A 48,573-nucleotide genomic window follows, 5' to 3' on the forward strand; every position below is an offset into this window, starting at 1 on the left:
GCCGCCGCGGCAGCCGCGCCGCTCAAGCCGCTTGCCCCCGGCGGCGATGTTTGATACCATAGCGCGGCATTCGGCAGCGGAGCGGAAGCGGGGGATCCCCCGCTTCCGCTCCCAGGGTTTTTCAGGGAGGCCCCCTTTCCATGGTCACACGCAAAAGCAGCGCCGAGATCACCCGCAGACGGGGCAAAAAAGCCGCAGGCGGCGCTTTCAGCAAACTGTTGCGCGGGTTTTTCTGGACGGCCCTGGTGATCCTGATCCTGGGGGCGGCCGCCGCCGCCGGCCTGTATGCCTATTTTTCCAAGGATCTGCCCCAAATCACCTCCCTCAAAGATTACCGGCCCCCCATCATCACCACCGTCTTCTCCGACGACAACCGTAAAATCGGTGAGTTTTTCAAGGAGCGCCGCAAGGTGCTGCCCCTCCAGGAGATGCCCGAGATGCTGCTGCACGCGTTCGTGGCGGCCGAGGACAGCCGCTTTTACAAGCACCGGGGCATCGACCTGATCGGCATCCTGCGGGCCTTTTTCAAAAATCTGGAGGCCGGCGCCATCGTCCAGGGCGGCAGCACCATCACCCAGCAGGTCACCAAATCCTTTTTTCTGAGCCCCGAGCGAAGCTATCAGCGCAAGGTCAAGGAGGCGATCCTGGCCTATCGGATCGACAGCTCCTTCACCAAGGATGAGGTCCTCTACCTCTACCTCAACCAGATTTACCTGGGGCACGGGGCCTACGGGGTCGAGGCGGCCGCCGAGAATTATTTTGGCAAGCCCGCACGGGAGTTGAATCTGGCCGAATGCGCCATTTTGGCGGGTCTGCCCCAGGCGCCGAGCCGCTATTCGCCGTTTCGCAACCGGGAAAAGGCCAAGGAGCGCCAGATCTACGTTCTCAACCGCATGGTGGCCGAGGGCTATATCACCGAGCTTCAGGCCAGTGAGGCCATCAACTTCCCGCTTGACGTCAAGCCGCGGCGCAACTGGTACATCGAGAAGGTGCCGGTTTATACCGAACACGTCCGCCGCTACGTGGAGAAAAAATATGGCGAAGAGGCCCTGCTCACCGGCGGCCTGAAAATATTCACGGCGGTCAATATCGGTATGCAGAAAATCGCCCAGGCCGAAATCACCCGGGGGCTTTCGGAGCTGGACAAGCGCCAGGGCTACCGGGGTCCCATCGTGCACCTGGCACCCGAGGCGATGGCGGCATTTGGCGCCGGACTCCGCGACGAGCAGGCCGAGGCGCCCCTGGAAGAGGGCCAAACCGTCCGGGGGGTGGTGATCGACGTGGATGACCCCGGCAAGCGGGTCACGGTGCGCATGGGCGACGAGAAAGGCGTGATCCCCCTGGAAAATATGGCCTGGGCGCGCAAGCCCAACCCTGACGTGCCCTGGTATGCCGGCCGGATCAAGCGGCCGGGGCAGGCCCTGGCGGTGGGGGACGTCATCTGGGTCACGCTGCGGGCTCCCCGGGGCCGGGACGGCGTCTGGCCGCTTTCCCTGGAGCAGACCCCCGAGGCTCAGGCGGCGCTGTTGTGCATCGAGGCCGAGACCGGCCATGTCAAAGCCATGGTCGGCGGCCGGGATTTTGCCGAAAGCCAGTTCAACCGGGCGATTCAATCGCGCCGGCAACCCGGTTCGGCCTTCAAGCCGGTTATCTACGCCGCGGCCCTGGACAAGGGTTACACCCCGGCGACGGTGCTGATCGATTCCCCCATCGTTTACCAGGACGCCCAGCGGGATTTCACCTGGAAACCCAAAAATTACGGCGAAAAATTCCACGGCCCGACCCTGCTGCGGGAGGCCCTGGCCAAATCCCGCAACGTTGTGACCATCAAGATTCTCCAGGACATCGGGATCGACTACGCGATTGCCTACGCCCGCAAGCTGGGAATCCAATCGCCGCTCAGCCGGGATCTGTCGCTGGCTCTCGGCTCCTCGGGTGTGTCGCTGCTGGAGATCGTCAACGCCTACTCGGTTTTCGCCAATCTGGGCTATCTGCTGGAGCCGATCTTCATCACCAAAATCGTCGATCGTGACGGCAACGTCCTCGAAGAAAACCGGCCGCTGAAGGCCAAGGTCATCGATCAGGACACCGCATACATCATGACCAGCCTCCTGGAGAGCGTGGTCAAAGGCGGCACCGGTAAGCGGGTTGCGGCCCTGGGGCGGCCCGTGGCGGGCAAAACCGGCACCACCAACAACCTTTACGACGCCTGGTTCGTGGGCTACACCCCGCGCTACATCACCGGCACTTGGGTGGGCTTCGACCAGGGCGGCTCGCTGGGCAAACTGGAGACCGGCGCGCGCGCGGCCAGCCCCATCTGGCTGGGTTTCATGCAAAAAATACTGGCCGACAAACCGGTGCGCGTTTTTCCGGTGCCAGACGGGGTCGTGTTTGCCAAGATCGACGCCCAAACCGGGCTGCTGCCGATCGCGGAATCCGCCAGCACCCTTTTCGAGTGCTTCAAGGAGGGAACCGCGCCCACCGCCTATACCAAGCGCCCCGGCGAGGTGACCGAGCCTGAGGAGTTCTACAAGTCCGGTATGTAGCTCTCGGCCGTCTTCGGCCGTTGGCCCACCGGCACCCCCGCCGCCGCGCCAGACGCCGCGGCCTACCCATTGTAAAAACCCGCGTGCCGATGGCGATCGGCACCCGATACCTGCGCTTACGCCCTGGCCGTCGTTTGGGTCAGGGACCTTGCCGGGCGCGGCGCAACAACCGCCACGCCGACTGAAGGCCAGCAGCGTGATCCTGCAACCGGAGAGAGGTGCGAAATGGAACTGCCCAAAGTCGAGGTTAAAAAAATTCTCTACGCCACGGATCTTTCCGAAAGCGCCCGCCGCGCTTTTGCCTATGCCGTGAGCCTGGCCAACCTTTACAAGGCCAAGATCACCTTCCTGCACGTGATGAGCGAAGACCCCGGAATGGATTCCAAGCTGGCCGGCTACATCGATGCCGAGAAGTGGGAGGAAATCAAGCGCCGAAATGAAGAGGATGCGCGCAGCATCCTGATCGGCAAGCAGCGTAACAGCGGGCGCAGCGCCATCGGTGAGGCCTTGGGGCAGTTTGCCGAAGCGGCCCGGGCCGAACAGGACTTCGGGATGGACGAGATCATGGTCAAGCGCGGAAACCCGGTGGATGTCATCCTGGCCCAGGCCGAGGAAAGCAACTGCGACCTGATCGTCATGGGCACCCACGGCCACGGCCTGATTGCCGACGCCGTGATGGGCAGCACCGCCCGGCGCGTGCTGCGAAAATCCAGAAAGCCCGTACTGGTGGTGCGTCTGACGGAGGAGTGAACCCGCCGGCCGGCCTCCCGGAACGATCTGGCCCGGGTGCATGGAACCCCTGTAAGTGTAAGTGTCCAGTGCCGCGGCCGGCGCCCAGGTGCAAGGCCGCCAGAGGGCCGCTGTCTATCCGGAGGGTGCCTCCAGCCGCTCTGCGGTCACCGCACTCAGCCCCAGCCGGTCGTCGGGTAGCACCTGAATGCCGTCCAGGTCGAAACGGCGCCGCAGGATTTCCAGGTTGCGGTTTTTGTGGCCCCGTAGGCGCGCGGCCGACCGCGGGTGAACCCGCAGGCAGACCGTCCCGCCGGCTGCAGAGGCCCGGGAAAGGCAGGCGCTGGCGCGGTCCAGAAAAACCTCCGACAAAACCAGGTGGCCGAAGGCCGGGTGGTACGGTCCGGCCAGGACGGACCGGCCGTCCTGCAGATCCGCAGCGTCCTGAAGCCCCATGCGGATGATGGGGATGCCGCGCGCCTGGAAGAGACAATAGAGGTCTTTGACGGTCGCGACACAGCGCGTAAGGGACCACGGCGCGTAGCGCCCACGCCGGTAGGCGAGCGCCAGCCGGCTGCCGCGGAGCACCAGTGTCGGGTAGATGCGTACGAAATCCGGCCCCAGCCGGGCGGTTGCCTCGCCCGAAGCCAGGCTGCGGGCGTGGCTGTCGCCGGGCAGCCCCACCATCAGCTGGGCCCCGATCCGATACCCCGCCGCTTTCAGGCGAACCATGGCCGCGGCGGTGTCGGCGGCGCTGTGGCCGCGGTGGGCCAGGGTCAGCACCCGGTCGTTCATGGACTGCACCCCGAGTTCGATGGTGGCGACCGTGAAGGGGGCGATCCATTTCAGCCGGCGGGCGTCAACGCTGTCGGGGCGGGTTGAAAATCGGATGCCGGCCGCCTGGCCGGCGGCGACGTAGCCCTGGGCAAGGGTCAGCAGTTCTTCCACCAACGCCTGTTCAAGTCCCAGGAAATTACCGCCGTAGAAGGCGATCTGGGTTTCTCCGCGGCGCGCGTCGCGGTAGCCCAAAAACCGCTCGATCTGCCGTCGAAGGGCTGCGGACTCCGGGACGCCTCGGGGCTTGCCGCTGATGTGGCGCTGGTTGCAGAAGGCGCATTGGAAAGGGCAGCCGGCCTGGGGCAGAAACAGCGGGACGATAAACGGCCGTGGTGGGCCTTCGGCCATCCCCCCCGCGGTGGGCCGGGGGCTCTCAGGTCTGTTCACCGAGCTTTTCCAGTGCGCTGCGGGCGGTGGCCTGTTCGGCCGATTTTTTGCTTTTCCCGCTTCCGGTGGCCTGGAAGGTGCCGATGGTCACCCGCGCGATAAAGGTTTTGTCGTGATCCGGGCCCGTTTCTGCAATCACCTCGTAGACCGGTGTGAGCTTGTGATGGTGCTGGGCCATTTCCTGCAGCTGACTTTTATAGTCCCGGCTCAGGCGGGCCTCCGCGGGCGATTGCAGCAGGCCTGAAAAAAACCCGCGGACCAGCGTGCTGGCGGGCGTAAAGCCACCGTCCAGGTAAACGGCCGCGATGACGGCCTCCAGTGCGTCGGCCAGGATCGAGCTTTTTTCGCGGCCGTTGTTTTGCAGCTCGCCTTTGCCCAGTTGGAGATGCGGGCCGATCGCCAGCTGCCGGGCAATCGCGGCGAGCTGGGTCTCGTTGACCAGCTGGGCGCGCTTGCGCGAAAGTTCACCCTCCCGCCAGGCTGGAAAACGCGCCATCAGCAGGTCGCTCACCACGAGATTCAAAACGGCGTCACCCAGAAATTCCAAGCGCTGGTTGTCTTTCAGGGCCGGGCCGGCTTCGGGCTGCTCGTTGACCAGCGAGCTGTGGCGCAGGGCTTCCGCCAAAAGTGCCGGCTGGCGAAAGCGGTAGGCCAGTCTATTCTCCAATAACGACAGCGGCTCCGGGTTCATGGGCGGGAAAACGGGGTCATCGCGCAGATCGGCGGGCGGCGGGTTGCAGACGTCGGACCAGGGCTTCGTAGAGGGCAAACGGGACGTTGAGATCGCCCCGGCCGATGCCAAGCGCGATCTCCGGGTTGAGGTCGCCGTGAAAGTCGCTTCCACCGGTCATCAGCAGATCGTGCCGGCGGGCTATCCGCCGGCAGGCTTCGGTGAATGCCGGACTGTGTTCCGGGTAGAATACCTCAAGGCCCATCAGGCCCATCTCCATCAGCCCGATCACGGCATCCGCCAGCCCGCAGCGGGTTTCAAAGCTCAGCAGTCCGGGGTGGGCCAGCACCGGCACCCCTCCAGCGTCGCGAATGGATTGCAGCGCCTCGCGGCAGCTGATCCGGTGTTTGTCCACGTATGCAGGTTTGCCGGCTCCAAGCAAGCGTTTGAAGGCCTCGTCGATGGAGGCTGCCACCCCCTTTTGGACCAGCACGCGGGCGATGTGCGGGCGCCCCAGCTGGCATTCCCCCGCCGCCGTGCTGACCTCGGCCAGGGTGATGTCGATTCCCAGCCGATTGAGCTTGGCGATGATCGCCGGGTTGCGGTTTTCCCGGGATGTGCGCAGGACTTGCAGGGAATCGTTCAGGGTCGGGTCCTGAGGGTCGATGCCGTAGCCCAGGATGTGAAAGCTGCCGGCGAGGCGGATGAACGGCGGCGTTGCGGCGCTGATCTCCACCCCGGTGAGAAACTTCAGGGCCGGCGGGATCGGCTGCCGCAGCGCGCTTTTGACCCCCTCGAGGCTGTCGTGATCGGTGATGGCGATGGCCTGGAGTCCCAGAGCGGCGGCCCGGGCGATGATCTCATGGGGCTGAAGGGTTCCGTCGGATGCGGTGGAGTGAATATGAAGATCGATCATCTGGCCGGCATCATAAGCCCAGAGATTTCTCCAGCGCCTCTTCCTTGGTTTTGCATTCGATGCACTGGGTGGTCACGGGCCGTGCCTTCAGGCGTTCGATGGAGATCTCCTCGCCGCAGGTTTCGCAGATCCCGAAGCTGCCGTTTTCGATCCGTTCGAGGGCCTTTTTGATCTTTTTGATCAATTTGGCCTCGCGGTCGCGGATCCGCAGCATGAAATTGCGGTCGGACTCGAGGGAGGCGCGGTCGGTGGGATCCGGAAAGTTCTCTTTCTGGGCCGTCATGCCGGTGACCGTTTCATCTGCCTGGGACAAGAGCTCTTCCAGTCGCTGGGTCAGCTGCGCCTTAAAGACGTCCATCTCTTCTTTTTTCATGGTCAGACCTCAAAGAGCGGTTATCCAAATTTGACGGTTCCGCAAAAAGTCCAATCTCTGCGTTGCGCCGCATCTCGATGTCGCTGCGGCTTACATGAGTGCGCCTCACGCCGCTGAGATTTGCGCGCCTTGAGCTTGAGCTTTTTTCGAAACCGTCTGGTTTTCGACTATCTACCGCATAATCAAATTTAAAATTCGTTTTTATAAGCCCCTTTGGGAGTTTTGTAAAGAATAAAACCGCCGGCCGGTGCGGCCCCGTTTCCTGCGGGAATCGCACCGGCCGGCTTTCCGCAACCCGCGGGGCGCTTGCCAAAAGGCGTCCTCAGATGACGGCGCTCAGAAAGTCATCCAGGGCTTTCAGGGAGTTCACGTTGAAGAATCGCTGGGGGTAGTCCGCCGGCAGGATTTTCTTCAACAGCCCGGTGAGAACTTTTCCCGGTCCGACCTCCACGAAGGTCGTCACCTCAACTGCCATCAGCCGGCGGACGATATCGAACCATTTCACCGGGCTGCACAGCTGGCGCGCCATGATCTGGCGGATGCTTTGGGGCGCCTGGGCCGGGGCCGCGGTGACGTTGAAGAGTACCTCCGCCCGGGGCGGCTGGAAGGCGATGGTTTCCAGAAAGTCGGCGAAATCCTTTTCGGCCCCGCGGATCAGTTCGCTGTGCCAGGCCCCGCTGACTTTCAGGGCGACAGCCTTGGCGCCTCTGGCGGCGGCCAGCGCGGAAACCTTTTGAACCGCCTGGGGGGCGCCGGTGATGACGATCTGGCTTTCGGTGTTGTGATTGGCCACCGACACGGGACCGGCGGCAGCGCCCTGGGCAACCAGTTCCTGGACTTCGGCGATGGTCAGGCCGATGACGGCGTGCATCGCCCCCTGGTGGCGGGTGGCCTCGCGGTGCATCAGCTCGCCGCGCCGCTGCACCAGCTGCAGGGCGTCCCGGGGGGAGACAACCCCGGCGGCGCACAGCGCGCTGTACTCCCCGAGGCTGTGGCCGGCCACGATCTCCGCGGAAATACCGGCCTCCTCGATGGCGGCCAGAAAGGCGAGGTTGACGGCCGTCACCGCGGGCTGAAGGTTCACCGTCTGGGTGAGATCGGCCATGGGGCCTTCGAAACACAATCGGGCGATGTCTGTTGCGGCGATCTCGTTGGCCATGGCGAAAATATCGCGGGCAAACCCATGGGCGTGGTATATGTCCCGGCCCATGCCCACGGCCTGGGAGCCCTGGCCGGGAAAAAGAAAGGCGGTTTTGCTCATGCTGACCTCCACGGGTAATAAGTCTCCGCGCTGCCGTCCCGGGCCACAGGGCCGCCGGTCCCGCAGCCGGGAGGGGCTTTGTCAGGTGAAAGCGGCCATTTGGCCGGGGGCCTTTTGAGCCGCGAGGACTACGGCTGGCGGTCGCTCTCGGGGGAAAACCGGATCAGGCTGCGGGCGCTGAAGCCTTCCCCCAGCACGTCTTTCAGCAGGGCGTCGATTGCGGCAAAATCGCGCCTGCGGACAAGATCCAGCAGGTCGGCTTCGATCAGTTTTTCAAAAAGGGGTTTGTGGGCCTCGGGGGCATGCGTCTCGGCCAGCAGTTTGGCGCGGATGGCCCCCATCAGGTCCAGGAACTCGGCATACGGCTGGCCGAAGGCCGTTTCGAGGTCTCGACGCAATTTTTTGGCGAAGGCCGGACTGCGGCCCGAGGTCGAGACCGTGATGGTCAGGTCGCCGCGGGCGATCACCGCCGGCAGGATGAAATTGCATACCGCCGGTCGGTCCGCGATGTTGCAGAGAATCCCGCGTTCGGCCGCATCCCGGCTGATTTGTTGGTTTAGCGCCTCGTCGTCCGTGGCGCCGATGACCAGCAGCTTGCCGTCCAGATCGGTGGGGTGGTAAGGCCGCCGGTGCCATGCGATGACGCCGCGGCCGGCCATTTCAGACAGCGCCGGCAACGCCTCCGGGCTGACCAGCGTCACCCGTGCGCCGCATTTCAGCAAGCCGTTGATCTTGCGGTGGCCCACCGCACCGCCGCCCACCACCAGGCAGGGGCGGTTTTGAATGTCCAGGTTGATCGGGTAGTAGCGCATGGAGGTTCACCATCCGGGGTGCGCGTTCAGGGCCGCGCGCCGACGACGACGGTCAGCAGGTCGTGGGCCAGGATCAGCGGTCCGGAGTAGGTCCGACGACACTCGGCGGCCATGTCGGCCCGCTCGCATTCGGGGTAGAAGTGGGTCAGCATCAGGCGCCGGACCCCCGACCGGGCGGCTATCCGGCCGGCCTCGGAGGGGGTCAGATGACCGGGAACCTTGTGGGCATCGGGAAGGGCCGCCTCGCAGACCAGCAGGTCCGCATCGCGGGCGAGGGTCACCAGGGCGTCATTCAGGTCGGTGTCCCCGGAATAGACCACCGAGCCGCCCCCTGGACCGGTGACCCGGTAGGCGAGACTTTCCGGGTTGTGGGCCATGGGGGCGGTGGACAGGCCCACCGGACCGAACTGGCAGGCATCCCCCGCGGGGCTGTCCCATTCCATCAGGGGCCGCATGGCGCTGCCCAGGTCGATCCAGCTGCCGTAAGCGCTCTGCAGCGCGCTGAAAAACCGCCGCAACCCCTTGCCCCCGCCCAGCGTCAGGGGGGTTTGGCGCAGGCTGCTGTCAGGGTATTTGTTGGCAAACAGAAACGGCACCAGCTCTCCGCTGTGGTCGGGATGAAAGTGGCTGAGCAGCAGGTGGGTCACCTCATGGATCCGGGTCCCGTTTTCCAACAGCCTGCGCATGGTGCCCGGCCCCGCATCCAGCAGCAGGCGCAAGCCCCCGGTTGTCAGCAGCAAAGCGCACGCGCTGCGCTCCAGCGATGGAACACAGGTCCCGGAACCCAGGACGGTCACGGTTATGTCCGGTGTTGCGTCCGTCATCCTTCAAGCGGCCCGTTTCTCGATTTTTTTGATGATCCACAGGAACAGCTTGCGCTCGTCGTGGCGGTTGACCTCCCCTTGCAGGGCGTCCAGGGCCAGTTCGGCGCGCGCCATGTTCTTGTGCCCGCCGGCGGAGCCGAGGGCGCCAAAGCTCTTCTTGGCGACTTTGCCGGCGTTTTTGCGGATGCCGTCGTTTCGGAATACGATGATCAGCTTTTTGTCGCAGGTTCCCGAGACGATGCTCCAGCCGACCGAGGCCACGCGCATGAAAAAATCGGCCACCAGCACGCAGACGTCGGGGTTGCTGACCGCCCCGAGGTGAACGAAAACACGGCCCTTGCGGATGCGCATCTGATTGAAAGCGCGCTTGAAATACTTGAGGAACTCCAGTTTCAGATCGCTCTGCTCGATCTTGCGGGCCATGTGGATATTGGCGTGGCGAAACAGATACTGGAAGGCACGAACGTCCTCAATGACAGCCTGCCGCCTGAAATCATCGGTGTCGGTCTTGATGGCGTAGTAAAGAGCGGTCGCCAGCTTGGCGGACGGCTTGATCTTGGCGGCTTTCAGGTATTCGGTCATCATCGTGGCGGTGGCCCCGTAGCGCGGCCGAATGTCCACAAAAGGGGCCTTGATGCCCGTGTCGGGGTGGTGGTCGATGATCACCTGGAAGTTCAACTCGGCAAAGGCCGGGTGGTGGTTGGGCTGGGAGTCCACCAGGGCCAAACGGGTGAAGCGGGTGAAGTCGATTTCCCCGATAAACACCAACGAAACCCCCAGCAGGCGGATCATGTTCAAGTTGTCCGGCCGGGTGATGACGTTGGTGTGCGCAATGGTCACCCCGGCAACCTTGCGCCACAGCAGGCGCTTTAGAGCAATGGCGCTCGCAATCGCATCGGGGTCGGCATTGATCAGGATCAGGACCTGGTCCTCACCGGCGAATTGACTTTGCAAGCGGCGCAGTTTTTCGGATGCGGAGATGGGCATGGGGGATTTCGCTGTTCGCAATCTTTATCAGAGTATTACCATTTGATTCTTTTTTTTCAATTTATTTTTGAGGACTTTCTGCCTTTTGCCCGGTGACCGCGGCGGCAGCCTGCCGCAAGTGAAAATAAAACGAGCGGGGTGCTTGACAGGGGCCGATGCGATTTGCTAAAGGCACTCTGCACAGCGCATTCAGTTTTCAACCGCAAGATCATTCCAGGCCCCCTGCTGCGCGAAGGAGACCCGATCCTACGGTTCCAGGAAGCTCCAGCCGAACACGCGTTCTTCATTTCATCAAGGCGTCAACGGTTGTTTTCAGCGATTGAAACTGTCGCCGGGAAACCAACGCCCCCTTAGGTGAACAGGATGCCGGAATCCACAGCATGGGTTTCAACTACAAGAAAAACCAACCCTGGGTCGAAAACCTCACCATTGTATTGCAGCTCGGTCTTACCATGGCCGGCTGCATTTTTTTTTGTTTCTTCATCGGAAAAGCCCTTGATGCCTGGTTCGGCACCAAAGGGGTGTTCATCACCATCTTTACCCTGCTGGGGATTGCCGGCGGCGCCAACGTGGTTTACCGCCAGATCCTGGAAGTGACCAAACCCAAAGACGAGCCCGGCGATGAAGATCGAAACGACCGAAATTAGGGAGCTGCAAAAGAGGGTGGGGACCCGCGCCATGACCGTCGCCCTGGTGGCGGCCGGCATCTGCATCGTCGCCGGTGCGCGCCCCATCGGCAAAGGGCTGCTGCTGGGGACCCTTTTCAGCATCCTCAATTTCGTTCTCATGGGCGCCACGCTGCACCTGCGGCTGCAGCCCACCCGGCGGCGGGCTTTCTGGGGGGCTCTCGGCGGCATTGTGCCGCGCTACCTGCTGCTGGCGGTGCCGGTCATTTTGGCCCTCAAGCTGGAGCAGTTGAACCTCTGGGCCACGGTGGGCGGGATCTTCATGGTGCAGGCGGTCATTCTACTGGAACCTCTCTGGCGTTCGCTGCGCGCAGCGCGGCACTCTCGGGCATAGGAAACGTACTATGGGGGACTTGGGAAGAATAAATCAGCTGATCGTTACCATCGGCGGTCAAAACCTGACCTTCAATCTGCAAGTCATCCTGATGACCTGGATCGTCATCGGCGTGCTGCTCTTCTTCGGGGTCATGATGACCCGGCGCAGGGGAATGCTGCCGCATTCCATGCAGGTCCTGGGAGAGCTCTTCGTCGGGCAGTTCTACCAGCTCACCGAGGATGCCCTGGGCAAGGAGTACGTCGAGAAATACGCGCCCCTGATCTGCTCGGTGTTCATGTTCGTCGTTTTTTCCAACTGGCTGGGGGTCTTCCCGCACCTGGAAGAGCCCACCAAGGATCTCAACACCCCCCTCAGCTTGGGCATCATGGGGTTTTTCATCGCCCACTATGCCGGCATCCGCTCCAAAGGATTCAAGGCATACGCCAAGGAATATTTCCAGCCCGTCTTTTTCATGATGCCGCTTAATGTGATCGGCGAACTGGCCAAGATCATCTCCATTTCCTTCCGCCTTTTCGGCAACATCATGGGGGGCTCGATCATCATCCTGGTGGTGTCCTACCTGTGCTACAGTCTTGTGTTGCCGCCGTTTCTGATAGCCTTTTTCGGGATTTTCGTGGGTACGGTGCAGGCCTTCGTTTTTACAATGCTAACACTTGTTTACATTTCCATCCAGGTGAAATAGATGATGGAATTCGATGCGCAGGCGTGGGTTAAGGTCGCCGCATTCATCGGCGGGGGAATGGCCATTGGCTTCGGCGCCATCGGGGCGGCCATCGGCGAAGGCTATACCGCCTCCCTGGCCAATCTGGCCGTGTCCAGAAACCCCAAGATCTCCGGCGATATCTTCAAAACGATGCTGGTGGGCCAGGCCGTGGCCGAGTCCGCCTCCATTTTCGCCCTGGTGGTGGCCATTCTGCTGCTCTTCATGAACCCGAGCAATGCCAGTATGATTCAGGCCGCGGCGTTTTTGGGGGCCGGTCTCAGCATGGGCTTCGGGGCCATCGGTTCGGGGATCGGGTCCGGATTCCCCGGCGGGCAGGCGTGCTTCGGGCTTTCGCGCCAGCCGGCGGTCGCCAGCCGGCTGACCACCAACATGCTGATCGGCTCCGCCGTCTGTCAGACCCCGGCGATCTTCTCGCTGGTGGTGGCCTTTATTTTGCTCTTCATGAACTTTTCCGCGGCGCCCCTGAATCCCAACTGGGCAGCGCTGGTGGGTGCGGGGCTCAGCACCGGACTGGCCGCCATCGGCTCGGGCTACGGCGGCGGCATGGCCGCCGGTGCCAGTTGCGAGGGCGTCGCCCGTCAGCCGGAGGCGGTCGGCAACCTCACCACGATCATGCTGGTGGGCCAGGCGGTGGCCCAAACCCCCGCCATTTTCGGCCTTCTGGTAAGTTTTATTCTGATCTTCAAGGTGTGGCCCGAGACCGCTCAGATCCAAACGGCCATGGCGCTCCTGAGCGCCGGCCTGTGTGCTGGCTTCGGCGGCATCGGGCCGGGATTGGGCAACGGGATGGCCGCGGAAGGCGCGGTGCGCTGGGTGGCCCGCAACCTGTCCAGTGCCGCGGACCTGATGCGAATCATGCTGGTGGGCCAGGCCGTTTCGCAGTCCACTGCGATTTATGCCCTGGTGGTCAGCCTGGTGCTGATCTTTGTGGTTTAGTGGTCCTGTGTACGCCGGCCGTTTTGTGCTCGCGTACTTGGGAACAGTTGCAGTCGCATTCAAAATCGTCGTGACCGACGGATAAACGAGGAGGAAGACCATGGCAATTGAAGGTGCGGACCTTGTCAAAGCAGCGGCTTTTTTGGGAGCGGGGATTGCAATGGGGCTGGGCGCCATCGGCCCCGGTGTCGGCGAGGGGATGACGGCGGCCAAAGCGTGCGAGGCCATCGGCCAAAACCCCCGGGAAGCGGGCCTGCTGACCCGAACCATGCTGGTGGGCCAGGCCGTGGCCGAATCCACCGGTATCTACTCTCTGGTGATCGCCCTGCTGCTGCTCTTTGTGGTCTGATGATCGCTCCCGCCAATGGCAGAAAGCCCGTCAGTCTCAGCGGCGGGCTGCCGGCGGCGGACGCCGCTTTTATCCAATAACGGGTTTTTCCTACACCGGGTGGATGGGATATGGATTTCCAGATTGTCAGCAACATCGCCCTTATCAGCATCAACGCAACGCTGGTGGTGCAGCTGATCTCCTTCCTGATTTTCCTTTTTCTGATCAACGGGATCCTGATTCAGCCCCTGCGCCGGACCATGGCCGAGCGCGCCGGCTATCTCGACCAGATGAAGCTGGATATCGTGGAGGCGGAAAAGGAAATGAACCGCCTGCTGAAGGAACTGGCCGCGCGTGAAAAAATGGTGCGCAACGAGGCCCTGATGGCCACCAAAGAGATGGAAAACGAGGGGCTGCGCCGGGCTTCGGAAATCATCAAGGACGTCCGCAAAGAAATGGAAAGCCTCAGGAGCAAGACCCAACAGGCGGTGATCGACCAGTTGGCGGCGGCCCGCGAGAAACTTGAACGGGAATCCGAGAGCCTTGCGCTGAGCATCATGGAAAAACTGCTGGACCGGAGGTTAACCCGATGAAGCGCCGCGATAGACGCTATGGATGGGCCCGGATCGCGGCCTTGGCCTGCCTCTTTGTGCTGCTGGCGGCGGGGGCCGCACTGGCGGCCGAGGGCAGCGGGGGCTGGCGGCCGACCTATGATCTGGTGATGCGCTGGGTCAACTTTGCTCTGCTGGCCTTTGTCATCGTCAAATTTTCCCGCGAACCCCTCATGGACTTCCTGCAAGGCCGCAAACAGGCGCTTTCCATCGAAATCCAGCAGCTGGAAGCCCAGCATCAGGAAGCCGCGGAGCAGGCCAAGCAGGCCACCCGGCAACTGGAGGAAGGCGGCGCCCAACTGGCCGAACTGAAGGAGCGCATCATCAACCTGGGGGTCAACAGCAAGGAGCGCATCATCGAGGACGCCCGTCAGCAGGGGCGTAACATGCTGCTGGAATCCCAGCGCCGGGTGGAAGGCCAGATCCTCAGGGCGCGGCAGAAATTCCGCAACGAACTGGTGGATGCCGCGATCGACCGGGTGCTGGAAAAATTGCCGCAGACCATCAGCGATGACGATCGCGAGCGGATGGTCAAAAACTTCATGGCCAGCCTGGCGGTGAAATAAACGCGTCTGCCAGCCGCCGTTTTCCACGACCCAAGCCCATTGCCGGTGCCCCCCAACCGCTTGCAAGGGCGCCGGCGCTTGCCGCTGATTCTGCTGCGGGTCGGCCGATTAGCCGGCGGCCGCCTGCAAAGTGTCGGTGTCTGCAGCCCCTGACGTTTTGCCTGTGGCCCGCTGCGCGCCTGCTCTTCCTTCAACCGCCCGCCACCGCGGATTGCCCCGCAAGCAACACCCAGAATCGGCGCACCTCGCCCCGCTGCACCCCCACCCACGACCGGATCTCGCCCCGGGGATTTCGCTGGGGCCGTCAGCCGGTCTTGCCCCGGGCAACCCCCCCGTCAGCCCTTTGCCCCGACAGCGGCCGAGGGCCATTCATGCGCGATGCCGCTCGCCCGCAGGCTTTCGTACAAGACGATGCCGACGGCCGTGGACAGGTTCAGGCAGCGGATCTGGCGCGAGATGGGGATATGGTAGGTGCGGTGAGGGTAGCGGCTGCGAATGAAAGCCGGCAGGCCGCCGGTTTCCGAGCCGAAAATCAGGAACTGGCGGTTGGCCGGGGTGATCTCCCAGAAGGGCTGGGACCCGTTTTTACTCAGCAGGGCCATCTCCTCAGGCAGTGGTTGTTGGCTGGCGCTGAAGGCCTCCCAGTTCTCCCAGACCTTGAGGTCCACCCGCTGCCAGTAATCCAGCCCGGCCCGTTTGAGCGCCTTGCTGCTCAGGGAAAAGCCCAGGGGTTTGATCAGGTGCAGCCTGGCGCCGACCCCGAGGCAGGTGCGCCCGATGTTGCCGGTGTTCCAATGGACCTCGGGGGTGATGAGCACAACATGGCGTTCGCATTTCATCTGACCGCGCTCTCTTGTGGGCAGCTTGGCGCCAACCGGCGCCTGCCCCGGCGGGAAGCGGGCGTGATCCCCCCTTTTCCGCCGCCGCCCGCCGGCGGTGCGTTTCTTGTTTGACACAGGCGCATGATTTCTCTATATTTTCGGGTAAATTGAGACCCGGTTGGCGGGATCGCCAAGGCAGGAAAAACAACAAACATGCTCGATCAGATCCTCATTCTGGTTGTGTTGCTCTTTTTTTCCGGTTTTTTTTCATCCGCCGAAACCGCCCTTTTTTCCATCAGCCGGGTCAAAGCCCGGCACCTGGGTAAAATGGCGGGCAAAACCAACCTCTTGATCATGCGGATGAAGGAGGACCCCCACCGGCTGCTGGCCACGATCCTGATCGGCAACAATATGGTCAATATCGGCGCCTCATCCCTGGCCACGGCGCTCGCCCTGGACTATTTCCAGGACCAGGCGGTGGGGATCGCCACCGGCGGCATGACGTTTCTCATCCTGGTCTTCGGCGAAATATTCCCCAAATCCATTGCCACCCGCAACAACATCCTGATTTCCAAAATCGTCATCCTGCCCATTTTCTGGCTGTCGATCCTCTTTTTTCCCCTGATCAAGTTCCTCGATTTCATACCGAAACTGACCGGCAAAATCAAAAGGACTCCCACCGTCACCGAAGAGGAGCTGATGACCTTCGTGGAAGTGGTCGAGGAGGAGGGCGAGATCAAGGAGGAGGAAAAAGAACTGATTCACAACATTTTCGAGTTTGACGACACCAATGCCTATGAAATCATGACCCCGCGGGCGGACATGTACGTCATCGACGCCGACGATGAGCTGCGCGTGGATGAGATCGTCAAATCGGGCTTTTCCCGGATTCCCGTCATCCGCGGGGACATCGACCACGTGGTGGGGATCCTGAACATCAAGGACCTCTTCATGCGGCATCTCACCGCCAGCGCGCCCCTGGATGTCCGGGAACTGATGCAGCCGCCCTACTTCGTGCCGGAAAACAAAAAACTGGATTCCCTCCTGCGCCAATTCAAACGCCGCAAAAGCCATCTGGCGATTGTCGTCGATGAGCACGGGGGGGTGGCCGGCCTGATCACCCTGGAAGACGTGCTGGAGGAGATCGTCGGGGAGATCAGCGACGAAACCGACAAGGTGGAGGCCCGCATTGTCCGGTTGAAAAACAAGGAATGGATCGTTCTGGGCAAGACCGACGTCGAGGAGGTCAATGAAAAGATTCCCATGGAGATCCCGGAGTCCAAGGAGTATGACACCTTCTCGGGCTTCGTGCTCAACCAGATCGGCAAGATCCCCCAGGAAAAGGAGGAGATTCCCATCGGGTCCTTCATCGTGACGGTTCAGAAAAAGGACGGCAACCGGATCAGCGAGTACCACGTGCGCCAGGTCTGATCCTCAGCGCCGCTGGCCGCAGTGTGGGCAGTAACGGAAGTCGGCTGCCAGCGCCCGCCCGCAGCGGCTGCACGTTTCGCCCGGGGGGGCCGCGACGGCGGCTTCGGACGCGGCCTCGGGGTCCGAGAGGGTCCCGCAGCGGCTGCAAACCAGCAGCGGCGCCCCTTTTTTTACCCGCCACAGCGGGATGAAGAACAGGTTGAGGTAGTGGTCCACCCGCTGCAAGCGGGCCTGAAAAAGACCGCAGGCCGGACAGCGGCGGGCTGCCGGGTCCAAAACGACGGTTTTAGGTGAAATTCCGCCCACCAGAAAAAACACCGCTCACCTCTGATCTCGACGCCGCCCGGCAGCTGCTCGGCCAGCGCGTTGGATTTTACTTATGCCTGTCAAGGAGGCAACCACGATGATCATCGATTGCCACACCCACATCTTCCCGGCGGCGGTGCGCCAGAACCGGGAAAAATATTTCCGGGGGGAGCCGGCCTTCGAATTGCTCTACGCCTCTCCCAAAGCCAGACTGGTGGGGGCCGGGGAGCTGGTCGCCGCAATGGATGCCCAGGGGGTCGACCGGTCGGTGGTTTTCGGTTTCCCCTGGCGTGATGCCCGGATCGCGCGTTTGAACAACGACTATGTGATGGAGGCCGTGGGGCGCTACCCCGGGCGGCTGGTGGGGCTCTGCTGTCTGGATCCCTTCAGCCCCCAGGCCGAAGCCGAAACCCGGCGCTGCCTGGAAGGCGGGCTGGCAGGCATCGGAGAGCTGGCCTTCTATCAGTCCGGCATCGACGCCGCCGCCCTGGACAAACTGGCGCCCCTGATGGCGCTGTGTCTGACCAACGGGTTGGTGGCCATGATCCATACCAACGAGCCGGTGGGTCATCTCTATCCCGGCAAGACCCCCAACACCCTGCGGCAGATCTACGATTTGGTCAGGCGCTTCCCCGAAAACAAGATCGTGCTGGCCCACTGGGGGGGCGGGCTCTTTTTCTATCAGCTGCTCAAACGGGAGGTCAAGGCCGCGCTGCAAAACGTCTACTTCGACACCGCCGCTTCGCCGTATCTCTACGACCCGGATGTGTATCGGGTGGCCTGTGAACTTGTCGGCAGCGAAAAAATTCTCTTCGGCAGCGACTACCCGCTCCTCGGCCCCGCCCGATATTTCGCGGAAATGGCGGCCGCCAGGATCTCCGACGACGACCGCGAGCGGATCTGCGGCGGGAACGCCGCCCGTCTGCTGAACCTCTGAAAGTCAGGCCCAAAATGGCCGCCGGAGGCTCGGCTCAGGCCCCAAGCCGCCGGTTAAAATGCCCCCGGGAGGCGGCGGTGGGGATTGCCGGGGATCTCACAGGCGCCATTTGATGACCTGCCGTTCAAAGTCGATGCTGTAGTCCACGTTGCGCAGGAAATTCATTCCCAGCAGCCCCTTGAATCGCGTGGCCCCGCTGTGGCGGATGATCCCCGCGCGCAGGTTCTTGACGCGCACCGGGCCCACCTGCACATAGCTCAGGGTGGCCAGTTTGAAGGGGATGTTTTTGCCGCCCACCACCTGCGCCGTCGCCTGCTGGGTGCTGCGTATTTTCAAGCCCTGGGCGACCTCCTCGTGCAGTGCGATCAGTGATGCACCGGTGTCCAGGAGCAGCAGCGTTTCCACCTGATTGCCCTCGTAGTCCAGGGTGACCGGCACCAGTACCTGGTTGCCCCGGATGATCACCTTGGTTTCGTAAATTTCGCCGTCCTGCCTGCCGCCGGTGAAGTGCTCCGGGCGGTTGGCGGCCGCTTCGGCGGGGGTGCCGACGGCCCTTGGCGCCGCCCCGGCGGGGGCCTTTTGCAGGCGCTCGCGGTGTTTCAGGGCCGCCCGCTCCTCCGGTGCAAGGTCGTCATAGCGCTCCTTGTAGGTGGTCAGGTTTTCACGGTATTGCGGCGGGATTTTGGCCGCGTCGTCCACATAGCGGGTTTGGCCGTTCTCATCGACGTACTTGTAAAACGCCGGCTGCGAAAGGTTCGGCCAAAACCCCAGACCCGCCAGGATGACGCAGAGAACCAGGGGCTTTCGCAAGATCGGGTTCATTCGGCAACTCCGTTTGCCCGCAAAAAAGGTGACTTTTCCCTTTATCGGCCCCTGTCCCCGAAAGGTTTGCCTGAAAAAGCCGGCGGCCGGCGGGGGTCTCACGTCGGGCCGGGACGTTCAGCCGCGTGCAGCAGGCGCTGGAGTCGCGCCACCCAGGGGCGCAGCGGGTCCTGGTGCTCGGGGGGGACCATCAGGATTCTGACGGGGCGGTTTCGGATCAGGCCGTTTGACCCGCAGCCCAGGGCGCCCTGGCGGTAGGCCCGGCGAGCGTCAGCGGGGGCCAAAACCCGGAGCAGATCTGAAAAGTTGCCGCTGCAGCCCGTCTGGTCGAGGTGTTCGATGACCTGCAGGAAAACCGTGTTGACGGTCACCATCAGCGGGGTCTGCTCGGCGCAGCCGATTTGAGCGCAGCCGCGAAGGGAGGCGAAACTGCGGCAGCCGAACGGGCGCAGTGGATAGACCGGGCAGACGGCGTCGGTCAGCAACGGGCAGGGACCCCAGGCGGGGTCGGCGTCTTCCGCCGGGGGGTCTTCGCCCGCGAGACAGAGCTCCGCCAGCTGGTTGGTGGTGACCGTCGGGCGGAAGCGGTTTCTGCCGGCCTGGGCTGCTGCACGCGCCAGGAGGGGGCCGCGCACTTCCAGGGAAAGCCCCTCCAGCAGCCGGTAAGCCTCCAGAGTGGTCAGGGTCACGTTACGGGTGCAGCAGCTGTGGCAGCCCTTCCGGCAGGCCAGCGCCAGGGTGCCCGCATAGGCATCGTAGAGGGCCTCGATCCGGTTTAGCAGGGCGAGTTTTTGCTGGAGTTCCATGAGGCTGGGGGGCTCCCGGGTCGGTTTCAGGCCGCAAACCGCAGGACAAGGGCGCTCAGGGCGGCCCAGCCAAGGGTCAGGACGGTCAGGGCGGCACAGATGCCCGCCAGGGATTTATGCCAGAGGGTCTCCGGTCGGCGTTCGCGGTAGCCCAGCAGGTAGGCCAGCAGGGCACCGCTCACCAGACCGCCGCCATGCCCCCAGTTGTTGATTCCGGGCACCAGCAGCCCGAAGACGAACAGCCCCAAAACCCAGCCGCTGACCTGTTTGTAAACCGCCTGACCGTAAGTGCCGCCGCGGTTTTTGCCGTAGAAAAGGGCCGCACCGATCAGGCCGCAGACCGCCGCCGAGGCGCCGATGGTCAGCGCCACCCCCGCCAGGTAGGACACCAGGAAGCCGCCCACGCCGCTCAGGGTGTAGAGGCTGATCATGCGATAGGGGCCGTACTCGCGGATGACAAAGGGCGCCAGCTGCCGGAAGGCCATCATGTTGAAGACGATGTGGAGAATGCCGCCGTGGAGGTAATTTGCCGTCAGCAGGGACCACCAGCGGTGTAGGCGGTCGATGGGAATGGTCCCGGTGGCCCCCAGATGCAGGAGGCTGAGATCCGATGGGGCCAAAGCGGTCAGGGGGTTCAGCGACACCCGGGTGTCGCCCGGGTTGAGCAGCAAGGCGAGGATGAACATGCCGGCGTTGAGAAAAACCACCCAGTTGACCAGCGTCTCCTCGCGCCCGAGCCCGCGGGTCCAGGGGTTGTTGCGCCACAGGGCGGCGGGCCGGGAGGTGCCGCAGTGCGGGCAGCGGGGCTCGTCGGCACTGATCAGCTTGCGGCAGTTGGGGCAGAGCAGTGAAGAGCGCTTCGGTTCTGGCATCGCGGGACCTGTTTGATGGCTACTTAAAGCTTGACGGGCGGCGGTCTTTGATTCTATTTTGAAATCCAAGGAGTTTGCCGATCGCCCCGGATCATTTCCTGAAAATGGCATACGTATAGACAAGATATAGTGTAACCGCAACCCGACGAAGTCAAATTTTTGCGACGGTTCAGAAAGGTGGTTATGCATGGCGCTGCATCCCCGGGCCGGAAGGCCCGCCCCGGCATCCATCCGGGCCAATATTCCCCAGCTGGTCAGCGCGTACTACACCCGCCACCCGGACCCCGCGGACCCCGCCCAGCGGGTGAGCTTCGGCACCTCGGGTCACCGCGGCTCGGCCCTTAAAAACAGCCTCAACGAGGACCATATCCTGGCCACCAGCCAGGCAATTTGCGACTATCGGCGGGCCAACAACATCAGCGGCCCCCTTTTTTTGGGGATGGACACCCACGCCCTGTCGCAGCCCTGCTTCATCACCGCCCTGGAGGTGCTGAGCGCCAATGAGGTGACGGTCATGATCGACCATCAGGGCGGCTTTACCCCCACCCCGGTGGTCTCCCACGCCATTCTGGCCTTCAACCGGAGGCAAGCGGCGCCGCGTGCCGACGGCATCGTGATCACCCCCTCGCACAACCCCCCCGAAGACGGGGGCTTCAAGTACAACCCTCCCCACGGCGGGCCGGCGGACACCGAGGTCACCCGCTGGGTGGAGAAACGCGCCAACCAACTGCTGGCGGAAAACAACCGGGGGGTTAGACGGCTGCGCTATGAGGCGGCGCTCAAGGCCCCCGGGGTCCGGCCCCATGATTTTTTCACCCCGTACATCCAGGACTTGGAGCAGATCATCGATGTCGCGGCGATCCGCTCGGCCGGAATCCGGATGGGGGTCGACCCCATGGGCGGGGCCACCGTCGGTCTCTGGGAGCCCCTGGCCGCGGCCCTGAACCTGCAGATCACGGTGGTCAACCCCGAAATCGATCCGACCTTCGGCTTCATGACCCTCGACAAGGACGGCAAGATCCGCATGGACTGCTCCTCGCCGTATGCCATGGCGGGCCTGATCGGGCTCAAGGCCGATTTTGAGATTGCCTTCGGCAACGACCCGGACGGCGACCGGCACGGCATCGTGACCCCTGACGGGGGGTTGATGAACCCCAACCATTACCTCTCAGTGGCGGTCTGGTACCTCTTCCAGAACCGCCCCCGTTGGCGGCCGCAGGCCCGGGTCGGCAAAACCCTGGTGAGCAGCAGCATGATCGACCGGGTGGCCGCCCATCTGGGCAAAACCCTGTGGGAGGTGCCGGTGGGCTTCAAGTGGTTTGTCCCCGGTCTGATTGACGGCAGCTGCGCCTTTGGCGGCGAGGAAAGCGCCGGGGCGAGCTTTCTGCGGCATGATGGCAGCGTCTGGACCACCGACAAGGACGGCATCGCCATGGATCTTCTGGCCGCCGAGATCACCGCCATCACCGGGCGGAGCCCGGCGGCGCTCTACCGGCGACTGGCGGCTGAATTCGGCGACCCGCTCTATGAGCGCCTGGATGCGCCGGCCACGGCGGCCCAAAAAGCGGTCCTGAGCACTCTCGCGCCCGAGGACGTCCAGGCCGCGGAGCTCGCCGGTGAGCCGATTTGCGCCAAACTGACCCGCGCCCCTGGAAACGATGCCCCCATTGGCGGCCTCAAGGTGGTCACCGCCAACGGCTGGTTTGCCGCCCGCCCCTCGGGCACCGAGGATGTCTACAAAATCTACGCGGAGAGCTTCAACGGCCGCTCGCACCTCCAGAGAATTCAAACCGAGGCCCGGGAGATCGTCCAGCGGGCGTTTTCGGCCGCCGGGGCCTGAGCGCCGCAGCAAGGGGGAGTCCAGCATGAAGCGATGGGTGGTTTTCAACCAGAAGGGCGGGGTGGGCAAATCCACCATCGCCTGCAACCTGGCCGCGGTCAGTGCCGCCCGCGGGCGGCGCACCCTGGTGGTGGACCTGGATCCCCAGGGCAATTCGACCCAGTACCTGCTGGGAACCGGGGCGAGCCACCTGGAGACGACCCTGGCCACCTACTTCGAGGAGACCCTCTACGCCTTTTTCAAGACCCAGCGCCCCGAAAGCTGCGTCCACCCGACGCCCTTTGTCGGTCTGGACGTCATGCCGGCGCACCCCGCGATGGCGGAGCTGGAGGGCAAGCTGGAATCGCGCTACAAGATGTTCAAGCTCAAGGAGGCCCTGGACAGTCTGGTGGATTACGCCGCTGTCTTCATCGATACCCCGCCGGCGCTCAATTTCTTCACCCGCTCGGCGCTGATCGCCGCCGACGCCTGCCTGATTCCCTTCGACTGCGACCACTTCTCCCGCCAGGCGCTCTACGCGCTGCTGGAGAACGTCCGGGAAATCCGGGCCGACCACAACCCCCGCCTGGAGGTGGCCGGGATCGTGGTCAACCAGTTCCAGGCACGCGCCCGCCAACCCCGGGAAATCGTGGCGGCGCTGCGGCAGGAGGGCCTGCCGGTCCTGGATCCCTACATTTCCGCCTCCGTCCGGATCCGCGAGTCCCACACGGCGGCCCAGCCGATGATTTTCTTTGACCCGCGCCACAAGCTGAGCGCCGAATTTCAGGCCCTCCAGGAGCGGCTGGGCTGAGGATCGGGCGGTCTGCGCCCTGAAGCCCGCGCCGTTGGCACCCCCCAAGACCGTTTGCCGTCCGCCACCGCCCGCTGCCCGCAAGCCCCCGGAGATTAAAGGATATCCCCCCGAAAACCGATCTGTACAGGGTATCTGCCCCGGGAGGCGGCCGGACAGAAGCGGCGCCGGCGCCCGGAACGCCCATGGGGGCGCGGCATCGACAACATCGAAAATCTAGCGGCGGAAAGCATCATGTCAAAATTGACGATTGCGGGGCTTTTGACGACCCTCAGCGGGTTGGTCATATTGGGGTTTCAGTCGATTTCCTCCCTGATGGGAACCGAGGAGGTCTGGAAAAGCCTCAGCCTGCGGGATGTCCTGGACGGCGGTCAGCTGGGCTGGATCGACCAGGTGGCGCTCTTGGGGGTCGACCGCGGGCTGGATTACCTGGTGAGCATGCCGCTGTTCGCCCTGCTGGTGGCCAGCGGGGCCATCCTCCTGGTGGTCAGCGGGTTCGTCTCCAAGTGAGGGCGGGCGGCCGTTTTCAGGCCGGCTGTGGCATCGAAGCGGGGGGCTGAAGGGCTCAGGCGAGGGTCACAAGGCGGCCGGCGGTTTCCTGGCAGGCCACTGTCAGGTCGATCCCGGGCGCCGCTTGAAGCGCCAGTCCGACTTCGGCGAGGGCTTTCTCGGGGGAGTTGTTCTTCTCGCTGAGGTGCGCCAGGATCACGTGCTGCAGACCGGCGTGGCGCACGGCGCTGAGCAGCTGGCGGGAATCGCGGTTGGCCAGATGTCCGCAGCGGCTTTTGATGCGCTGTTTGAGGGGCCACGGGTAGGGGCCGTTTTCCAGCATCAGCGGATCGTGGTTGGCCTCGAGGACCAGGGCGTTGCAGTCTTTCAGGTTTTCCTGAACCAGGGCGGTGGCGATCCCCAGGTCGGTGGCGATGCCCAGTTTGCCGCCGTTTGCGCTGACGGTGAAGCCCGCCGGGTCTTCGGCGTCATGGCAGAGGGCAAAGGGGCGAAAGTTAAGGGCCGCGATTTGAAAGCCGTGGCCGCAGCGGAAGGCGCGGACCTCATGCAGGCTGCCCAGCTGGGGGCCGGCGGCTTTCAAGGTGGGCGCCGTGATGTAGACTGGCAGGTGGTAGCGGCGTGACAGCACACCGACGCCCCGGATGTGGTCGTCGTGCTCGTGGGTGACCAGGACCGCCGTCAGCCTCTCGGGGCAAAGCCCCCGCGAGTGCAGGCGGCGTTCGATTTCAACCCCGGAAAGACCGGCATCGATCAGGACGGCGGTGGTGGCATCGGCCACGTAGATGGCGTTGCCCCGGCTGCCGCTGGCCAGAACGCAGACCGTCAGCGCTGCGGGCGCGGTCTGGGGTTCGGGGGCGGCTGGGGGAATCGCGGCAGGCGCCATGCCCTCAGGCCCCCGTGTGGCCGAAACCGCCGGCGCTGCGGGCGGTGTCCTCCAAGCGGGTCGTCAGCTGCACCCGCACCTGGCAGATCCGGTTGATCACCATCTGGGCGATGCGGTCGCCGCGGTGGACCGTAAAAGGAGTTTTGCCCAGGTTGATCAGCGGGATTTGCACCTCACCGCGGTAATCGGCATCGATGGTTCCGGGCGAATTGATCAGCCCGATGCCGTGATGCGCGGCCAGCCCGCTGCGCGGCCGGATCTGAGCCTCGTAGCCCGGCGGCAGGGCCATGGCGAAGCCCGTCGGGATCAGCAGAATCGCCCCCGGTGCAAGGGTCAGCGGCTGAGACACGGCCGCACAGAGGTCCATCCCCGCGGCCAGGGGGGTCATGTAGCGCGGCAGGGGGAGATCGGCGTCCTCTTCCGGCCGCAGCCGGCAGAACCTGACGGTGGGGGCGGATTCCATGGGCAAGATCCTGTTCTCTCCCCCAGCCGGGGGGAACGTCAGAGTGCGAGGCACTCCCTGAAGGCCTCCGGGGCGGCGTCCAGGGGCGGGCCGAGGATTGTCAGGGCGGTCTGGTCGGCCTGAAAAAGCGTGTTGGCGAGCGCCAGGAGATCTTCGGCAGTCACGGCCTGCAGCCGCTCGAGAATCGTTTCCAGGGGGATGCAGCGCCCAAAGAGGAGCTCGCTCTGGGCGATGCGGGCCATCTGATTGTCGGTGCTTTCAGCGGCCAGGAGAAGGCAGCCCTTGGTGTAGTCCTTGGCGTCCTGGAGCTCGGCTGCGCTGACCGGGGCGTCCTTCAGCGCCCGCAGGTTGCGGGCGATCAGCCGGGTGGTTTCCAGCGCCTTGTCGGGCTCCACCGCCGCATACACCCCGAACATGCCCGTGTCCTCGTATGAGGCCGTATGGGTGTAGACCGAGTAGGCCAGTCCCCTGCGCTCGCGGATTTCCTGAAAGAGCCGCGAGCTCATATTGCCGCCCAGCAGCGAATTGAGCAGCGACAGGGCAAAGCGCTGCGCGGCCCTGAGGGACACCCCCCGGGTACTGAGGCACAGGTGGACCTGCTCGAGGGCTTTGGCGTGCACCGACAGCGCCGCGCGTCCCGCGGTGGGGTGGCGCGGCGGCAGGGCGGCCGGCGGCGGCTGGATGGCCGCAAACGGCGCACCCAGCAGGTCGGTCAAGCGGTCGTGGTCGATGTTGCCGGCCGCCGCCACCACGATCTGACCGGGGTGGTAGAAGCGGCGGAAAAAGGCCCTGAGGGCCTCGGCGCCGAACGCCCCAACCCCTTCGCGGGTTCCCAAAATCGAGCGTCCCAGCGGGTTGTCGCCCCAGAAGTCGCTGCCGGCCAGGACGTGCACGTACTCCTCGGGGCTGTCCTCGACCATCCCGATTTCCTGGCAGATCACCGGGCGCTCGCGCTCGATTTCCAACGGGTCGAAGGTGGAGTTCAGGAAGATATCGGAGAGAATCTCGACCATCGTCTCCAGATGGGTATCCACCACCCGCGCGTGGTAGCAGGTGGCCTCCATGCTGGTGAAGGCGTTCGTCTGGCCGCCGATGGCATCGAACTCCTTGGCGATCTGAAATGCCGAGCGCTTTTCGGTGCCCTTGAAAATCATGTGCTCGATAAAATGCGAGAGCCCGTTTTCAGCCGGGGATTCGTCACGGGCGCCCACGTTCACCCAAACCCCCATGGAGACCGAGCGCACGTGGGGCATCTTCAGGCTCAAGAGGCGGACGCCGTTGGGCAGGGTGGTCTTTCTAAGCGCCGCTTTCATGCTGCCCTTCAAGCACGGCCTTGTGGCTCAGGCGGATTTTGCCGTCCCGACCGACCTCCAGGACTTTCACCCTGAGGGTGTCGCCCTCCTTGACGATATCGCTCACCTTCTTCACCCGATGGGTGGCCAGCTGCGAGATGTGGCACAACCCGTCGGTTCCCGGCATGATCTGCACGAAGGCGCCGAAATCGGTGATTTTGACCACGGTGCCATCGTAGATGGCGCCCACCTCGGGGTCCATGACGATGTCGTTGACCATTTTCAGGGCGGCGTCGCCATCTTTCTGGGAGGTGGCCGCGATCTTGACGGTCCCCGAATCGTCCACCTCCAGGCGGGTGTTGGTTTCGCTCTGGATCCCGCGGATCACCTTGCCGCCCGGTCCGATCAACTCGCGGATCTTGTCGGGGTGGATCTTGACGATATAGACCTTGGGGGCGAAGCTGGAGATCTCCTGGCGCGGCTTGCCCAGCGCGGCCAGCATTTTGTCCAGAATGAAGAGCCGGCCAACGCGCGCCTGCTCCAGAGCCTGGGTCAGAATGTCGCGCGAGAGCTCGAGGATCTTGATGTCCATCTGCAGGGCCGTGATCCCCTCGCGGCTGCCGGTGACCTTGAAGTCCATATCCCCGGTGTGGTCCTCGTCGCCGAGGATGTCCGACAGGACGGCCACCTGGTCGCCCTCTTTGACCAGCCCCATGGCGATGCCCGATACCGGCGCCTTGATGGGCACGCCCCCGTCCATCAGGGCCAGGGTGCCGGCACAGACCGTTCCCATGGAGGAGGACCCGTTGGATTCCAGGACCTCGGAAACCAGGCGGATGGTATAGTCGAAATCCTCCTTGGCCGGGATGACCCGCTCCAGCGCGCGGGTGGAAAGCCCGCCGTGGCCGATGTCGCGCCGGCTGGGGCCGCCGATGCGCTTGACCTCCCCCACCGAGAAGGGCGGGAAGTTGTAGTGCAGCATGAAGGGACGGAACTCCTCGCCGCTCAGGGTTTCCACGCGCTGCTCGTCGGGGCCGGATCCCAGCGTCAGGACCCCCAGTACCTGGGTTTCGCCGCGGGTGAAGAGGGCGCTGCCGTGAGGCCGCGGCAGGATCCCGACCTCACAGCTGATCGGCCGGATTTCATCGAACCTGCGGCCGTCAATGCGGCGGCCCTCCTTCAGAATCATCTCCCGGCTGACCCGCTTCTTGAGATCGCTGAAAATTTCGGCGACCACCTTCCTGCGGTCGGCGTAGGCCTCCCCCAGGCGCGTGATCAGGTCGGCTTTCAGCGCCCGTAAACGGTCCTGGCGCTCCAGCTTGGCGGGAATGCGGAGCCCGGCCTTCAAGTCGTCCAGAATTTCGGCTTCGATTCTGGCGGCCAACTCCTCGTCGCGCTCGGCTTCGGGGATGACCCGTTTGGGCTTGGCGATCTTTTCCCGCAGTTCCTCCTGCAGCGCGATCAGGGGCTGCATTTCCTTGTGGCCGAAGAAGATGGCTTCCAGCACATCGGCTTCGCTGACCATCTTGCTGCCACCTTCGACCATCACGACTCCGGTTTTGGAGCCGGCAACAATGATGTTGATATCCGAGGTCTCCCATTCCGCGATGGTCGGGTTGACCTTGAACCGGCCGTCGATGCGGCCCACCCGGACGGAGGCGATCGGTCCGGCGAAGGGGATGTCGGAGATGTGCAGCGCCGCCGAGGCGCCCACCATCGCCAGGACGTCGGGGTCGTTTTCCTGGTCCATGGACAGCACGGTGGCGATCACCTGGGTTTCGAAGCGGTAATTCTTGGGGAAAAGGGGCCGGATGGGCCGGTCGATCAAGCGCGCCGTCAAGGTTTCCTTTTCGCTGGGGCGCCCGATTTCACGCCGGAAATAATTCCCCGGAATGCGGCCCGCGGCGTAGATCTTTTCCTGGTATTCCACCGACAGGGGCAGAAAATCGACTTCCGCCCGTTCCTCGTTGGCGGCGACGACGGTGACCAGCACGATGGTATCGCCGTACTGCACCACCACCGAGCCGGAGGCCTGTTTGGCCACCTTGCCGGCCTGGATGCTGAAGGGCTTGCCGCCGATCTCTGTTTTCAGTAAAACGGTCATGTCTTTCTCTCCTAAAAAAAGCGTTGTCCAGCCTGCTGCTCTGAAACGTTTCAAATACCGCAGATTGGTTGGGTTTGGATCTTGGGGAAAATGCACGGCGCCCCGGGGGCATCCGCCCGGTTGCAGCCCGGGCGGAAAAAAACAGTTCCTTTTGCTCCGGGCGGTTGGGACGCTGGATTCGTGGGGTTGCAGAGGCCGCGCATCCGACGGGCGCGGTAAAGAAACGTTTCGCGGCTATCCGCACGCCAAGGCCGCTGCCCCAACGGCAGCGGGCACCGGGCGGCCGGACCACCGCTTGCCGGCCCCGCTGACCTCCGCCGGCCTCCTGCAGTCCGGGGATGATGTCTGTCGCGGACCAGCGCCCGATTAACCACGGGCCGCGCGCCGCGGCCTGCAAAAGCGGCGGGCCTTGTGCCACCATCGGTTGCCGTGACAGGAGGGTTCCGCTGGGGTGGGGTGGCGAGCGCGCCGACACGGCGCCGGTGCGACGGCAGGGGCAAGGGGTAGGTTATCGCCGCAACCCTAAAGTGTCGATGATGGCACGGTAGCGCTTGACATCCTTGTTCTTGACGTAGTTGAGCAGCCGGCGGCGCTGGCCGACGAGCATCAGCAGCCCCCTGCGGGAGTGGTGATCCTTCTTGTGCACCTTGAGATGCTCGGTGAGATAGGAAATGCGATGGGTCAAGAGCCCTATCTGAACTTCCGGGGAACCGGTATCGCTTTCGTGCAGTTTGAATTGATCGATAAGCCCCTTTTTGTCGATTGAAGTCAGTACCACTTTCTTTTGGCCTCCTCTGGTTGAAAGCAACGGTCGATGCCGAATGAATCGGATCGACCCGGTTTTTTCACATGGCTCCTCTTTATCCTATAATCCGGCACCTGTCCATAGCTAAACCTCAACAAACACCCGCGGCGCAGGCCTCCGCCGGCATCACGCATAGATAGGCCCAGCTGCGTGGCGGCTCGCGCCACTGCACCACCGCCAGCAGGCGGCCGGCGGGGGTCAGCAATTTCAAGCGGCCGCCGGTCGAAGCCTGCTCCGGCGGGAGGTCGCCAGCCCCCAGCGGGCGTCCGCAGCGGATTTTTTCCACCTGGGCGTCGCTGACCGTATGCTCCGGCATTCCGCGCAGGGCGGGGGCCATTGGGATGATCCGGCCGGCGGCCGCGCCGGCCGCGGCCAGCGCCCGGAAAGCCGTCAGGCTGACGGCCTCGTCGATGGTGAAACCGCTGCTGCGCAGGCGCCGCAAGTCGCTGAGATGGCCGCCGCAGCCCAGCGCCTGGCCCATATCGGCGCACAGGGTGCGGATGTAGGTGCCGGCACTGCATTCCACTTCAAACCGCACCCGCGGGCCGTCGACGCCCGTCAGCACGATGGAAAAGATCGTTACCGGGCGCGGCGGCTTTTGAACCGGCTGGCCTTTGCGGGCCAGTCGGTACAACGGGCTGCCCGCGTGTTTGAGGGCCGAGTAGACCGGCGGCTGCTGGTTCAGCTGTCCGGTGAAGCGTTCAAAGACGGCACAGATCGCCTCCCGGGTGACGGCGCCGGCATCGGCCCGCGCGACCACCGCCCCCGTCCGGTCCTGGGTGTCGGTGGCGACCCCCAAAGTAAGGGTGGCGTCGTAAGTTTTACGTCCGCTCAGGAGAAACCGGGCCAGGCGGGTAGCGCTGTTCAGGCAGCAGACCAGCACGCCGGTGGCCATGGGGTCCAGGGTGCCGGCATGGCCCACCTTGCGCGCGCCGCTCGCCTTTTTGATCTCTGCCACCACTTGCGCGGAGCTCATCCCCGCGGGTTTGTCGATGACCAGAATGCCGCTTTTTTCCAGGCCCATACGGCACGCTAGATGTTCTGGGCCAAGTCGAAAATCTTGGATTTCAACTCCGCCATGTCGGCCGTGATGTTGAAGCCTGCGGCATTGGCGTGTCCGCCGCCGCCGAAGGCGGCCGCAATCGCCGCCACGTCCACCGTGCCGTCGGAGCGCAGGCTGACGTGAAAGTGGCCCTGCCCGCCGGGTGAAGACTCCCCGTTGCCGTTTTCCTGGATCAAAACCGCCACCCGCACATCCTGAATCCGTTTGGCATAGTTGATGATCCCGTCGGCGTCCTCGGGCAGGGTGTTAGTTTCGCGCAGCATTTGACGGGTCAGGGTCATCAGGGAGAGCTTGCCGTTGGGCGAAATTTCGATGGAATCCAGCGCCAGGTTCAACAGCTTGATGCGCCCCATGGAGTAGGTGCCGTAAACGTGCTGGGCCACCTTGGAGGGTGTGACCCCCCGGCGCACCATTTCGTCACAGATGGAAAAGGCGGCGCTGTTGGTGTTGGCAAACCGGAACGAGCCGGTATCGGTCAGGATGCCGGTGTAGATGGCCGTCGCCACGGCCTTGTCGATGGGCGTGGCCAGCTGCTTGATCAGGCGGTAGACGATCTCCGCGGTGGAGCAGGCGCCGGTGTCGATGAGCTGCAAATGGCCAAAGCCGGTGTTGGTCACGTGATGGTCGACGTTGATGATGGTTGGAATTCGGCTCACCGCCGGGGCCGCGGCCCCGATGCGCTCCAGGCTGCCGCAGTCCAGTATGACCGCGGTGTCGAAGCGGGTCTGGTTGTCGAAGCGGCGGCTTATGGCCGCCACCCCGGGCAGGAAGCGGTAGACCGCCGGAATGTGGCTTTCGTTGAAAAGCGCGGTCTGGACTTCCAGGTGGGCCAGCGACAGCCCCAGGGCCAGCAGGGAACCGATGGCGTCGCCATCCGGCTGGATGTGGGAGGCCAAAAACACCCGGCGACTACTCTTCAGATGGCGAACGATCTGGTTCATGATCCGATTTGAGCGATTCGAGCAGTTGTTCGATGCGCGCGCCGTAATCCAGGGAGTCGTCGTGAAAAAACTGAAGCTCCGGCATGTAGCGCAGGCCCAGTTCGGCGGCCAGAGACCGTTTCAGGTAGCCTTTGGCGCTTTCCAAGCCCGCGGCGGCCGCCTCGCGCCCGGCGGCGGTCATGGCGCTTTGCACCGTGTAATAGATCCTGGCGATCCGCAGGTCGCGGGTCATTTTTATCCCGGTGATGATCACCGCCGCCAGCCGGGGATCCTTGACCTCCTTGTGGATGAATTCGGACAGAAGGCGCTGGATCTGCCCACCCACCCGCTGGGCGCGGGAAAACGGCTTCATATGCTGATGAGCTCCATTTCGGTATCGATGACTTCGGCCAGCCCCAGGTCTTCGGCCAGGTTGAATATCTTATCGACCTTGGAGTTGATCAGCTGGCGGTCGTTGCCGGTCAAAGAGAATCCGATCTCGGCCCGCTGGTGAATGTCGTTGGCGCCGACCTCCGCCACCGAGGCGTTGAAGTTGTTGCGGATCTGGGAAATGATCATTTTGACGATCCTGCGCTTGCCCTTCAGGCTATGGCAGTCGTGCAGCCTGAAGGTGATGATGCCGATTCCGACCACCATAGGGGTGTTTCCTCGCCGGGTTTCAGGGTCGCGGGAAAAAATAATTTCACAAAATTGCGCCGGATTTTGGTTTCTCAGCAAGACCCATTCGTCGACGCATATCGAGATACGTGTCGGCGGATGTAACGCCGGTGACGGGCCAAAAGACAAGCAAGGTTACGGAATTATTTTTTTCCGGGGCCCTCAGGCCAGCGCCGGTTTGATTTCCTCCAGGAAGAAGCACTGGATTTCGTCCGCGACCTTGATATCGTTGTAGTTCTCGATCCCGATGCCGCACTCGTAGCCGCGCTGGACCTCCTTGACATCGTCTTTGAAGCGCCGCAGGGAGGCGATCTTGCCCTCGAACTGGATGATGCCGTCGCGCAGCAGCCGCACCCGCTGTCCGCGCTCGATTTTGCCCTCGGTCACGTAGGCGCCGGCGATGGTGCCGACCTTGGGTACGTGAAAGACCTCCCGGACCTCCGCCAGCCCCAGAATCCGCTCCTCGTAGGTGGACTCCATCAGGCCGACGATGGCGTCCTTGACCTCCTTGATCACATTGTAGATGATGTTGTGGTAGCGGATGTCGACATGCTCCTCCTGGGCCATGTCGGCCACCTTGGTGTTGGGCCGGACGTTGAAGCCGATGATGATCGCGTCGGAAACGGCGGCCAGGGAAACATCGGATTCCGTGATGGTGCCGGTGGCGGCATGGATCACGTTGATTTTGACCTCCTCGTTGGAGAGCTTGACCAAGGAATCCCGCAGGGCCTCGATGGAGCCGTCCACGTCGGCCTTGATGATCAGGTTGAGGTCCTTGACCTCGCCCTCCTTCATCCTCTCGAAGAGGCTTTCCAGGCTGACCCGGCTGGTTTTGGCCAGCTCTTTGGCCCGCTGCTTCTGGGCCCGATGCTGGCTGACCTGGCGGGCGTTCTTCTCATCGGCAAGGGCCACGAATTCGTCGCCGGCGCCCGGGACGCCCGTGAGGCCCAGAATTTCCACCGGAATCGAGGGGCCGGCCTCATCCACTTGCAGGCCGCGGTCGTTTAACATCGCCCGGACCTTGCCCGAGTAGATGCCGCAGACGATGGGGTCCCCGGTCCGCAGGGTGCCGTCCTGGATCAGAATCGTGGCCACCGGTCCGCGGCCTGAATCCAGCTTGGACTCCACCACGTGCCCACTGGCCAGCTTGTTGGGGTTGGCCTTGAATTCCAGAACCTCGGATTGGAGCAGGATCATTTCCAGCAGGTCGTCAATTCCCTGGTTCTGTTTGGCGGAGACCTTGACAAAAATGGTGTCGCCGCCCCACTCCTCGGGCATCAGGCCGACTTCGGCCAGCTGCCGCTGAACACGGTCGGGGTCGGCGTTGGCCTTGTCCATCTTGTTGACCGCGACGATGATCGGCACCTCGGAGGCCTTGGCGTGGTTGATGGCCTCGATGGTTTGGGGCATGACACCGTCGTCGGCGGCCACCACCAGGATGACGATGTCGGTCACCTGCGCCCCGCGGGCGCGCATCGCGGTGAAGGCCTCGTGGCCGGGGGTGTCCAGAAATACGATCTGGCCCCTGGGGGTCGAGACGTTGTAGGCGCCGATATGCTGGGTGATCCCGCCGGCTTCGCCCTCGGTCACGCGCGTTTTGCGGATGACGTCCAGGAGCGAGGTCTTGCCGTGGTCGACGTGGCCCATGATGGTGACCACAGGCGGGCGCGGCAGCAGCTGATCCGGTTCATCCGTGGCGACTTTCAGGATAGCCTCCTCTTCGAATGCGGCCTTTTCGACCTCGAAATTGAACTCCGAGGCCACCAGCACGGCGGTCTCGTAATCGATGGTTTGATTGACGGTCACCATCACCCCCAAACCCATGAGCTTGCCGATGATCTCGTTTGCCTTGATCCCCATGCGCTTGGCCAGTTCGGAAAGCACGATGGCGTCGTCGACCTTGATTCGCCGCTTGATGGCCTTGGGTGTGGTGATTTGCGTTTTCTGGCCCTTGGCGACCTTGAGCTTGCCGCCTTTGCGGCCCTTGCGGCCGCGGCCGCCGCTGGCGTAAAGATCGGCGCCTTCGACGACCTCCTTGCGGCGGAAGGCATCCTTTTTGCGGGCCAACTTCTTCTCGGCGGCCGGCTCTTCCTCGCGTTTTTTACCCTTTTTCTTACGGCCCTCGCGGGCCGCCGTTTCCTCGGGGCTGACGGTGGCCGGGGTCTCAATCCGGCGTTCGACCTTGGCCGTGGGGGCTTCGGCCTCCTTGCGCTCTTCCTTTTCGGCCTGGAGGGCCCGCACCACCTCGCGGGTCGGCAGGCTGATAATCTTGGCAACGGCGTCGCCCTTCTTGCGCTTCACCTTGACCGGTTTTTCGGCCCTGGCCGGGGCGGGTTTTTCGGCCGCGGCCTGGTCTTCGGCTTCAGCGCTCCGGGGCGCCTCGGCCGTGGTTTCGACATGTGGGGCTTCGTCGCCGACGGCCGGTGGCGCCGGGGTTTCCTCGGCGGCGGGCTGGGCGGGGACTTCTTCGGGCTGCGCTTCCGCGGCGGGGGCCTCCTCAGCCGGGGTCTCAGCGGGCTGGGTGGGGGGCGCGGGGGAAACCGGGGGCGGTTCGACGGCTTCAATTTCCTCGGCTGCCGGTTGAGCGCTCGCTGCTTCCAGCGCCGGGGCCTCGGCTTCGGCGGCAGTCTCCTCCGGGGGGGCTTCGGTCGCGGCCGCGGCCTCTTCCGGTGGTTTGGCAACGTCCCGTTTGCGGCGGCGGATGACGGTCGGCCGAACCCGGGTCACCTCGACGGCGGCGGCTTTCTTGCCGAAGAGTGCTCGCTTGATTTGGGCCACGGTCTCGTCCTCCAGAGAACTCATGTGACTGCGCACGGAGATGTTCAATTCCGCTAACTTGTCCAGCAGCGCTTTGTTTTTCATGTTGAGTTCTCTGGCAAGCTCATAGATCCTGATCTTTGCCATCCATCCCCCCTCATCTTTTGATGTAAGGCCCCGCGGCGCCGCGATGCGCAACCGGCGTCGGTTTGCCCGGCCCGTCTTATCCGCCCTGGTGGCGCTTCAGGCCTCGGCCTGAAGGTCAGAGCGGCGGATTAGTCTTTCGTTTTTTCGGCCTCCTCGGCCGTTGCCGCGTCGTCTTCGGCCGAGGCCGTCGCGGGTTCCGGCTGGGGTGATGCCGCGGGCGCCGCGGGCGCCGCGTCCGCCGATTCCGGGTCGGCCGCGACCTCCGCTTGCCCGGCATCTTCCAGAGCCGCCGCGGTTGCCTGGGCTTCGGCCGCCGCCGCCTCCTCGGCCGCGCGCTTGACGGCATCGCGGGCGGCGTCGATCAGCCGGGCAGCCTCCTCCTCGGACATGCCCCGCACCGCCAGGAGGTCGTCCACGACGGCGCGGCTGATTTCTTCGGCGGAATAAAACCCCTTCTCCACCAGCGCGTCCGCCAGGCTGTTGCTGACATCCGGCATCGACAGCAGCGATTCGTATCCGGCCTGCATATCCTGATTGTAGCGTTCCTCGCTTCGGACATCCAAGTGCCAGCCGGTCAGCTTGGAAGCCAGGCGCACATTCTGGCCGCGCTTGCCGATGGCCACGGACAGAAACTCGTCGGGGACGATCACCTCCATCGACCGGTTCTCCTCATCGATGATCACCCGTGAAATCTCCGCCGGGGCTAGGGCATTGCAGACAAATTTGGCCGCGTCGATATGCCAGGGAATGATGTCGATTTTTTCCCCGCGCAGTTCCTGCACGACGCTCTGCACCCGGCTGCCCTTCATGCCCACGCAGGCCCCGACCGGGTCGATGTCGGAGTCGTGGGAGGCCACGGCGATTTTGGAGCGGCTTCCCGGCTCACGCGCCGCCGCCTTGATTTCTACGATCCCCTCGCTGATTTCGGGGACCTCGGTGCGAAAGAGGTTGTTCAGGAAGTTGGCGTGGGTCCGGGACAGGATCACCTGGGGGCCGCGGGTGTCCTGGAGGACATCCAGGATGTAGGCCCGCACGCGATCGCCCCGCCGGTAGGACTCCCGGGGCACCTGCTCGCGGTGGGGCAGCACCGCCTCGGTCTGGCCCAGGTTGACGATGATGTCGCCGCGGTCCATGCGCTGGACGATGCCGTTGATGATTTCACCCTTGCGATCGATATAGCTGGCGTAAACGGCGTCGCGTTCGGCGTCTTTCATCTTCTGGATAATGACCTGCTTCGCAGACTGGGCCGCGATCCGACCGAAGGTGGAGGTGTCCATTTTGATGCCCAGGCTGTCGCCCACCTCGCAGTCCGGGTCCAGTGTCTGGCCTTCCTCCATGCTGATCTGAAGGTCCGGATCGGTAACCTCCTCGACGACTTCCAGGAACTTGAAAACCTCCACTTCGCCGGTTTCATCGCTGTAGTGAACTTCGATGTCGATTTTGCTGCCGAATTTTTTTCTGGCGGCCGACCGAAGCGCCTCCTCAACGGCCTTGACGAGAACCTCGCGTTCGATTCCCTTGTCACGGCTGACCTGCTCGATGACTCGTTTTATGTCTGCGATAAACATCAGCTCTCCCCGCTGCTTTCCACAAGTCGGGCCCTGGTGATCAGCTCAAACGGGATTTCAACGGTCTTTTCCCCGGCCACCAGCCGCACCGCATCCCCCGTCGTGCCTTCCAAGACCCCGGTGAAGTTTTTTTGCCCTTCGATCGGCCTTGCGACCCTCACTTTGGCCCACTGTCCAACGAACCGGTCAAAATCCCCTTTCTCCCCCAGCGGTCTGTTGGGCCCCGGGGAGGTCACCTCCAGGCTGTAGGGCTCCGCGACCTCCAGGGCCACGTCCAGCAGGTCGCTGACCTGGCGGCTGACATGGGAGCAGTCGCCCAGGGTGATCCCGCCGGGCTTGTCCAGATACACCCGCAGCACCCTGCCGGCAGGTTCCCGCTGGAATTCCACATGGATCACCTCGAGGCCCTCGGCGTCGCATGCGGGTCGCACCAGTTCCTTGACCCGCCGGGCGATTTCCTTCTCCCTGCGATGCGAAAGACGCCCTGGGGGCGCTTCAGCAGGGGGCTTTTTGGCGCTATCCTTGGTCTTTTTGGCGCGGGCGGTCACGTTGCGGTGATGGCTCCCTTTAAAAAACAAAAAACGGGCTTTAGCCCGTTTCCCTTGGTGGCAAGTAAACTTTATCTAGTGGATCGAGAAAGTTAGGAATTCATGCAACAACCATTCAGTGCATTACGCCACACAAAAGTTTCACCCGAAATCACGAAATTCCGGAAACGGCAATCGGGGGTTGGAGCGGGCAACGAGATTCGAACTCGCGACACCAAGCTTGGGAAGCTTGTACTCTACCAACTGAGCTATGCCCGCTTTCCAAGGATGGCAAGATAGGGCAAAAAAAAAAACTTGTCAACAGAATTTTCGGCGACCCCGCCACGGCCGTCTTTTCCCGCCGGGGCAGGCGCTAGCGGGGGGTGTCCAGAAGGTCGCGAATGGCCTTCAGCTCCTCGCGGATTTCGGCCAGGGTGGGCGGCGCTGGCGGGGCCGGCCGGCCGCCCAGGGTTTGCTTGGCACCCTGGATCGTGAATTTTCGCTCGTAGAGGAGGTGCTTGATCTCCAGGATCAGCGCCACGTCCTTTTTGCGGTAGAGGCGCTGGCCGGAGGAGGCCCTTTTGGGCCGGATCTGTTTGAACTCGGTTTCCCAGAAACGCAGCACATAGGTCGGCAGGCCGGTGATGGCGCCCACCTCACCGATTTTGAAGTAGAACTTATCCGGTATCTCGGGCGGAAGTCGGGGTGTCGCCATGCCGGGTCGCCCCTGTGGCTTTTACGGGTTGTCGTTCAGGGTCGCGGTAAACAATAATTCCACAGTATGGCGCCGGATTTTGGTTGGTCACCAAGGCACATCCGTCGGCGCATGAGGATATGCGCCGGCGGGTGTAACGCCGGTGACGGGCCACAAGACAAGCAAGATGTGGAATTATTTTTTTCCGGGGCCCTTAGGCCGGCAGCGTGGCGCCGAAACGTGCCACGACCCCGTCGGAGAGCTGCCGGTGGACGCGGCTGACCACCGCGTCCTCGAGCGTGCCGGTGTCGGACCGGTAGGTGATGCGAACCGAGACGCTTTTTTTGTCCTGCGGGATCGGCGGGCCCGTGTAAACGTCAAGCAGACGCAGGCTTTCCACCAGTTTTTGGCCGCTTTCGGCAAGCGCTTCGAGGATCTCGCCGGCTTCGATGGCGGTGTCGAGGATCACCGTGAGATCGCGCTCCACAAATGGGAACTTGGGCGGCGCCGAGGCCCGTCGCACCTCGGGAACCAGTGGGAACAGGCGGTCGATGTCGATTTCGAAAAAAAACGCGGGTTGCTTCAGATCGTAGTTCAGCAGCACCCGGGGATGGACCTCCCCGATGGTGCCGATCGCCTGGGGTCCCGCAAAAATTTGCGCCGCTGCGCCGGGCCTGACGTAGCGGCAGTCCTCGGGGGCCAGCCGCGAAAACCTCACCGGCGCAACCCGCAGCGCCTGCAAGAGCCGCTCGGCGACCCCTTTGATGTCGTAAAAATCACACCCCTCCGGTTTGGCGAACCAGCCCTCCTCGCTGCGCAGCCCGCTCCACAGGGCGGCCAGCATTTCCGTTTCCACCGGCAATTCGGCGCCGGCCGTCTCCTTGATGAAGATTTTGCCGACCTCGAAGAACCGCAGGGTTTTGACCTGCTGGGCGGTGTTGCGCTGCAAGGCCTCCAGCAGCCCGGGCAGCAGCAAGGAACGCATGGTGGTCTGGTCTTCGGTGATCGGGTTCAGAATCTGGACCTGGCAGCGGCGGGGATCATCGGCCGCCAGGTTCAGCCGGTCGCAGGAAGCCGCGTGGATAAAAGTGTAGCTGATGGCTTCGCAGAACCCGGCCCCCACCAGGTTGTCGCGCACGCGCTCACGGGTCTCGATGTAGCGCGAAACCGTGCGGCCCTTGGCCGGAATCAGCGGAAATGTCGTGGGGATCTGGTTGTAGCCGGACAGGCGGGCCACCTCCTCCATCAAATCCTCCGGTCGGGAGACATCCACCCGAAAAGAGGGCGGCGTGACCTCCAGCCGGTCGGCGTCCCCGGGGTTGACCGTAAAGGCGATGGCGGTCAGAAAGGCCGTAATATGCTCGGCTTTCAGTTCCAGGCCCAGCAGGCGGTTGGTGGCCGCGACGCTCAGGGCGATCCGGGGGGCGGTGATTCGTCGCGGGTGAACGTCGATCAGGCCGCTCACCGCCGCCCCGCCGGTGAGCTGCTGCATCAGATCGGCTGCGCGGTTCAGGGCGATCAGGGTGCCCTCCGGGTCCACCCCTCTTTCAAAACGATGGGCCGCATCGGTGTTGAGCCCCAGGGCTTTGGCGGTTTTGCGGATGCTGATCGGGTCGAAATGGGCGCTTTCGATCAGCACCGAACGGGAATCGGCGGAGATCTCGGAGTTCAGCCCGCCCATCACCCCGGCGATGGCCACCGGTTTTTGGCCGTCGCAGATCAGCAGCATCTCGGGGGTCAACTCGCGCGTCTTGCCGTCCAGGGTGGTGAAGCGCTCGCCCGCGGCGGCGGTCCGGACGACGATGCGGTGTTCGGCCAGACGGTCGAAATCGAAGGCGTGCAGCGGCTGACCGGTTTCCATCATCACGAAATTGGTGATGTCGACCACGTTGTTGATGGGTTTCAGCCCGACGGAGAGCAGGCGGTCCTGCAGCCAGTAGGGTGAGGGGCCGACGCTGACCCCTTGCAACAGGCGGGCGGCATAGCGCGAACAGTGCTCGGGCGCCTGGATGGCGACCGCGGCCTGCTGGCTGATGGCGCTGCCCGGCGACGGCGCGGAGGGCTCCGGCAGGCGCAGGGGAGTTTTCTGGATGGCCGCGACTTCGCGCGCCACCCCGATGATGCTCAGACAGTCCGGCCGGTTGGGCGTGAGACCGATTTCCAGCACGGGGTCGCAGAGGTTGAGCGCCCGGTTCAAGGGCGTGCCCGGTTGGGCCGTGCCAGGCGGCAGAACCATGATGCCGCCGGCCTCGTCTCCCAGCCCCAGCTCGGCCTGGCTGCAGAGCATGCCCTCGGAGACCTCCCCGCGGATGATCCCTTTCTGGAGCCGCACCCCGCCTGGCAGTTCGGTCCCCGGCAGGGCCAGCGGCGCCAGCTGGTCGGGCGCCACGTTGGGGGCGCCGCAAACCACGGCAACGTTGCGGCCGCCGATCTCCACCCGGCAGCACTGGAGGTGGTCCGCGCGCGGGTGCGGCGCCACGGCGAGCACCCGCCCCACCAGGACGGTTTCCAGTCGGCTGTAGCGATCGCTGACCGCCTCGACTTCGAGACCGGCCATGGTGAGCGCTTCGGCCAGGGCGTCAACCGCCATTTCGACGGCGACATAGGCTTTGAGCCAGCTTAAACTAACCTTCATCGCATCTATCCCGTTGGCATCCCGGTGCCGGGGCGATCAGAATTGCCGCAGAAACCGCGCGTCGTTCTCGAAAAAACGGCGGATGTCGTCGATCTGGTACTTCAGCATCGCAATCCGCTCGATTCCCATCCCGAAGGCGAAGCCGGTCACGGCGCCGGTGTCGTAGCCCACATTTTCAAACACCGCCGGGTGCACCATCCCCGATCCCAGCACTTCCAGCCAGCCCGTTTGGGAACAGACGCGGCAGCCGCTGCCCCGGCAGATCACGCAGCGAATATCGACTTCGGCACTCGGCTCGGTGAAGGGAAAGAAGCTGGGCCGGAACCGCAGGCTGGTATCCGGGTCGAAGATCTGCTGGACGAAAGTGGTCAGGATTCCCTTGAGGTCGCCAAAGGAGACGTTGCGGTCGACCATCAGCCCTTCCACCTGGTGAAACATCGGCGTGTGGGTCAGGTCGGAGTCGCAGCGGTAGACCTTGCCCGGGGCGATGATCCGCACCGGCGGCGGCTGCTGTGCCATGATCCGCACCTGGATGGGGGAGGTGTGGGTGCGCAGGACGACGTTCTCGGAGACGTAGAAGGTGTCCTGCATCTCCCGGGCGGGGTGGTTTTTGGGGATGTTGAGCGCTTCGAAATTGTAATAGTCCGTTTCGACCTGGGGCCCTTCGACGGTTTCAAAGCCCAGGCGGTTGAAAATCGCACAGATTTCGCGGGTGGTCTGGGTGATTGGATGCAGCGCACCGCTGAAGGATGGGCGTCCGGGAAGCGAGACGTCGATTTCCGTCAGCCGCTCCAAGGCCTCGGCCTGAAGCCTGCGGGTGGCGGCGTCGATCTCGGCCGCCAGAAAATTTTTGACCTCGTTGGCGGTTTTGCCCGCAAGCGGGCGCTCCTCCACAGGCAGCTGCGAAATATGGCGCAGGTACTGGGTGACCCGGCCCTTGCGGCCGAGATAGCGCACCGCAATCTCGCCCACCGCATCCAGGTCGCTCGCCGCCCCCAGCTCGCGCAGGGCTTCCGATTTGATCTGATCGATTGTCGCGTTCACGCTTCAGGCCTTGGTGTGCGCTGCAAGCGGGCGTCAGAGGGCCTCCGCCCGGCCGCTGGGCTGCGGCTGGGATCCTGGAGCAGCGTTGCCGCACCCCCCGCCGCGCGCGTTTAAATTTTTTGGGCGGCCACTTGCGCCAGCCGGGCGAAGCCGGCGGGGTCCGAAATCGCCAGCTCGGCCAGCACCTTGCGGTCCAGGTCGATTTCGGCAAGTTGCAGACCGTGCATGAACTTGCTGTAGGACAGGTCGTTGATGCGGGCGGCGGCGTTGATCCGCGCGATCCAAAGCTGGCGGAACTCGCGCTTGCGGACCCGGCGGTCCCGGTAGGCGTTCATCAGGGCCCGGTCCACCGTATCGGCCGCCGTGCGGAACAGTTTGCTGTGGCCGCCGCGAAACCCCTTGGCCAGCTTCAAGACCTTTTTGCGGCGATGGTTTGCCTTGAATCCTCTTTTTACTCGCATGTCATTCTCCTGAAACCCATCCGGAATATCACCTGCCGGGCGCTTGTCGCCGCCGGCGGGGAGTTTGCTGATGATCGGCGTTCGCGCCGGGACGCCTGCGGCCCGCAGCGGACCGCTTCAATGTCATGCTGCCGGGTGCGGCCTCAGCCGTTTGGCATCAGCAGCCGGAGCTCCCTGTGGTTGGTTTTGTCCACAATTTGAATCTTGCGCAAGCCGCGTTTGCGCTTGGTGGTCTTTTTAGTCAGAATGTGGTTGGCATGGGACTTTGAATAGGTGAATTTTCCGGTCCCGGTTTTCTTGAACCGTTTGGCAGCGGCCCGATTTGTCTTGATCTTTGGCATCTTAGACTCCTGGCGGTTTGTTCTGTGTCTCAAACATAGGTGGCGCGGGCGATAGGACCTCATCGCCCGCGCCACCTGCGGTAAGAACCTGGCGACTGTATTCTTGTAAAAAAACCAAGGCCTGGAAGGCGGCTCTCAGGACGGCTGCCGGTTAAAACGACGTTACGCGCCACGGCTTATCGTCGACACGCCATCTTATCTGACTCCGGAACGCGGCCGCAGCGCCTATTTGGGGGAGAGCACCATGATCATGGTGCGCCCTTCAAACTTCGGGAGTTGTTCGACAGTGGCGATCTCGCTGGTTTCATCGGCGATCAGCTGCAGCAGCTCACGGCCGCGCTGGGAGAGCGTGATCTCGCGCCCCCGAAACATGACGGTCACCTTGACCTTGTCCTTTTTGCCCAGAAACTTCCGGATATGGCCCAGTTTGACCTGCAAATCGTGCTCGCCGGTTTTGGGCCGCACCTTGATCTCTTTTACCTGGAAGGTGCTCTGCTTTTTTTTGGCCTCCTGCAGTTTTTTGGTCAGCTCGTACTTGTAACGGCCGTAATCCATTATCTTGCAGACGGGCGGGACGGCATTGGGCGAGATCTCCACCAGGTCGAGGCCAAAGCTCACGGCCGTCTCCAGGGCTCTCGCGGTCGGAACGACGCCAATCTGGTTGCCGTCGGGGTCGATCAGGCGAACCTCCCGGGCTCTGATGTTGCGATTGACGTTGGTTTTGGCTTTGCTGGGTCCGCTTGTTTGTCGTGATACAGCTATGCTTCCACCTCCTGAGTTTGAAAGTCGGCACCAACACCCGCATTTTGAATCCCTCTTTGGCGGTGTAAAAAGGAATCCAAAAGATAATGGGCAGTTATCAGAACTTGAACTAAGGCAAGTCAAGAGTCAAATATAAAACAACCTGGACAAATGCAAGGAAAAAATTCGGAAACCCGCATTTTCTGTCTTGGGGGCGGCTTAGGGCTGTCTCAGGGTGTAGTCGGCAAGTAGGCTGTTATGCCAGTAGCGGTTGGCCGGCGCCGCAAAAAAAGACCTGAAAAGCTCAAGGCTTTCCTGGCGCAGAACCCCGGGGACGATTAACGCCGCGCTATGTCGGTAAAGCGGCGGAAGCGACCGTAGATCGCATCTGGTGCCGCCCCCCATGGCATCTTCATAGGCGTAGACGATGCGCCCCACCCCGTTTAAGAGCAGCGCGGCGTAGCACATCAGGCACGGCTCCATGGTGCAGTAGGCGGTCAGGGGTGGTCGGTCGCGGTCCGCGGCGGTCTCCACCAGCCGGCGAAGCGCCACCATTTCGGCATGGTCCAGCTCGTTGGGGGTCGGCTGGGCGGTCCCCCGGCGGCGGCCGTCGGCCAGGACCGCACCGCCGCCGACCAGCACGCAGCCCACGGGAAACTCTTCGGCCGCCAGGGCCTCGCGGGCCAGCTCAAGGGCTTTTTGCATGAAAAAGCGGTCGTCCCTCACGGTTTCGCACTCCTTGCCCGCCAAGCGGGTCCATAAAGGGGTGGCATCGGGGGCGGGGGCGCCGCCCCGGCGCCGGCCGTTAAAGGCGGCAAACGGTATCGTCGCACGGGCAGCTGTCGTCGATCTCGTAGGCATAGAGCACCCGGGACTCCAGGGCGGCGCGCTGGGGCGAGACGGGAGGCGCCGGCCGGGTGGCCATTCGCGCCGCCAGCGCCGCCCTGGTGGGAATTTGCGCCAGCCCGCTGCCGATCCGCCTGCCGCTCGCGCCGTCGAGAATATCGGCGTCCTGCCCGTTGGTCACCACGGCCACCGCGATCTGATAGGGGGCCAGCAGGCGGGCGGCGGCCAAGGCCGGCCGGTGGCGGGTGATCAGGGAGCCGGGCCCGAATCTGACGATCATGGCGATCCTATCTTCAAGCTGCACTGCCAGATCGATGCGCAGCTGGGCGGATTTCGCGCCGGCCCTGACCCGCAGCGGGACCCGGGGGGTGATGTCGCTTTTTAGAAACCCCTTGCTTTCCACCAGCAGGCGCGCCAGCTGCTGCCGGTAGCGTTCATCGAGGGTGTCCGGCAGAGTTTCCCCGGTCAGATAATCCTTGAGTTCTCCCAGAATCAGGTGGTGACCGCTCATGGGGGGGGATCCGTAAGGCGACGCAGCGCTCTTGGCATGCCGGTCTGGCAAGCGGCGGCAGGCCCCGCCGGCTTCAAAATAGCTCTTTACAATTGGCGGTTGCTTTGGAAAAATAAAAACGTTTTGCCTTAATTAAAACACGTTCGGGCTGCCGCAGCATTTGGAGCGGCGGTCGGGTGCGGGGGTGATGAGCGAGCCCGATTTGAGCATACGCGAAAATTTCGAAAAGCGCGAAATAAATTTCATGTCGCCCCACGGCTGCCTCAGTGCGGCCTCCAAAGGGCGTCGCCGGCCGGAGGCGCCCTGTCCGATCCGAACGGTCTTTCAGGTGGATCGCGACCGGATCCTGTATTCCAATTCTTTCCGGCGCCTGAAGCACAAAACCCAGGTCTTCCTCGCGCCCCTGGGGGACCAGTACCGGACCCGTCTGACCCACACCCTGGAGGTCGCCCAGATTGCCAGGACCATCGCGCGGGCCATGTTTCTCAATGAAGATCTGGCCGAGGCCATCGCCCTGGGCCATGACCTGGGCCATACCCCGTTCGGACACAGCGGCGAAACTGCCCTGCGGGAAATTTTTCAGGGGCGCTTCCTTCACTACGAACAGAGTCTGCGGGTGGTGGATGTCCTCGAAAACAGCGGCCGGGGGCTCAACCTCACCTACGAGGTCCGGGACGGCATTCTCAAACACTCCAAAGGCTACGGGCGGGTGATCCCCGAGGATCCCGGCGAACTGGCCGCCACCATCGAGGGGCGGATCGTCCGCATTGCCGATATCATCGCCTATCTCAACCATGACCTGGACGATGCCATCCGCAGCGGGGTGATTGTCGCGGCGCAGGTGCCGGAGATCTGCACCCGGACCCTGGGCGCCTCCCACAGCCAGCGGGCCGCCACCATGATCCGGGATTTGGTTTTCGCCAGCACCGTCAGCGACGACCCCCGGGCCTTGCGCATGAGCGATCCCGTGCATGAGGCGATGATGATCCTGCGCCAGTTTTTGTTTGAAAACGTCTACCGCGCGCCCCTGGTCCACAACGAATTTGTGAAGGCCAAGAAAATCTTAACGGAGCTCTTCACCTATTTCCTGGATCACCCCGACATGCTGCAAAAACAGTTGAAGGATATGGAAATGCTCGGCTGCAACCACCAGGAGCAGTCCCGCGAGCGGATCGTCTGCGATTTGATCGCCACCATGACCGACCGCAATGCCCTCGAGCTCTATGAGCGGATCTTTTTCCCGTCGCGCCTGGTCTGAGCGGCGCCGGAGGCCGCAATGGCTGTCTGTCATGAGTTGAGCCGCTTGCCCCAAGGGGCCCTGGCGCCCTTCAGGGAGCGCCTGCAGGTGCTCTATGCGCAGATGGACCGTGCCTACCACGCCGCCGCCCGGTGCTACGGGTTCGACTGCCAGGGCTGTGCCGAGAGCTGCTGCCGAACCCGTTTCGATCATCATACCCTGCTGGAGTATCTCTATCTGCGCGAGGGGCTGGCCGAACTCGCGCCCGGGGCCCGGGCGGCGGTTTTGCGGCGGGCGGCCGAGGTCCGACGCGAGAGCGCGGCGCTTGAAGAACGCGGCCTGCTGGTCCGCCTGATGTGCCCCCTCAACCAGGACGGCCGCTGCCGGCTTTACGCCTTTCGGCCCATGATCTGCCGGCTGCACGGCATTCCGCATGAACTCAGGCTTCCCGGGCGCCCGGTCTCTTACGGGTCCGGATGCCACCTGTTTTCCGAACGCCACGCCCGCCAGCCCTACGTTCCCTTTGACCGCAGCCCTCTTTATGCCCGAATGGCGGGCCTGGAACAGGAGATCCGGCGGGCGCTGAGCTTCGGTGCGCGCCTGAAACTGACCATCGCCGAGATGCTGGCCGATGAAACCGAAACCGCCGGCGATGCCCCCAGGAGCCTGGCCGATGCGCTACGTTGACCCCCAAACCCTCGAACGGCTGCCCGGCACCCGGCTGGAGGAAAACGACACCTTCCAGTTTCGCTGCCACCCCGGCGTGGCCTGCTTCAATCGCTGCTGCCGCAACCTGAACCTCTTTCTCTACCCTTACGACGTCCTGCGCCTCAAAAAGCGGCTGGGAATCTCCTCCGACCAGTTCCTGGAGCGGCATGTGGACGTGGTCCTGCGGGACGGCAGCCACTTCCCGGAAGTTTTGCTGCGCATGTCCGCCGACGCCGAGAAGACCTGCCCCTTCCTGACCCCTGAGGGCTGCGCGGTCTACCCCGACCGCCCGGATGCCTGCCGGACCTTTCCCCTGGAGCAGGGGGTGCTTTTCGATGCGGCCCGAAACGAATCGCAGGTGGTGACCTTTTTCCGGCCGCCGGACTTCTGCCTGGGGCAGCATGAAAAGAAATCCTGGACGCCGAAAACCTGGGAGCTGGACCAGGAGGCGGTGGTCTATCACCGTATGACCGCCCGCTGGGCCAAGCTCAAGGGGCTCTTTCAGCAAGACCCGTGGGGTGCGGAAGGCCCCGCCGGGCCGCGCGCCAAAATGGCGTTTATGGCGCTCTACAACCTGGACCGCTTCCGCGAGTTCGTCTTCGGCAGCAGCTTTCTCAAGCGCTATGCCGTCAAACCGTCCCTTCAGAAAAAAATCAGAAAAGACGACGCCGAACTCTTGAAATTCAGCCTGGCCTGGGTCGGTTTTTTCATCTGGGGCATTCCCACTGGTTTGCTGCGCCCACGCTAAGCAGCCTTCGGCGGCTCGCCGGGGGATTCCGGCCCCAGCACCCCCTTGGGCATCGCGGCCACCGCTTCCCCGCCCAGCACATACCCGCCGTCCAACCGCAGGACGGCGCCGGTCATGAAGGGGGCGTCTTCGATTATAAAGCGAACCGCCTTGAGCACGTCGCTGATGGCCCCCGTCCGGCCGAGCAGGGTGTGATCCCGCACGGCCTGTTGCTCCTCGGCCGTCAGCAGGCCCCAGCCGCGGGTGTGCTCGGCGTGGCGGGTTTCGAAGATGCCCAGCATGATCTCGTTGACCCGCACCGCCGGCGCGGCCGCGCGGGCCCAGGTCTCAGTCAGGAGCGAAACCCCGCGGTTGGCGGCGGCATAGCCGTCGTTGAAGATCAGGCTGGCCGGCCCCGAGCGGCCCACCACGCCGGCGATGGAGGAGAAATTGATCACCGCCCCGTCGCCGGAGGCCTTCAGATGGGGCAGGGCGGCGTTGAAAACCCACCATTTGGCCCTCAGGGTGGTGGCCATTTCCAGGTCCCACTGCTCGGGGACATAGGCGCCGTGGACCACCGGCCAGCCGCCGCGTTCGATATTGTTGACCAGAATGTCCAGCCGGCCGAAACGGGCGACGGCCTCGGCCACCAGGGCTTCGATCTGGTCGGCTTCCAGCAGGTTGGTGCGCCGAATCAGCTGCCGTTCCCCGAATGGGGCGAACGCCGCCTGCATCTCCGGCAGGCTCTCCTGCCAGTCCCAGTAGGTCGTCACGACCCTGGCGCCGGCCTCGGCCAAGGCCAGCGCAACGGCCCGGCCGATGCCCTTGATGCCGCCCAGCACCAGGGCGACCTTGTCGACGATGGCCATGGCGGCCCTCCTTTCATTTCATTGCGCGTGATACATCCGCCGCCCCGGTCGGCGATGGGGTTACAATCGACAGGCCCCGGGGCCGGCCAGCGCCTTTTGCCAGTAGTCCAGGGCGTAGGTCAGAAGCGCGCTGTCTTCGCCCTCCAGGCTTTCCCAAGCCTCCGCGTCCGCGGCCGGGCCCGGTTCCGTTTTGCGGAGCTGGGCGCGGAAGGCGTCCAGATCGTAGCATTGGTAAAAAAGGTGCTGCAGGGGGACCGGCAGGGGGCCGGGTGCCAGTCGGTTTTTGAGGCTGATAAGCGCCATCAGCAGGTCGTTCATCCGGTTGTATTGACTCAAATCCTGGTCTTCCAGCCATTCCCGCACGGTTTGGCGGCCCTCTTGGCGGTGGCCCTGGCAGTGGGACTCCTTCAGCAGGAAGAAGCGCTCGGTGTTCGGGCCGCCCTCCCTGGGGCGTGCGACCATCCGCACCAGCGGGTAGGTCCGGCAGGCCGCCGGACGGTCAGGGTAGACGCTGCAGCCCTGGGGGGTGACAAACGGGCATCTCAGCTGGGACCCGCCGGTGGGCTTGAGGGTCACCACCGGCAACCCCGACTCCGGCCCGGTGTGCCGGGAGGTGAAGCTTCGCAGAAATTCGCCGGAGCTCAGGCCCAGGCGGCGCCTGAGGCGCAGCACGTCGTAGGGCGTCAGGAAGTGGTTGAGATCCCGGCAGCACTGGTTGAAGCACGCCACTCCGGGGTTGCAGGCAAAGGAGAAAGGGTCTTCCAGGGAAAGCGGGATCATGTCGGAGGGGGTCATTGCCGTCGTGCCTCGGAATTTTTTGGGGGGGTGAACGGACGCTCAGGGTGTCATCACGTTGGGGATGGTGGTAGCATGTTCGGGTCGCTTGG

Annotated in this window: 52 protein-coding genes and 1 tRNA gene; 17 read left to right on the forward strand and 36 right to left on the reverse strand. The window is 63.6% G+C overall.

Annotation, left to right across the window (positions count from 1 at the left end; translation table 11 throughout):
• Positions 1–140 precede the first annotated feature (140 nt).
• Both LJE63_09315 and LJE63_09320 read left to right on the forward strand, forming a co-directional pair.
• Positions 141–2,546 (forward strand): PBP1A family penicillin-binding protein, encoded by a 2,406-nt coding sequence (locus LJE63_09315; GenBank protein ID MCG6906814.1) that lies wholly within the window; start codon positions 141–143, stop codon positions 2,544–2,546.
• A gap of 225 nt (positions 2,547–2,771) precedes the next feature.
• Entirely contained in the window at positions 2,772–3,296 is a 525-nt protein-coding gene (locus tag LJE63_09320) for a universal stress protein (GenBank protein MCG6906815.1), read from the forward strand.
• 114 nt (positions 3,297–3,410) lie between these two features.
• Here the strand turns inward: LJE63_09320 and LJE63_09325 are convergent, their stop codons facing one another.
• The 8 genes from LJE63_09325 to LJE63_09360 all read right to left on the reverse strand — a co-directional run bounded on the left by LJE63_09325 (position 3,411) and on the right by LJE63_09360 (position 10,342).
• Positions 3,411–4,499 (reverse strand): radical SAM protein, encoded by a 1,089-nt coding sequence (locus LJE63_09325; GenBank protein ID MCG6906816.1) that lies wholly within the window; start codon positions 4,497–4,499, stop codon positions 3,411–3,413.
• Positions 4,486–5,166: a ribonuclease III gene (rnc, locus tag LJE63_09330; GenBank protein MCG6906817.1), complete on the reverse strand. Its 681-nt coding sequence runs from the start codon at positions 5,164–5,166 to the stop codon at positions 4,486–4,488. The genes LJE63_09325 and rnc overlap by 14 nt, the downstream gene beginning before the upstream one ends.
• A 40-nt stretch (positions 5,167–5,206) precedes the next feature.
• On the reverse strand, positions 5,207–6,085 hold the full coding sequence (locus LJE63_09335) for a PHP domain-containing protein (GenBank protein ID MCG6906818.1): 879 nt from the start codon (positions 6,083–6,085) through the stop codon (positions 5,207–5,209).
• A 10-nt stretch (positions 6,086–6,095) separates the two neighbouring features.
• Complete coding sequence (gene dksA, locus LJE63_09340) at positions 6,096–6,458, reverse strand: RNA polymerase-binding protein DksA (GenBank protein MCG6906819.1); 363 nt, start codon at positions 6,456–6,458, stop codon at positions 6,096–6,098.
• A gap of 322 nt (positions 6,459–6,780) precedes the next feature.
• The gene (gene fabD / locus LJE63_09345; protein MCG6906820.1) at positions 6,781–7,719 is read right to left on the reverse strand and encodes an ACP S-malonyltransferase; all 939 of its coding nucleotides are present in this window, start codon (positions 7,717–7,719) and stop codon (positions 6,781–6,783) included.
• Positions 7,720–7,847: 128 nt separating this feature from the next.
• Positions 7,848–8,531, reverse strand: a complete 684-nt coding sequence (locus tag LJE63_09350) for a bifunctional precorrin-2 dehydrogenase/sirohydrochlorin ferrochelatase (GenBank protein MCG6906821.1) — start codon at positions 8,529–8,531, stop codon at positions 7,848–7,850.
• 26 nt (positions 8,532–8,557) lie between these two features.
• Positions 8,558–9,355, reverse strand: a complete 798-nt coding sequence (locus tag LJE63_09355) for an MBL fold metallo-hydrolase (protein MCG6906822.1) — start codon at positions 9,353–9,355, stop codon at positions 8,558–8,560.
• A gap of 3 nt (positions 9,356–9,358) precedes the next feature.
• Positions 9,359–10,342 carry a DHH family phosphoesterase gene (locus LJE63_09360; protein MCG6906823.1) on the reverse strand — a complete coding sequence of 328 codons (984 nt, stop codon included), beginning with the start codon at positions 10,340–10,342 and terminating at the stop codon, positions 9,359–9,361.
• A 380-nt stretch (positions 10,343–10,722) separates the two neighbouring features.
• Between LJE63_09360 and LJE63_09365 the strand changes: the two genes are divergently transcribed.
• The 7 genes from LJE63_09365 to LJE63_09395 all read left to right on the forward strand — a co-directional run bounded on the left by LJE63_09365 (position 10,723) and on the right by LJE63_09395 (position 14,530).
• On the forward strand, positions 10,723–10,989 hold the full coding sequence (locus LJE63_09365) for an AtpZ/AtpI family protein (protein MCG6906824.1): 267 nt from the start codon (positions 10,723–10,725) through the stop codon (positions 10,987–10,989).
• Positions 10,964–11,362 (forward strand): ATP synthase subunit I, encoded by a 399-nt coding sequence (locus LJE63_09370; protein MCG6906825.1) that lies wholly within the window; start codon positions 10,964–10,966, stop codon positions 11,360–11,362. Before LJE63_09365 ends, LJE63_09370 begins: the two co-directional genes overlap by 26 nt.
• A 10-nt stretch (positions 11,363–11,372) precedes the next feature.
• Positions 11,373–12,047: a F0F1 ATP synthase subunit A gene (atpB, locus tag LJE63_09375; protein ID MCG6906826.1), complete on the forward strand. Its 675-nt coding sequence runs from the start codon at positions 11,373–11,375 to the stop codon at positions 12,045–12,047.
• Complete coding sequence (gene atpE / locus LJE63_09380; GenBank protein MCG6906827.1) at positions 12,048–13,025, forward strand: ATP synthase F0 subunit C; 978 nt, start codon at positions 12,048–12,050, stop codon at positions 13,023–13,025.
• Positions 13,026–13,125: 100 nt separating this feature from the next.
• Positions 13,126–13,374 (forward strand): ATP synthase F0 subunit C, encoded by a 249-nt coding sequence (gene atpE, locus LJE63_09385; protein MCG6906828.1) that lies wholly within the window; start codon positions 13,126–13,128, stop codon positions 13,372–13,374.
• A 110-nt stretch (positions 13,375–13,484) separates the two neighbouring features.
• A complete protein-coding gene (locus LJE63_09390) occupies positions 13,485–13,946 on the forward strand; it encodes a hypothetical protein (protein ID MCG6906829.1) in 462 nt (153 codons plus the stop codon).
• Complete coding sequence (locus LJE63_09395) at positions 13,943–14,530, forward strand: ATP synthase F0 subunit B (protein MCG6906830.1); 588 nt, start codon at positions 13,943–13,945, stop codon at positions 14,528–14,530. The genes LJE63_09390 and LJE63_09395 overlap by 4 nt, the downstream gene beginning before the upstream one ends.
• A gap of 335 nt (positions 14,531–14,865) precedes the next feature.
• Here LJE63_09395 and LJE63_09400 read toward each other — a convergent pair whose 3' ends face one another.
• The gene (locus LJE63_09400) at positions 14,866–15,369 is read right to left on the reverse strand and encodes a tRNA (cytidine(34)-2'-O)-methyltransferase (protein MCG6906831.1); all 504 of its coding nucleotides are present in this window, start codon (positions 15,367–15,369) and stop codon (positions 14,866–14,868) included.
• 195 nt (positions 15,370–15,564) lie between these two features.
• Here LJE63_09400 and LJE63_09405 point away from each other — a divergent pair, with 195 nt between their 5' ends.
• Positions 15,565–16,782 (forward strand): hemolysin family protein, encoded by a 1,218-nt coding sequence (locus tag LJE63_09405; protein ID MCG6906832.1) that lies wholly within the window; start codon positions 15,565–15,567, stop codon positions 16,780–16,782.
• Positions 16,783–16,785: 3 nt separating this feature from the next.
• Here the strand turns inward: LJE63_09405 and LJE63_09410 are convergent, their stop codons facing one another.
• Positions 16,786–17,100, reverse strand: a complete 315-nt coding sequence (locus LJE63_09410) for a zinc ribbon domain-containing protein (GenBank protein MCG6906833.1) — start codon at positions 17,098–17,100, stop codon at positions 16,786–16,788.
• Between the two features lie 85 nt (positions 17,101–17,185).
• Here LJE63_09410 and LJE63_09415 point away from each other — a divergent pair, with 85 nt between their 5' ends.
• Positions 17,186–18,025, forward strand: coding sequence for an amidohydrolase family protein (locus LJE63_09415; GenBank protein MCG6906834.1), 840 nt, complete (start codon positions 17,186–17,188; stop codon positions 18,023–18,025).
• Positions 18,026–18,121: 96 nt separating this feature from the next.
• On the opposite strand, the gene LJE63_09420 is transcribed toward LJE63_09415, so the two are convergent.
• The 3 genes from LJE63_09420 to LJE63_09430 all read right to left on the reverse strand — a co-directional run bounded on the left by LJE63_09420 (position 18,122) and on the right by LJE63_09430 (position 20,525).
• Positions 18,122–18,847: a retroviral-like aspartic protease family protein gene (locus tag LJE63_09420; protein MCG6906835.1), complete on the reverse strand. Its 726-nt coding sequence runs from the start codon at positions 18,845–18,847 to the stop codon at positions 18,122–18,124.
• Between the two features lie 98 nt (positions 18,848–18,945).
• Positions 18,946–19,653, reverse strand: a complete 708-nt coding sequence (locus tag LJE63_09425) for a hypothetical protein (protein ID MCG6906836.1) — start codon at positions 19,651–19,653, stop codon at positions 18,946–18,948.
• 26 nt (positions 19,654–19,679) lie between these two features.
• The gene (locus LJE63_09430) at positions 19,680–20,525 is read right to left on the reverse strand and encodes a rhomboid family intramembrane serine protease (protein MCG6906837.1); all 846 of its coding nucleotides are present in this window, start codon (positions 20,523–20,525) and stop codon (positions 19,680–19,682) included.
• A 187-nt stretch (positions 20,526–20,712) separates the two neighbouring features.
• Between LJE63_09430 and pgm the strand changes: the two genes are divergently transcribed.
• From pgm to LJE63_09445, 3 genes are all read left to right on the forward strand, one after another.
• Positions 20,713–22,365 carry a phosphoglucomutase (alpha-D-glucose-1,6-bisphosphate-dependent) gene (gene pgm / locus LJE63_09435; GenBank protein MCG6906838.1) on the forward strand — a complete coding sequence of 551 codons (1,653 nt, stop codon included), beginning with the start codon at positions 20,713–20,715 and terminating at the stop codon, positions 22,363–22,365.
• A gap of 25 nt (positions 22,366–22,390) precedes the next feature.
• On the forward strand, positions 22,391–23,155 hold the full coding sequence (locus tag LJE63_09440) for a ParA family protein (protein MCG6906839.1): 765 nt from the start codon (positions 22,391–22,393) through the stop codon (positions 23,153–23,155).
• 234 nt (positions 23,156–23,389) lie between these two features.
• Complete coding sequence (locus LJE63_09445; GenBank protein ID MCG6906840.1) at positions 23,390–23,665, forward strand: hypothetical protein; 276 nt, start codon at positions 23,390–23,392, stop codon at positions 23,663–23,665.
• 55 nt (positions 23,666–23,720) lie between these two features.
• On the opposite strand, the gene LJE63_09450 is transcribed toward LJE63_09445, so the two are convergent.
• From LJE63_09450 to LJE63_09550, 21 genes are all read right to left on the reverse strand, one after another.
• The gene (locus tag LJE63_09450; protein MCG6906841.1) at positions 23,721–24,548 is read right to left on the reverse strand and encodes an MBL fold metallo-hydrolase; all 828 of its coding nucleotides are present in this window, start codon (positions 24,546–24,548) and stop codon (positions 23,721–23,723) included.
• Between the two features lie 4 nt (positions 24,549–24,552).
• Positions 24,553–25,011, reverse strand: a complete 459-nt coding sequence (gene dut / locus LJE63_09455) for a dUTP diphosphatase (GenBank protein MCG6906842.1) — start codon at positions 25,009–25,011, stop codon at positions 24,553–24,555.
• 38 nt (positions 25,012–25,049) lie between these two features.
• Positions 25,050–26,324, reverse strand: a complete 1,275-nt coding sequence (locus LJE63_09460) for an insulinase family protein (protein ID MCG6906843.1) — start codon at positions 26,322–26,324, stop codon at positions 25,050–25,052.
• Complete coding sequence (gene pnp / locus LJE63_09465; GenBank protein ID MCG6906844.1) at positions 26,308–28,407, reverse strand: polyribonucleotide nucleotidyltransferase; 2,100 nt, start codon at positions 28,405–28,407, stop codon at positions 26,308–26,310. Before pnp ends, LJE63_09460 begins: the two co-directional genes overlap by 17 nt.
• Before the next feature lie 508 nt (positions 28,408–28,915).
• A complete protein-coding gene (rpsO, locus tag LJE63_09470) occupies positions 28,916–29,185 on the reverse strand; it encodes a 30S ribosomal protein S15 (GenBank protein ID MCG6906845.1) in 270 nt (89 codons plus the stop codon).
• 118 nt (positions 29,186–29,303) lie between these two features.
• On the reverse strand, positions 29,304–30,236 hold the full coding sequence (gene truB / locus LJE63_09475; protein ID MCG6906846.1) for a tRNA pseudouridine(55) synthase TruB: 933 nt from the start codon (positions 30,234–30,236) through the stop codon (positions 29,304–29,306).
• Between the two features lie 8 nt (positions 30,237–30,244).
• Positions 30,245–31,216, reverse strand: coding sequence for a DHH family phosphoesterase (locus tag LJE63_09480; protein ID MCG6906847.1), 972 nt, complete (start codon positions 31,214–31,216; stop codon positions 30,245–30,247).
• On the reverse strand, positions 31,185–31,568 hold the full coding sequence (rbfA, locus tag LJE63_09485; protein ID MCG6906848.1) for a 30S ribosome-binding factor RbfA: 384 nt from the start codon (positions 31,566–31,568) through the stop codon (positions 31,185–31,187). The genes LJE63_09480 and rbfA overlap by 32 nt, the downstream gene beginning before the upstream one ends.
• Positions 31,565–31,852 carry a DUF503 domain-containing protein gene (locus tag LJE63_09490; GenBank protein MCG6906849.1) on the reverse strand — a complete coding sequence of 96 codons (288 nt, stop codon included), beginning with the start codon at positions 31,850–31,852 and terminating at the stop codon, positions 31,565–31,567. Before LJE63_09490 ends, rbfA begins: the two co-directional genes overlap by 4 nt.
• Positions 31,853–32,035: 183 nt before the next feature.
• Positions 32,036–34,777: a translation initiation factor IF-2 gene (gene infB / locus LJE63_09495; GenBank protein MCG6906850.1), complete on the reverse strand. Its 2,742-nt coding sequence runs from the start codon at positions 34,775–34,777 to the stop codon at positions 32,036–32,038.
• 128 nt (positions 34,778–34,905) lie between these two features.
• The gene (gene nusA, locus LJE63_09500) at positions 34,906–36,345 is read right to left on the reverse strand and encodes a transcription termination factor NusA (GenBank protein ID MCG6906851.1); all 1,440 of its coding nucleotides are present in this window, start codon (positions 36,343–36,345) and stop codon (positions 34,906–34,908) included.
• The gene (locus LJE63_09505) at positions 36,345–36,893 is read right to left on the reverse strand and encodes a ribosome maturation factor RimP (GenBank protein ID MCG6906852.1); all 549 of its coding nucleotides are present in this window, start codon (positions 36,891–36,893) and stop codon (positions 36,345–36,347) included. The genes nusA and LJE63_09505 overlap by 1 nt, the downstream gene beginning before the upstream one ends.
• Positions 36,894–37,075: 182 nt before the next feature.
• A tRNA-Gly gene (locus LJE63_09510) sits at positions 37,076–37,151 on the reverse strand.
• Between the two features lie 94 nt (positions 37,152–37,245).
• The gene (locus tag LJE63_09515) at positions 37,246–37,587 is read right to left on the reverse strand and encodes a MerR family transcriptional regulator (protein ID MCG6906853.1); all 342 of its coding nucleotides are present in this window, start codon (positions 37,585–37,587) and stop codon (positions 37,246–37,248) included.
• 193 nt (positions 37,588–37,780) lie between these two features.
• On the reverse strand, positions 37,781–40,201 hold the full coding sequence (pheT, locus tag LJE63_09520) for a phenylalanine--tRNA ligase subunit beta (GenBank protein ID MCG6906854.1): 2,421 nt from the start codon (positions 40,199–40,201) through the stop codon (positions 37,781–37,783).
• 36 nt (positions 40,202–40,237) lie between these two features.
• Positions 40,238–41,245 carry a phenylalanine--tRNA ligase subunit alpha gene (gene pheS / locus LJE63_09525; protein ID MCG6906855.1) on the reverse strand — a complete coding sequence of 336 codons (1,008 nt, stop codon included), beginning with the start codon at positions 41,243–41,245 and terminating at the stop codon, positions 40,238–40,240.
• Between the two features lie 110 nt (positions 41,246–41,355).
• Entirely contained in the window at positions 41,356–41,706 is a 351-nt protein-coding gene (gene rplT, locus LJE63_09530) for a 50S ribosomal protein L20 (GenBank protein MCG6906856.1), read from the reverse strand.
• Between the two features lie 143 nt (positions 41,707–41,849).
• Positions 41,850–42,047 (reverse strand): 50S ribosomal protein L35, encoded by a 198-nt coding sequence (rpmI, locus tag LJE63_09535; protein ID MCG6906857.1) that lies wholly within the window; start codon positions 42,045–42,047, stop codon positions 41,850–41,852.
• A gap of 225 nt (positions 42,048–42,272) precedes the next feature.
• Positions 42,273–42,809, reverse strand: coding sequence for a translation initiation factor IF-3 (gene infC, locus LJE63_09540; protein MCG6906858.1), 537 nt, complete (start codon positions 42,807–42,809; stop codon positions 42,273–42,275).
• A gap of 198 nt (positions 42,810–43,007) precedes the next feature.
• Positions 43,008–43,493 (reverse strand): nucleoside deaminase, encoded by a 486-nt coding sequence (locus tag LJE63_09545; GenBank protein ID MCG6906859.1) that lies wholly within the window; start codon positions 43,491–43,493, stop codon positions 43,008–43,010.
• A 100-nt stretch (positions 43,494–43,593) separates the two neighbouring features.
• Positions 43,594–44,145 (reverse strand): type I restriction enzyme HsdR N-terminal domain-containing protein, encoded by a 552-nt coding sequence (locus LJE63_09550; GenBank protein ID MCG6906860.1) that lies wholly within the window; start codon positions 44,143–44,145, stop codon positions 43,594–43,596.
• Between the two features lie 187 nt (positions 44,146–44,332).
• Between LJE63_09550 and LJE63_09555 the strand changes: the two genes are divergently transcribed.
• Genes LJE63_09555 through LJE63_09565 form a run of 3 tightly spaced genes read left to right on the forward strand, consistent with a single transcriptional unit; the run spans position 44,333 to position 46,838 of the window.
• On the forward strand, positions 44,333–45,403 hold the full coding sequence (locus LJE63_09555) for a deoxyguanosinetriphosphate triphosphohydrolase (protein MCG6906861.1): 1,071 nt from the start codon (positions 44,333–44,335) through the stop codon (positions 45,401–45,403).
• Positions 45,404–45,421: 18 nt separating this feature from the next.
• Entirely contained in the window at positions 45,422–46,069 is a 648-nt protein-coding gene (locus LJE63_09560) for a hypothetical protein (GenBank protein MCG6906862.1), read from the forward strand.
• On the forward strand, positions 46,056–46,838 hold the full coding sequence (locus LJE63_09565; GenBank protein ID MCG6906863.1) for a YkgJ family cysteine cluster protein: 783 nt from the start codon (positions 46,056–46,058) through the stop codon (positions 46,836–46,838). The genes LJE63_09560 and LJE63_09565 overlap by 14 nt, the downstream gene beginning before the upstream one ends.
• Here LJE63_09565 and LJE63_09570 read toward each other — a convergent pair.
• Together LJE63_09570 and LJE63_09575 are read right to left on the reverse strand one after the other, a co-directional pair.
• Positions 46,835–47,686 (reverse strand): SDR family oxidoreductase, encoded by an 852-nt coding sequence (locus tag LJE63_09570; protein MCG6906864.1) that lies wholly within the window; start codon positions 47,684–47,686, stop codon positions 46,835–46,837. The genes LJE63_09565 and LJE63_09570 overlap by 4 nt on opposite strands.
• A gap of 60 nt (positions 47,687–47,746) precedes the next feature.
• On the reverse strand, positions 47,747–48,481 hold the full coding sequence (locus LJE63_09575) for a YkgJ family cysteine cluster protein (protein ID MCG6906865.1): 735 nt from the start codon (positions 48,479–48,481) through the stop codon (positions 47,747–47,749).
• Positions 48,482–48,573 lie beyond the last annotated feature (92 nt).

The organism is Desulfobacteraceae bacterium (genome assembly GCA_022340425.1).
Classification (GTDB): Bacteria; Desulfobacterota; Desulfobacteria; order Desulfobacterales; family JAABRJ01; genus JAABRJ01.

Excerpts from the sequence above, each read along its gene's own strand:
- LJE63_09315 (MCG6906814.1), top strand. The coding sequence starts at position 141 with ATGGTCACACGCAAAAGCAGCGCCGAGATCACCCGCAGACGGGGCAAA.
- LJE63_09320 (MCG6906815.1), top strand. The coding sequence starts at position 2,772 with ATGGAACTGCCCAAAGTCGAGGTTAAAAAAATTCTCTACGCCACGGAT.
- LJE63_09335 (MCG6906818.1), bottom strand. The coding sequence starts at position 6,085 with ATGATCGATCTTCATATTCACTCCACCGCATCCGACGGAACCCTTCAG.
- dksA (MCG6906819.1), bottom strand. The coding sequence starts at position 6,458 with ATGAAAAAAGAAGAGATGGACGTCTTTAAGGCGCAGCTGACCCAGCGA.
- fabD (MCG6906820.1), bottom strand. The coding sequence starts at position 7,719 with ATGAGCAAAACCGCCTTTCTTTTTCCCGGCCAGGGCTCCCAGGCCGTG.
- LJE63_09350 (MCG6906821.1), bottom strand. The coding sequence starts at position 8,531 with ATGCGCTACTACCCGATCAACCTGGACATTCAAAACCGCCCCTGCCTG.
- LJE63_09355 (MCG6906822.1), bottom strand. The coding sequence starts at position 9,355 with ATGACGGACGCAACACCGGACATAACCGTGACCGTCCTGGGTTCCGGG.
- LJE63_09360 (MCG6906823.1), bottom strand. The coding sequence starts at position 10,342 with ATGCCCATCTCCGCATCCGAAAAACTGCGCCGCTTGCAAAGTCAATTC.
- LJE63_09365 (MCG6906824.1), top strand. The coding sequence starts at position 10,723 with ATGGGTTTCAACTACAAGAAAAACCAACCCTGGGTCGAAAACCTCACC.
- LJE63_09370 (MCG6906825.1), top strand. The coding sequence starts at position 10,964 with ATGAAGATCGAAACGACCGAAATTAGGGAGCTGCAAAAGAGGGTGGGG.
- atpB (MCG6906826.1), top strand. The coding sequence starts at position 11,373 with ATGGGGGACTTGGGAAGAATAAATCAGCTGATCGTTACCATCGGCGGT.
- atpE (MCG6906827.1), top strand. The coding sequence starts at position 12,048 with ATGATGGAATTCGATGCGCAGGCGTGGGTTAAGGTCGCCGCATTCATC.
- atpE (MCG6906828.1), top strand. The coding sequence starts at position 13,126 with ATGGCAATTGAAGGTGCGGACCTTGTCAAAGCAGCGGCTTTTTTGGGA.
- LJE63_09390 (MCG6906829.1), top strand. The coding sequence starts at position 13,485 with ATGGATTTCCAGATTGTCAGCAACATCGCCCTTATCAGCATCAACGCA.
- LJE63_09395 (MCG6906830.1), top strand. The coding sequence starts at position 13,943 with ATGAAGCGCCGCGATAGACGCTATGGATGGGCCCGGATCGCGGCCTTG.
- LJE63_09400 (MCG6906831.1), bottom strand. The coding sequence starts at position 15,369 with ATGAAATGCGAACGCCATGTTGTGCTCATCACCCCCGAGGTCCATTGG.
- LJE63_09405 (MCG6906832.1), top strand. The coding sequence starts at position 15,565 with ATGCTCGATCAGATCCTCATTCTGGTTGTGTTGCTCTTTTTTTCCGGT.
- LJE63_09415 (MCG6906834.1), top strand. The coding sequence starts at position 17,186 with ATGATCATCGATTGCCACACCCACATCTTCCCGGCGGCGGTGCGCCAG.
- LJE63_09420 (MCG6906835.1), bottom strand. The coding sequence starts at position 18,847 with ATGAACCCGATCTTGCGAAAGCCCCTGGTTCTCTGCGTCATCCTGGCG.
- LJE63_09425 (MCG6906836.1), bottom strand. The coding sequence starts at position 19,653 with ATGGAACTCCAGCAAAAACTCGCCCTGCTAAACCGGATCGAGGCCCTC.
- LJE63_09430 (MCG6906837.1), bottom strand. The coding sequence starts at position 20,525 with ATGCCAGAACCGAAGCGCTCTTCACTGCTCTGCCCCAACTGCCGCAAG.
- pgm (MCG6906838.1), top strand. The coding sequence starts at position 20,713 with ATGGCGCTGCATCCCCGGGCCGGAAGGCCCGCCCCGGCATCCATCCGG.
- LJE63_09440 (MCG6906839.1), top strand. The coding sequence starts at position 22,391 with ATGAAGCGATGGGTGGTTTTCAACCAGAAGGGCGGGGTGGGCAAATCC.
- LJE63_09445 (MCG6906840.1), top strand. The coding sequence starts at position 23,390 with ATGTCAAAATTGACGATTGCGGGGCTTTTGACGACCCTCAGCGGGTTG.
- LJE63_09450 (MCG6906841.1), bottom strand. The coding sequence starts at position 24,548 with ATGGCGCCTGCCGCGATTCCCCCAGCCGCCCCCGAACCCCAGACCGCG.
- dut (MCG6906842.1), bottom strand. The coding sequence starts at position 25,011 with ATGGAATCCGCCCCCACCGTCAGGTTCTGCCGGCTGCGGCCGGAAGAG.
- LJE63_09460 (MCG6906843.1), bottom strand. The coding sequence starts at position 26,324 with ATGAAAGCGGCGCTTAGAAAGACCACCCTGCCCAACGGCGTCCGCCTC.
- pnp (MCG6906844.1), bottom strand. The coding sequence starts at position 28,407 with ATGACCGTTTTACTGAAAACAGAGATCGGCGGCAAGCCCTTCAGCATC.
- truB (MCG6906846.1), bottom strand. The coding sequence starts at position 30,236 with ATGGGCCTGGAAAAAAGCGGCATTCTGGTCATCGACAAACCCGCGGGG.
- LJE63_09480 (MCG6906847.1), bottom strand. The coding sequence starts at position 31,216 with ATGAACCAGATCGTTCGCCATCTGAAGAGTAGTCGCCGGGTGTTTTTG.
- rbfA (MCG6906848.1), bottom strand. The coding sequence starts at position 31,568 with ATGAAGCCGTTTTCCCGCGCCCAGCGGGTGGGTGGGCAGATCCAGCGC.
- LJE63_09490 (MCG6906849.1), bottom strand. The coding sequence starts at position 31,852 with ATGGTGGTCGGAATCGGCATCATCACCTTCAGGCTGCACGACTGCCAT.
- infB (MCG6906850.1), bottom strand. The coding sequence starts at position 34,777 with ATGGCAAAGATCAGGATCTATGAGCTTGCCAGAGAACTCAACATGAAA.
- nusA (MCG6906851.1), bottom strand. The coding sequence starts at position 36,345 with ATGTTTATCGCAGACATAAAACGAGTCATCGAGCAGGTCAGCCGTGAC.
- LJE63_09515 (MCG6906853.1), bottom strand. The coding sequence starts at position 37,587 with ATGGCGACACCCCGACTTCCGCCCGAGATACCGGATAAGTTCTACTTC.
- pheT (MCG6906854.1), bottom strand. The coding sequence starts at position 40,201 with ATGAAGGTTAGTTTAAGCTGGCTCAAAGCCTATGTCGCCGTCGAAATG.
- rplT (MCG6906856.1), bottom strand. The coding sequence starts at position 41,706 with ATGCGAGTAAAAAGAGGATTCAAGGCAAACCATCGCCGCAAAAAGGTC.
- rpmI (MCG6906857.1), bottom strand. The coding sequence starts at position 42,047 with ATGCCAAAGATCAAGACAAATCGGGCCGCTGCCAAACGGTTCAAGAAA.
- LJE63_09545 (MCG6906859.1), bottom strand. The coding sequence starts at position 43,493 with ATGCAAAAAGCCCTTGAGCTGGCCCGCGAGGCCCTGGCGGCCGAAGAG.
- LJE63_09550 (MCG6906860.1), bottom strand. The coding sequence starts at position 44,145 with ATGAGCGGTCACCACCTGATTCTGGGAGAACTCAAGGATTATCTGACC.
- LJE63_09555 (MCG6906861.1), top strand. The coding sequence starts at position 44,333 with ATGAGCGAGCCCGATTTGAGCATACGCGAAAATTTCGAAAAGCGCGAA.
- LJE63_09560 (MCG6906862.1), top strand. The coding sequence starts at position 45,422 with ATGGCTGTCTGTCATGAGTTGAGCCGCTTGCCCCAAGGGGCCCTGGCG.
- LJE63_09565 (MCG6906863.1), top strand. The coding sequence starts at position 46,056 with ATGCGCTACGTTGACCCCCAAACCCTCGAACGGCTGCCCGGCACCCGG.
- LJE63_09570 (MCG6906864.1), bottom strand. The coding sequence starts at position 47,686 with ATGGCCATCGTCGACAAGGTCGCCCTGGTGCTGGGCGGCATCAAGGGC.
- LJE63_09575 (MCG6906865.1), bottom strand. The coding sequence starts at position 48,481 with ATGACCCCCTCCGACATGATCCCGCTTTCCCTGGAAGACCCTTTCTCC.